General features: G+C 71.5%; 34 protein-coding genes and 8 pseudogenes (2 of these 42 running past the window's edge). 23 read left to right on the top strand and 19 right to left on the bottom strand.

From position 1 onward, the window contains the following. The 3 genes in view from ACH4TP_RS32750 to ACH4TP_RS32740 are tightly spaced (at most 10 nt apart) and all read left to right on the top strand, a layout consistent with a single transcriptional unit that may run on beyond the window. Positions 1-18 carry the 3' end of a sarcosine oxidase subunit beta family protein gene (locus ACH4TP_RS32750; RefSeq protein WP_389233511.1) on the top strand. The gene continues 1,215 nt to the left of window position 1, outside the view, so only the last 18 of its 1,233 coding nucleotides appear in the window; its start codon lies beyond the left edge, outside the window; it ends in the stop codon at positions 16-18. 10 nt (positions 19-28) lie between these two features. Next, positions 29-3,307, top strand: coding sequence for a sarcosine oxidase subunit delta family protein (locus ACH4TP_RS32745; RefSeq protein ID WP_398439978.1), 3,279 nt, complete (start codon positions 29-31; stop codon positions 3,305-3,307). After that, complete coding sequence (locus tag ACH4TP_RS32740) at positions 3,300-3,902, top strand: sarcosine oxidase subunit gamma (protein ID WP_398439977.1); 603 nt, start codon at positions 3,300-3,302, stop codon at positions 3,900-3,902. The genes ACH4TP_RS32745 and ACH4TP_RS32740 overlap by 8 nt, the downstream gene beginning before the upstream one ends. A gap of 73 nt (positions 3,903-3,975) precedes the next feature. Here the strand turns inward: ACH4TP_RS32740 and ACH4TP_RS32735 are convergent, their stop codons facing one another. Further along, a complete protein-coding gene (locus ACH4TP_RS32735) occupies positions 3,976-4,773 on the bottom strand; it encodes an IclR family transcriptional regulator (protein ID WP_398182864.1) in 798 nt (265 codons plus the stop codon). Between the two features lie 51 nt (positions 4,774-4,824). Between ACH4TP_RS32735 and ACH4TP_RS32730 the strand changes: the two genes are divergently transcribed. From ACH4TP_RS32730 to ACH4TP_RS32715, 4 genes and pseudogenes are all read left to right on the top strand, one after another. Further along, positions 4,825-4,938 carry a serine dehydratase beta chain gene (locus tag ACH4TP_RS32730; RefSeq protein WP_398439976.1) on the top strand — a complete coding sequence of 38 codons (114 nt, stop codon included), beginning with the start codon at positions 4,825-4,827 and terminating at the stop codon, positions 4,936-4,938. A 5-nt stretch (positions 4,939-4,943) separates the two neighbouring features. Continuing rightward, positions 4,944-5,768 (top strand): annotated as a pseudogene (locus tag ACH4TP_RS32725) (L-serine ammonia-lyase); the annotation flags it as partial. Between the two features lie 105 nt (positions 5,769-5,873). Next, positions 5,874-6,401 carry a hypothetical protein gene (locus tag ACH4TP_RS32720; protein ID WP_398439975.1) on the top strand — a complete coding sequence of 176 codons (528 nt, stop codon included), beginning with the start codon at positions 5,874-5,876 and terminating at the stop codon, positions 6,399-6,401. Positions 6,402-6,511: 110 nt separating this feature from the next. After that, positions 6,512-6,646: a hypothetical protein gene (locus ACH4TP_RS32715; RefSeq protein WP_398439974.1), complete on the top strand. Its 135-nt coding sequence runs from the start codon at positions 6,512-6,514 to the stop codon at positions 6,644-6,646. A 70-nt stretch (positions 6,647-6,716) separates the two neighbouring features. Here ACH4TP_RS32715 and ACH4TP_RS32710 read toward each other — a convergent pair whose 3' ends face one another. The 7 genes and pseudogenes from ACH4TP_RS32710 to ACH4TP_RS32680 all read right to left on the bottom strand — a co-directional run bounded on the left by ACH4TP_RS32710 (position 6,717) and on the right by ACH4TP_RS32680 (position 24,302). Next, positions 6,717-7,811: a Rieske 2Fe-2S domain-containing protein gene (locus ACH4TP_RS32710; protein ID WP_398439972.1), complete on the bottom strand. Its 1,095-nt coding sequence runs from the start codon at positions 7,809-7,811 to the stop codon at positions 6,717-6,719. Beyond that, positions 7,808-8,863 carry an MDR family NADP-dependent oxidoreductase gene (locus ACH4TP_RS32705; protein ID WP_398182852.1) on the bottom strand — a complete coding sequence of 352 codons (1,056 nt, stop codon included), beginning with the start codon at positions 8,861-8,863 and terminating at the stop codon, positions 7,808-7,810. The genes ACH4TP_RS32710 and ACH4TP_RS32705 overlap by 4 nt, the downstream gene beginning before the upstream one ends. Beyond that, entirely contained in the window at positions 8,860-10,503 is a 1,644-nt protein-coding gene (locus tag ACH4TP_RS32700; protein ID WP_389233789.1) for a phytoene desaturase family protein, read from the bottom strand. The genes ACH4TP_RS32705 and ACH4TP_RS32700 overlap by 4 nt, the downstream gene beginning before the upstream one ends. Positions 10,504-10,514: 11 nt before the next feature. Further along, positions 10,515-12,200 carry a phytoene desaturase family protein gene (locus ACH4TP_RS32695; protein ID WP_398439971.1) on the bottom strand — a complete coding sequence of 562 codons (1,686 nt, stop codon included), beginning with the start codon at positions 12,198-12,200 and terminating at the stop codon, positions 10,515-10,517. Beyond that, positions 12,187-21,511: pseudogene (locus ACH4TP_RS32690) on the bottom strand (amino acid adenylation domain-containing protein). The gene ACH4TP_RS32695 and the pseudogene ACH4TP_RS32690 overlap by 14 nt, the downstream one beginning before the upstream one ends. 128 nt (positions 21,512-21,639) lie before the next feature. After that, the gene (locus ACH4TP_RS32685; protein WP_398439970.1) at positions 21,640-22,545 is read right to left on the bottom strand and encodes a sterol desaturase family protein; all 906 of its coding nucleotides are present in this window, start codon (positions 22,543-22,545) and stop codon (positions 21,640-21,642) included. A gap of 556 nt (positions 22,546-23,101) precedes the next feature. Continuing rightward, a pseudogene (locus tag ACH4TP_RS32680) lies at positions 23,102-24,302 on the bottom strand (IS110 family transposase). A 68-nt stretch (positions 24,303-24,370) separates the two neighbouring features. Between ACH4TP_RS32680 and ACH4TP_RS32675 the strand changes: the two are divergent. Together ACH4TP_RS32675 and ACH4TP_RS32670 are read left to right on the top strand one after the other, a co-directional pair. Beyond that, positions 24,371-25,179, top strand: a pseudogene (locus tag ACH4TP_RS32675) (transposase family protein). Positions 25,180-26,423: 1,244 nt separating this feature from the next. Beyond that, positions 26,424-26,573 (top strand): integrase, encoded by a 150-nt coding sequence (locus tag ACH4TP_RS32670; RefSeq protein WP_398439968.1) that lies wholly within the window; start codon positions 26,424-26,426, stop codon positions 26,571-26,573. A 434-nt stretch (positions 26,574-27,007) separates the two neighbouring features. On the opposite strand, the gene ACH4TP_RS32665 is transcribed toward ACH4TP_RS32670, so the two are convergent. Further along, the gene (locus ACH4TP_RS32665; RefSeq protein ID WP_398439967.1) at positions 27,008-27,160 is read right to left on the bottom strand and encodes a hypothetical protein; all 153 of its coding nucleotides are present in this window, start codon (positions 27,158-27,160) and stop codon (positions 27,008-27,010) included. 46 nt (positions 27,161-27,206) lie between these two features. Between ACH4TP_RS32665 and ACH4TP_RS32660 the strand changes: the two genes are divergently transcribed. From ACH4TP_RS32660 to ACH4TP_RS32645, 4 genes are all read left to right on the top strand, one after another. Further along, positions 27,207-27,566, top strand: a complete 360-nt coding sequence (locus ACH4TP_RS32660) for a hypothetical protein (protein WP_398439966.1) — start codon at positions 27,207-27,209, stop codon at positions 27,564-27,566. A gap of 80 nt (positions 27,567-27,646) precedes the next feature. After that, on the top strand, positions 27,647-28,936 hold the full coding sequence (locus ACH4TP_RS32655) for a peptidoglycan-binding protein (RefSeq protein ID WP_398439965.1): 1,290 nt from the start codon (positions 27,647-27,649) through the stop codon (positions 28,934-28,936). A gap of 26 nt (positions 28,937-28,962) precedes the next feature. Then, positions 28,963-29,619, top strand: coding sequence for a peptidoglycan DD-metalloendopeptidase family protein (locus ACH4TP_RS32650; RefSeq protein ID WP_398439964.1), 657 nt, complete (start codon positions 28,963-28,965; stop codon positions 29,617-29,619). Between the two features lie 159 nt (positions 29,620-29,778). Continuing rightward, complete coding sequence (locus tag ACH4TP_RS32645; RefSeq protein ID WP_398439963.1) at positions 29,779-30,060, top strand: hypothetical protein; 282 nt, start codon at positions 29,779-29,781, stop codon at positions 30,058-30,060. A 72-nt stretch (positions 30,061-30,132) separates the two neighbouring features. On the opposite strand, the gene ACH4TP_RS32640 is transcribed toward ACH4TP_RS32645, so the two are convergent. Together ACH4TP_RS32640 and ACH4TP_RS32635 are read right to left on the bottom strand one after the other, a co-directional pair. Further along, complete coding sequence (locus ACH4TP_RS32640; RefSeq protein ID WP_398439962.1) at positions 30,133-30,546, bottom strand: hypothetical protein; 414 nt, start codon at positions 30,544-30,546, stop codon at positions 30,133-30,135. 127 nt (positions 30,547-30,673) lie between these two features. Next, positions 30,674-31,336, bottom strand: coding sequence for a hypothetical protein (locus ACH4TP_RS32635; RefSeq protein ID WP_398439961.1), 663 nt, complete (start codon positions 31,334-31,336; stop codon positions 30,674-30,676). A gap of 139 nt (positions 31,337-31,475) precedes the next feature. Between ACH4TP_RS32635 and ACH4TP_RS32630 the strand changes: the two genes are divergently transcribed. The 4 genes and pseudogenes from ACH4TP_RS32630 to ACH4TP_RS32615 form a co-directional block, all read left to right on the top strand. Then, complete coding sequence (locus ACH4TP_RS32630; protein ID WP_398182826.1) at positions 31,476-31,598, top strand: hypothetical protein; 123 nt, start codon at positions 31,476-31,478, stop codon at positions 31,596-31,598. 261 nt (positions 31,599-31,859) lie between these two features. Further along, positions 31,860-32,498, top strand: coding sequence for a PASTA domain-containing protein (locus ACH4TP_RS32625; RefSeq protein ID WP_398439960.1), 639 nt, complete (start codon positions 31,860-31,862; stop codon positions 32,496-32,498). A 4-nt stretch (positions 32,499-32,502) separates the two neighbouring features. Beyond that, positions 32,503-32,949, top strand: a complete 447-nt coding sequence (locus tag ACH4TP_RS32620) for a DUF732 domain-containing protein (protein WP_398439959.1) — start codon at positions 32,503-32,505, stop codon at positions 32,947-32,949. A gap of 4 nt (positions 32,950-32,953) precedes the next feature. Continuing rightward, positions 32,954-33,354: pseudogene (locus tag ACH4TP_RS32615) on the top strand (transposase); the annotation flags it as partial. A 12-nt stretch (positions 33,355-33,366) separates the two neighbouring features. Here ACH4TP_RS32615 and ACH4TP_RS32610 read toward each other — a convergent pair. Together ACH4TP_RS32610 and ACH4TP_RS32605 are read right to left on the bottom strand one after the other, a co-directional pair. Then, positions 33,367-34,869 (bottom strand): hypothetical protein, encoded by a 1,503-nt coding sequence (locus ACH4TP_RS32610; protein WP_398439958.1) that lies wholly within the window; start codon positions 34,867-34,869, stop codon positions 33,367-33,369. 858 nt (positions 34,870-35,727) lie between these two features. Beyond that, positions 35,728-40,071 (bottom strand): ricin-type beta-trefoil lectin domain protein, encoded by a 4,344-nt coding sequence (locus tag ACH4TP_RS32605; protein WP_398439957.1) that lies wholly within the window; start codon positions 40,069-40,071, stop codon positions 35,728-35,730. Between the two features lie 367 nt (positions 40,072-40,438). On the opposite strand from ACH4TP_RS32605, the gene ACH4TP_RS32600 reads away from it, so the two are divergent. Continuing rightward, a complete protein-coding gene (locus tag ACH4TP_RS32600; RefSeq protein ID WP_398439956.1) occupies positions 40,439-47,383 on the top strand; it encodes a ricin-type beta-trefoil lectin domain protein in 6,945 nt (2,314 codons plus the stop codon). Between the two features lie 87 nt (positions 47,384-47,470). Here ACH4TP_RS32600 and ACH4TP_RS32595 read toward each other — a convergent pair. The 4 genes and pseudogenes from ACH4TP_RS32595 to ACH4TP_RS32580 all read right to left on the bottom strand — a co-directional run. Continuing rightward, positions 47,471-47,878, bottom strand: a pseudogene (locus tag ACH4TP_RS32595) (SAM-dependent methyltransferase); the annotation flags it as partial. Positions 47,879-48,415: 537 nt separating this feature from the next. Continuing rightward, positions 48,416-48,724 (bottom strand): annotated as a pseudogene (locus ACH4TP_RS32590) (hypothetical protein); the annotation flags it as partial. A 127-nt stretch (positions 48,725-48,851) separates the two neighbouring features. After that, positions 48,852-49,346: pseudogene (locus ACH4TP_RS32585) on the bottom strand (FAD-dependent monooxygenase); the annotation flags it as partial. A 372-nt stretch (positions 49,347-49,718) separates the two neighbouring features. Continuing rightward, positions 49,719-50,354: a TetR/AcrR family transcriptional regulator gene (locus tag ACH4TP_RS32580; protein WP_398439955.1), complete on the bottom strand. Its 636-nt coding sequence runs from the start codon at positions 50,352-50,354 to the stop codon at positions 49,719-49,721. A gap of 134 nt (positions 50,355-50,488) precedes the next feature. On the opposite strand from ACH4TP_RS32580, the gene ACH4TP_RS32575 reads away from it, so the two are divergent. From ACH4TP_RS32575 to ACH4TP_RS32555, 5 genes are read left to right on the top strand one after another with little or no spacing between them, the layout of a single operon-like run. Then, the gene (locus ACH4TP_RS32575) at positions 50,489-51,643 is read left to right on the top strand and encodes a VOC family protein (RefSeq protein WP_398182805.1); all 1,155 of its coding nucleotides are present in this window, start codon (positions 50,489-50,491) and stop codon (positions 51,641-51,643) included. Positions 51,644-51,671: 28 nt separating this feature from the next. Beyond that, positions 51,672-52,661 carry a fumarylacetoacetate hydrolase family protein gene (locus tag ACH4TP_RS32570; protein ID WP_398439954.1) on the top strand — a complete coding sequence of 330 codons (990 nt, stop codon included), beginning with the start codon at positions 51,672-51,674 and terminating at the stop codon, positions 52,659-52,661. A 7-nt stretch (positions 52,662-52,668) separates the two neighbouring features. Continuing rightward, on the top strand, positions 52,669-54,285 hold the full coding sequence (locus ACH4TP_RS32565; RefSeq protein ID WP_398439953.1) for a bifunctional 3-(3-hydroxy-phenyl)propionate/3-hydroxycinnamic acid hydroxylase: 1,617 nt from the start codon (positions 52,669-52,671) through the stop codon (positions 54,283-54,285). After that, entirely contained in the window at positions 54,282-56,255 is a 1,974-nt protein-coding gene (locus ACH4TP_RS32560; protein WP_398439952.1) for an acetoacetate--CoA ligase, read from the top strand. Before ACH4TP_RS32565 ends, ACH4TP_RS32560 begins: the two co-directional genes overlap by 4 nt. Further along, positions 56,252-56,605 carry a DoxX family protein gene (locus ACH4TP_RS32555; protein ID WP_398439951.1) on the top strand — a complete coding sequence of 118 codons (354 nt, stop codon included), beginning with the start codon at positions 56,252-56,254 and terminating at the stop codon, positions 56,603-56,605. Before ACH4TP_RS32560 ends, ACH4TP_RS32555 begins: the two co-directional genes overlap by 4 nt. A 731-nt stretch (positions 56,606-57,336) precedes the next feature. On the opposite strand, the gene rpsN is transcribed toward ACH4TP_RS32555, so the two are convergent. Then, complete coding sequence (rpsN, locus tag ACH4TP_RS32550; protein ID WP_398439950.1) at positions 57,337-57,642, bottom strand: 30S ribosomal protein S14; 306 nt, start codon at positions 57,640-57,642, stop codon at positions 57,337-57,339. Then, positions 57,642-57,671: the 3' end of a 50S ribosomal protein L28 gene (gene rpmB / locus ACH4TP_RS32545; protein WP_389233426.1), read on the bottom strand. It continues 207 nt past the right edge of the window; 30 of the gene's 237 nt are visible here — the last part of the coding sequence; its start codon lies beyond the right edge, outside the window — the gene reads right to left on this strand; its stop codon occupies positions 57,642-57,644. Before rpmB ends, rpsN begins: the two co-directional genes overlap by 1 nt.

Below are 57,671 nucleotides of genomic sequence, written 5' to 3'. Positions count from 1 at the left end.
GCCGCGGTGGCCCACTAGGGAGCCGACCATGCTGCTCATCCCCTGCCCTTGGTGCGGGCCCCGCGACGAGGCCGAGTTCCACTACGGCGGCCAGGCGCACGTGCCCTACCCCGAGGACCCCGCCGCCCTCACCGACGAGGAGTGGGCGCGGTACCTGTTCTTCCGCGACAACCCCAAGGGCCCGTTCGCCGAGCGGTGGAGCCACGCGGCGGGCTGCCGCAGGTGGTTCAACGCGGTGCGCGACACGGCGACGAACGAGATCCTGGCCGTCTACAAGGCGGGGGAGTCGCGCCCGGAGACGGTGGAACCGCGTCCGGTCACCTCACAGCCCCGTCCGGTCACCTCACAGCCGCGTCCGGAATCGCCAGCCCGTCCGGCGACCGAGGACGAGGCCCGTTCAGGGCCGACGGGGGCCCAGGGGGCGGAGCCCCCTGGCGGGGTCGAAGGGGCGGCGTCCCCGGAGGGCGGCAGGGGGAGGAGTGCCGGGGGCGACCATCCCTTCCGCGCCCCCACCGGCGGCCGGATCGACCGCGACACCCCCCTCGCCTTCACCTTCGACGGCATCCGGTACGAAGGGTTCCGGGGCGACACCCTCGCCTCCGCCCTCCTCGCCAACGGCGTCGTCCAGGCCGCCACCAGCATCAAGCTGGGCCGCCCCCGCGGCATCTTCTCGGCCGGCGTGGAGGAACCCAACGCGGTCGTCCAGATCGAGGCCCCCTTCCCCGAGCCCATGCTCCCCGCCACCACCGTCGAGCTCTACGACGGCCTGGTCGCGAGCAGCCTCCCGGGCCAGGGACGCCTCGCCACCGAACCCGATCCCGCCCGCTACGACGCCGTACACGCCCACTGCGACCTGCTGGTCGTCGGCGCGGGCCCCGCCGGCCTCGCGGCCGCCGCGGCGGCCGCGAGGAGCGGCGCACGCGTCATCCTCGCCGACGACCAGCCGGAACCCGGCGGCAGCCTGCTCGGCACCGGCGAACACCTCGACTGGGTGGAGGCGACCCGCGCACGACTCGAAGCCGCCCCGGAGGTACGCGTCCTGCGGCGCACCACCGTCTTCGGCCACTACGACGACAACCACCTCCTCGCCGTCGAGCACCGCACCAACCACCTCGGCGCCGAGGCCCCGGAGCACGTCTCCCGCGAGCGCGTCTGGCGGATCCGCGCCCGGCGCGTGGTCCTCGCGACCGGCGCCCACGAGCGCTCACTGGCGTTCGGAGACAACGACCGACCCGGTGTGATGCTGGCCGCCTCGGCCCGGACGTACCTCCACCGCTACGCCGTTCTGCCCGGTCGGCACGCGGTCGTGTTCACCACCAACGACAGCGCCTACGCCGCCGCCCTCGATCTGTCGGCGGCGGGAGCGGACATCGCGGCGATCGTCGACACCCGGCCCGAGCCGGGGGAGTGGGCCGAGCGTGCCCGGTCCGCCGGGATCGAGGTGCTGGCCGGACACGCGGTCACGGGCACGGAGGGCGGGGCCCGCCTCACCGCCGTGACGGTCGCCCCGTACGGGGAGTCCGTGGGACGACGGGAGTTCGCCGTCGACCTGCTCCTGGTCTCCGGCGGCTGGAACCCGGTCGCGCACCTGTTCAGCCAGGCGGGCGGCAAGCTCCGCCACGACGAGGTACTCGGCACGTTCGTGCCCGACAGCTGCCGTCAGGCGGTGGACGTCGCGGGCAGCGCGAACGGGGCCTTCGATCTCGCCACGACCCTCGCGCAGGGCGCGGCGGCCGGCGCCCGCGCGGTCGAGGCGGAGGGCTACACCGCCGAGGCGCCGGCCCTCCCGGCCGTCGCCGCCCAGCCGCACACCCCGCCCATGCGGGTGTTCGCCGTCCCCACCGGCACCGGAGCCCCCCGGTTCGTCGACCTCCAGCGCGATGTCACGGTCGACGACCTGGCACGGGCGACCGGGGCGGGCCTGCGCTCGGTGGAGCACACCAAGCGCTACACCACGGCCGGCACCGCCAACGACCAGGGGAAGACGGGCGGGGTCCTGACGAGCGGGATCGTCGCCGAACTCCTCGGCGTGGACGTCTCGGCGCTCGGCCTGCCCACGTTCCGGCCGCCGTACACCCCCGTCTCCTTCGCCACCCTCGCCGGCCGCGACCGCGGCGCGCTGTCCGACCCGATCCGCACGACCGCCGTCCACGCGTGGCACGTCGCGCACGGCGCCCTGTTCGAGAACGTCGGCCAGTGGAAGCGACCCTGGTACTACCCGCAGGACGGCGAGGACATGGACGCGGCCGTGCTGCGCGAGTGCCGCGCCGCCCGCGAGGGCGTGGCCTTCATGGACGCCTCCACCCTCGGCAAGATCGACGTGCAGGGCCCGGACGCCGCGATCTTCCTCGACCGGCTCTACACCAACATGATGAGCACCCTGAAGGTCGGCATGATCCGCTACGGCGTCATGAGCCGCCTGGACGGCATGATCTTCGACGACGGCACGGTCATCCGCGTCGCCCAGGACCGCTTCCTGGTCACCACCACCACGGGCAACGCGGCCGCCGTACTGGACTGGATGGAGGAGTGGCTGCAGACCGAGTGGCCCGAACTCCGCGTCCACTGCACCTCCGTCACCGAGCAGTGGGCCACCGTCGCCCTGGTCGGCCCGCGTTCCCGCGAGGTGCTCGGCTCGCTCGCACCCCGACTGGCGGTCGCCAACGACGACTTCCCGTTCATGGCGTGGCGGGAGACGACGGTCGCGGGCATCGAGGCAAGGGTGTGCCGGATCAGCTTCTCCGGCGAACTCGCCTATGAGATCAACGTGTCACCGTGGGAGGCCCTCGCCCTGTGGGAGGCGCTGTACGAGGCGGGCGCCCCGCACGGCATCACTCCGTACGGGACGGAGACCATGCACGTCCTGCGCGCGGAGAAGGGGTACCCGATCATCGGCCAGGACACCGACGGCACGGTCACCCCGCAGGACCTCGGCATGAGCTGGGCTGTGTCCAAGAAGAAGCCCGACTTCATCGGCAAGCGCTCCTACGCCCGCGCCGACACCGTCCGCCCCGACCGCAAGCACCTCGTCGGCCTCCTCCCCGAGGACCCGGCCGCCCTCCTCCCCGAGGGCACCCACCTGGTCGCCGACGGCGAACTGCCCGCCCCGCCCGTCCCGATGCTCGGGCACGTCACCTCCAGCTACCGCAGCGCGGCGCTCGGCCGGACCTTCGCGCTCGCCCTGATCAAGGGCGGCCGGGACCGCATCGGCGAACGCCTCTACGCACCCGTCGGCGACCGGCTGCTGCCGGTGACCGTCGCAAGCCCCGTCCTCTACGACCCCGAGGGAGCCCGCCGCGATGGCTGACACCGCTCCGACCGCACGGCAGCGCAGCCCGCTGGCGCATGCCGCCGACCGCCTGGCCGCCGCGACGCGCTCCTCCGGCGGCGCGGTCCGCCTGGCCGAAGTCCCCTTCCTGGCACAGATCAACGTCCGCCTCGACGCCAAGAGCCCGGCGGCGGATGCCGTCGGACTCGCCCTGGGACTCCCACTGCCCCTGGAACCCGACACCGTCGTACGCGTGGGGGAGCTGGGCGCGGTGTGGCTCGGCCCCGACGAATGGCTGGTGGTGGGCCCGCCCGGCACCCAGCGGGACCTGGAGAGCAGGATCCGCTCGGCGGCCGGGGACGAGCACGTCTCCGTCACCGACGTCTCCGCCCAGCGCACCACCCTCCTGGTCGGCGGCCCGCGCGCCCGCGACCTGCTGTCCCACGGCTGCCGGCTGGACCTGCACCCGCGCGTCTTCGGCCCCGGTCGTTCGGCCCAGACGACGCTGGGCCGCACCCAGGTCGTCCTGGTGGCCCGGGACGAGCCCAGGGCGGGGTTCTGGGTGCTCGTGCGCTCCTCCTTCGCCGGCTACCTGACGGACTGGCTCCTTGACGCGGCCGTGGAATACGGGTGAACGGCGCGGTGCGGCGGCACTCCGCGCCGCCGCACCGGGGATCGCGCACGCCTCCATGGGGACCGGGGGAGACTCAGCCCACGTGGCCCATCCGGTGGCTGATCTCCTCGGCGCCCCGGACCAGCAGGGGCGCGAGCTCGTGGATGCGCTCCTCGGTGAAGCGGTACGCGGGGCCGGAGGCGCTGAGGGCGGCGAGGGTCTCGCCCTGGTGGGAACGGATCGGGGCCGCGACGGCATGCAGTCCGATCTCGAATTCCTCCAGCGTCACCGCGTACCCGCGCTCCCGCGCCTCGGCGAGGTTCTTCTCCAGCTTGGTCCTGGCGGTCAGGGTGTGCGGCGTCAGCTTCTTCAACCCGGATGCCGCGAGCACGCCGGCGCGCTCCTTCGCCGGCAGATGGGCGAGCAGGATCTTGCCGCTGGACGTCGCATGCACCGGGGTGAGCTGCCCGACCCAGTTGTGCGTACCGACCGCGCCCGGGCCGCGTACCTGGTAGAGGTTGACCGCGTAATGCTCCTGCAGGACGGCGATGTTGACGGTCTCGCCGATCTCCTCGCTGAGCCGCTCGCACACCGGCCGGCCCTGCTGTGTGATGTCGAGACGGCCCGTGACCGCCCCCGCCAGGCGGACGATCCCGAAGCCCAGCCGGTACTTGCCCCGCTCGGCCGCCTGCTCCACCAGACCGCGCGCCTCCAGCGCACCGAGCAGGCGGAACGCGGTCGACTTGTGGACGTCGATCTCGACGGCCACCTCGCTGACGCCCGCCTCACCGCGCTGGGCGAGGATCTCCAGGACACTGACGGCACGGTCGACGGACTGCACCCCGTTCACTGCGGGAGCCTGCGTTTCGCCATATGCCGAGTGGTTGCTCATGGCGCAACTATAAGCAAGGTCGGATCGTCCAGCCCCACAAGGAGTCCTTCCATGGCCATCTCGGTCTTCGACCTGTTCTCGATCGGCATCGGTCCTTCGAGCTCCCACACGGTGGGCCCCATGAGGGCGGCCCGGATGTTCGCCCGCCGCCTGAAGACGGCATGACGGTCTTAGTCCTCACCAGGGAGACCGACCTGTCGATCTCCTCGCTGATGCTGGAGAACGAGAAGGCCTGGCGCACCGAGGAGGAGATCCGCGCGGGTCTGCTGGAGATCTGGCGGGTCATGCAGGCCTGCGTCCTGCGCGGCATGTCCCGCGAGGGCATCCTGCCCGGCGGCCTGAAGGTCCGCCGCCGCGCCGCGACCTCCGCCCGCAAGCTGCGCTCCGAGGGCGACCCGGCCGCGCACGCGATGGAGTGGATCACCCTCTACGCGATGGCGGTGAACGAGGAGAACGCGGCGGGCGGCCGGGTGGTCACCGCCCCGACGAACGGCGCGGCCGGCATCATCCCCGCCGTCCTGCACTACTACATGAACTTCGTCCCGGGCGCCGACGAGGACGGCATCGTCCGCTTCCTGCTCGCGGCCGGCGCGGTCGGCATGCTGTTCAAGGAGAACGCCTCGATCTCCGGCGCCGAGGTCGGCTGCCAGGGCGAGGTCGGCTCGGCCTGCTCGATGGCGGCGGGCGCCCTCGCCGAGGTCCTCGGCGGCTCCCCGGAGCAGGTGGAGAACGCGGCCGAGATCGGCATGGAGCACAACCTGGGCCTGACCTGCGACCCGGTCGGCGGCCTGGTCCAGATCCCGTGCATCGAGCGCAACGGCATGGCGGCGGTCAAGGCCGTCACGGCGGCGAAGATGTCGATGCGCGGCGACGGCAGCCACCTGGTCTCCCTCGACAAGGTCATCAAGACCATGAAGGAGACCGGCGCCGACATGAGCGTCAAGTACAAGGAGACCGCGCGCGGCGGTCTCGCGGTGAACATCATCGAGTGCTGAACCGTTCACGCGCCACGAAGACCACGTACGAGAACGCGGAGGACAGCGTGTCCGCGGGAGTGCTTCTCGCCCCCGGGGGAGGCGACCAGGCCCTCCTCGGCGCTGATGGAGAGGGTGATCCCGGCGTCCGGCCGTGCCTGCGGCAGTGCAGTGCCGGCCATCACGCTGCACGGCGGCGACGAAGGCGTCGGGCAGGGGGTGGCCGTAGGCGTGGGCGGCGAGCTCCAACTCGTCGTACTGCTCGCCCTGTGTCATCTGCCTTTCGGGCTTGCGATACCCGTGGACGGGCAGGAACAGCGGGACGCCGGGGGCATGTCGGTGACGCTGACAGCGGCCATGTACGGCCAGACGGTGAACCCCACGGCCAGCGGCCTGCCCGCCGGCGGCACCGCCGCGTTCAGCCTCGCCCCCGTGACGGCCGGAGGGCCCTCGGCTCTCACTCCCGGCACCACCGCGGCCACGGTCTGCGGCACGTACCGGATCGCGGTCGACTGGGCGAGCGCCTCGGCCGGCCACATGGCGCTCCTCTCCCCGACCGTCACCGGCGGCGCCACCCGGTGCACGGCGGCCCGGTGGGTCTCGTCCAGCGTCTGCACCGGCGGCCGGCAGGTCTCGCACAGGGCCACACCTTGAAGGCCAGGTGGTGGACAACGGCGAGGAGCCGGGCGCCATGGGCGAGCGGGGCGTCCGGCAGGACCTCGGCGCCTGCCGACACCCGCGACGACCGCACGGCGCACCACCGTATGCGGGTCGCCGACGGACGGGCCCCACACGGTGGTCCACGCTCCGACGCCACCCTGTGCGCCCACACCGACGACGGCACCCTCGGCAACGCGCGCGAGCTCCACGCCGAGCAGCAGGCGCGGCGGAGCGCCTGACACCTCGCCGCCACCCCCGAACGCCCCGTCCTCCCGTCCGGCGAAGCCCCCGCTTCTGGGAGCAGCCGGACTACGTCATCCTGCTCTCCGCTTCCCCCGCCGCTCTCCGCACCACCGACGACGGCACGTGCGCCCGCAGCCGGTCCGGCGGATAGAACTGCCGGGCCCAGTGGCGGAACGGACCGATCGGGCCGTCGCCGCGGGCCAGCCGGGGCGGGGACACGTACCGCTTCGTCGACCAGACCGGGAAGTCCTGGGACACGAAAGCGCAGTTGCCCCGGAACATCACACCCGCCAGCAGCCAGTGTGCCGAGCCGCTCACCCAGCGGGCCAGTGGGGCCGGGAGGGAGGCCGGCTCGGCCACCTCGAAGCGGCTCGTCTGGCGCAGCTGGAAAGCCGCGGGCGCGATCATCGTGGTCGTGTATACGGCACAGGTGCGCACCCCGAACCGGGGGAGCGCCGTGCACACGTGCACCCGGCTGATCCCGTTGCCCTCCAGCGTCACCTCCAGCGGACTCGCGCCCAGCAGCGGCACCCGTTCCTCGGAGCGCACCGAGATCCGGAAGGACCGCCCCTCGAAGACCGCCGGCTCGGCCACTTCCGACGCGCCCCAGCCGTGCAGCGGCGTGAAGTGCCCGATGTCCACCGTGTTCTCGACCACGTCCTGGCTGTGCCCCGCCATCTCCCACGCAGCCAGCCGCGGCGCCCGAGTCCCGAGCGTGTGCCAGGGCGTGAGCTCCCAGTCCGGCGCCCGCCCGTCGTGGTGCCGCCACACGAAGACGGCGCCGTCGACCTCGCGCACCGGCAGCAGGGTCAGGTCCGAGGACGGCGGCGGGGGCGTGCCGTACCCCGTCCGCGTGCAGGCGCCGTCCGGGCCGAAGGCGAAGCGGTGGAAGGGGCACAGCAGCTCGTCGCCCTCCAGCGCGCCGAGCCCGAGGTGCGCCCCCAGGTGCGGGCAGTACGGGCGGACCGCCCGCACCCCGCCGTCGCGGAGCCGGTAGAGCACCACGTCCTCGCCCTGGAGCGGCCGGGTCAGCAGCGCGCCCCGCACCACCTCCGAGGAGAACGCCACCGAGAACCAGCCGTCGGGGTACGGCAGGACCGGCTCGTGCGCGTCGGCCGGGCTCGGGCCCTCCGTGAGCGCCCGGGTGTGGCCGCGCCTCACAGCTCGACCAGCACCTTGCCGAAGGACGCAGCGCGGTCGGTGTACAGGCTGCGGTAGGCGGCGGGGATGGAGTCGAAGCCGCGGTGCACGGTCTGCTGGTAGCGGATCTCGCCGGCGCGCACCAGCGGCCCCAGCTCGGCGTGCAGTGCCGCCCAGTTGTCCTCGGTGAACCACTCCAGCGCGAAGATCCCGCGGATCGTCGTGCGCGGGAACATGATGTACGGCAGCAGCCGGGGTCCGGTCCACTCGCCGCCGACCTGGCTCGACCACTGCCAGCACACCGCGACCCGGCTGTCCACGGTGAGCATCGTGAAGACGGTGTCGGTCATGACCCCGCCGAGGTTGTCGAAGTACCGGTCCACGCCGCCGGGAGCCGCCTTCGCCAGGTCCTCGCGGAGCTGCGCCGGGTCCCCGCCGTGCCGGAAGACGACGACGGCGTCGAAGCCGAGCGCCGTCAGCCGGGCCGCCTTCTCCGGCGAACCGGTCGTGCCCACCACCCGCGCGCCCGCCCGCTTCGCCAGCTGCCCGACCAGCGTGCCGATCGCGCCGGACGCGCCGCTGATCAGGACCGTGTCGCCTGGCCGTACGGCCAGGAAGGTGGTGAGGGTGCCCCACGCGGTCATCCCGGCGCCGCCGAGGATGCCGAGCGCAGTGCTCAGCGGCAGCGCCTCGTCGTAGTGGGCCGGGTCCAGCTTCCGGTACGCGGGGAAGACCATCGGGAACGTGCCGGTCTGCCACAGCGCCTCGGCGCCGTTGCTGACCAGGTGGGTGCGCCAGCCGCCGAAGCCCTGCACGAGGTCCCCGACGCCGAACATCGCCCGCGGTCCGGCCGCCAGCACCTCCATGATCGAGTCGGCGCCCATGTGGTCGCCCACCGGGGTGTCCAGGGCGATCCCCTGGAGGTACGGGTCGACGGAGACGTACCGCGTGCGCAGCAGCATCTCGTCCTCGGCCAGGTCGGTGTCGAGCTCCTCCACCACCTTCACGTACATCCGGTCCACGTCCGGCACGCCGTCGTTGTGCTCGCTGACGATCCACTTCTCGATCTTCACGGGGTCGCTCCTGCGGGTTCGATGAGTTGGACGGGGAGAGGGGCGCTGTCGTCGACGGAGGCGGTGAACGACCGTCCGTCGTCGCGGCAGACGAAGTGCATGACGTGCCGTCCCGAGGCCGCGGCCCGGATCAGGCCGCCGGTGGTGGCCCAGACGCCGGACAGATAGAAGTCCGCGAGCCCCGGCAGCCCCGGGCCGTGCCGCTTGACCTCCTTCTCCACGGTCTCGCCGCTGTCCACGAACGGCTGCCAGCCGAGCACCGTGCCGTCGTAGTTGCCGGTGTAGCGGACCTGGGTGAGCGGGGTGGACACGTCCCGCACCACGATCGCGTCCCGCAGCCCGGGGTGCCGCTCGTCGAGGAAGTCCACGATCGTGTCCCGCACCCGCCGCTTGGCCCGCTGGTACTCGCGTCCGCGCCCGACCGGCAGCGTGTGCAGCTCCTCGCCCCGGCGGTTCCGGGTGGACCGCTCCGGACCGGTGCTCAGCTCCCGCCACGGCGCGATGTCGCAGAAGTACGTGGCGTACACCACGGAGGTGCCCGGCGGCGACAGCTCCGGGTAGTGGCGGCTGCGGAACTGCACGTTGACGCTGGGGTGCCGGATGCCGGTGAGCCGTTCCGCGACCGCGTCCTCCAGGAGGTACGTGGTGCAGGGCTCGCCGTCCGGGAAGGGCCGGCGCAGCCCCAGGAAGACCGTCAGGTAGCCGGGGAAGACCATGCCGGGTTCCGTGATGGTCCGGGTGTACAACTCCCTGTACGTGTCGGTGAGGTAGCGGCCCTTCAGCAGGTCGAGGAGCGTGGTGCGCCCGTCGCAGGCGGAGACCACGATGTCCGCCCGCAGCTCCGTGCCGTCGCTCAGCCGGACCCCGGCCGCCCGGTCGTTCTCCACCAGGATCTCCACGGCCCTGGCGTTGTACGTGACCTCGCCGCCGAGCCCCCGGTAGCGCTCCTCGACCGAGCGGGCCAGGCCCAGCGAGCCGCCCTCGGGGACACCGGCCGAGGCGTCGGCGTGCGCCGCGAGCTGGAAGTAGAACGGCAGCACGGGGAAGTTGGGATGCTTCTCGTACAGGATGAAGTTGAACGCCTCGCGCAGCAGCGGGTCCCGGAAGCGCTCCGAGTAGTCCCGCATCAGCGTGCCGATGGAGCGCCGGATCACGTTGAAGTAGGGGACGAAGGACGCCAGCATCCGCCAGCGCTCCAGGCGGCCCATGAGCCCGACCGGGGTGAGGAAGGGGTAGCGGGCCAGCGCCTTGCGGAAGGTCCGCAGTCCGGCGCAGAAGTCGCGGATCACCCGGGCGTCGCCGGGGGAGAGGGCGAGCAGGTGCGCTTCGAGGCGGTCCGGGTCGGAGTAGAAGTGGACCGCCCGGCCGTCCCGGCCGCGCACCGTGTTGAACACGTCGAAGTTGCGCATCCGCTTGCCCTGGAGCGCGCCGAGCTCCAGCCAGATCTGGTGCATCTCGTTGCCCGGCCCGCTGCCGAGCAGCCAGCTCACGCAGCAGTCGAGGGTGAAGTCGCCCCGGTCCCAGGCCGTGCAGGAGCCGCCCGGGATCTCGTGCATCTCCAGCACCCGGCTGCGATAGCCGTTCATCTGGGCGTAGCAGCCGGTGGAGAGCCCGCCGAGCCCCCCGCCGACGATCAGCATGGTCTTTCTGGTCATTCGGCCACCGCCGCCTTCCGGGTGTCGCCCCGCTGTTCGAGTCGTGGCAGCCGGCCCAGCTTCCCGGGATGCCACGGCCCGACACCCTTGCTCGGCCAGGCCCGGAACTCCCGGCCCAGCTCGTCGCACAGGAACTGGACCGCGTACCGGCCGCTGGTCGCGGCCCGGATCAGGCCGCCCATCCCGGTCCATTGACCGGCCATCGAGAAGCCGCTCAGCCCCGGCAGCCGCATCCGGTCCCGGTCCACCAGCGCGGTCGACACGTCGTCGGCCTCGGAGAACGCCTTCCAGGCCAGGATGCTGCCGTAGGTGTTGCCGGTGTACCGCTCCGTCGTCGCCGGTGTCGCCACGTCCACCAGCTCGATCCGCTTCTCGAGGCCCGGATGGCGCTCGGCCAGGAAGCCCCGAAGGAAGTCGACGACCTCCTGCTTGCGCTCCCGGTACGCCCGCCGGTCCGCCTTCCGCAGCTCCTGCCAGGACCGGTGGTCGGTGAAGTACGTGCAGTGCAGCACCGACTTCCCGGCCGGCGCGAAGCCGTCGGCGTAGTCGGACCGCCGCTGCACCACCAGACTGTGCTGGAGGCTCCCCGGCAGCGCCGCGCCCCGCTCCGGCCCGAGGAGGTACGTGGTGCTGTGCGGCTCACCGGCGGGCAGCGGCCCGTCGATCCCGACGAACGCGGAGACCACCGCCGGGTACAGGTTGTCCGGCCGGTCCAGCAGCTCCTTGTACAGCCGCTCGGTGCGCGGGCTGCTCCACCGCCCCTCCAGCAGCCGGTCCAGCACCGTCGGCCCGTCGCAGGCGGCGATCACGTGGTCGGCGAAGTGCTCCTGCCCGTCCCGCAGGCGTACGCCGACCGCCTGCCCGTCCTCGACGAGGATCCGCTCCACCCGGGCGCGGTAGCCGATGTGCCCGCCGAGCCCCGTGTACCGCTCCTCCACCGACCGGGCCAGACCCAGCGAACCGCCCTCAGGGAAGCCCGCGTTGCCGTTGGAGGCGCAGGACATCGTGAAGAGGAAGGGGAGCAGCGGGAAGCCGGTCAGCTCCTGGAGGAACACGTTCGGGAACGCCCGGCGCAGCAGCGGGTCCTCGAAGCGGTCCGCGAACCGGCGCATGGGCGTGGCGGCGGTGCGCCAGTACAGCCGGAACGCCGGCAGGATCGCGAGCAGCGTCCGCGCCTTCTCCGCCGGGGACTTCAGCGGCGGCGGCTTCAGCTCCCAGTGCGGGTCGAGCTCCGCGAAGCGCCTGAGGTCCCGGCAGAACGCCCGGATCAGGCGCGCGTCGCCGGGCGAGAGTTCCAGCAGGTGCTTCTGGAGCCGGTCCGGGTCGTTGTAGAAGGTGACGGACCGGCCGTCCTCGGCCACCACCCGGTTGAACTGGTCGAACAGGGTGATCCGCTTCCCGTCCAGCGCCCCGAGCTCGCGCCACACCTCGTTCGCCCCGGTCCCGGGTGCCGTGCCGATCAGCCAGTCGATGCAGTAGTCGAAGAGGTAGCCCTGCCGTGCCCAGGCGGTGCAGCAGCCCCCCGGCAGCACGTGCTTCTCGAAGATCCGGCTCTCCAGTCCGCTCATCTGCGCGTAGCAGCCGGCGGCCAGACCCGACATGCCCGCGCCGATGATGATCACCCGGGGCCGCCCGCCGGGAGGCCGGGCCTCCCAGTGGGGCCCGCCGTCACGCACGCCCATCCGCGGCACCTCCCGCCAGCAGCGTCCGGACCAGCTCCGCGTTCCCGTCGAGGAACGAGCCGTCGAGCATCTCGGCGTGCCGTCCGTGCCCCTCGCGCACGGTGCACCCGGCGGTGGTGACGCCGTGCCAGCCGCCGGGCTCGTCCGCCGCGAAGCGGAGCAGCTTGTCCTGGTCGGAGATCACCGCGATCGGCGCGCCGAGCACACCGAGCGAGGGGTGGGCACCGCAGTGTGCCAGGTACTCGCGGGCCTGCTCCACGGTCTCCCGGGCGACGATCTCGGAACCGGTGTGCCGCCGCAGGTGTTCCGCGAGCTCCGCCTCGAACTCGGCCAGGTGCTCCTCGCCGAGGGCGACGGCCTCGGCGATCCGGTACGAGTCCATGATCAGTACGAGGTCCACCACGCGGCCCCGCCGCTCCAGCTCCCCGGCGATCTCGAACGCGAGGTTGCCGCCGAGGGAGTAGCCGAACAGCGTGTACGGCCCGCCCGGGTGCAGCTCCTCGGCCAGATCCGCGTACCGGGCCGCCTTGTCGGGACCCGACAGGTAGTTGAACGCGGCGAAGCGGTGCTCGGGCAGCCGCGCCGCGAGCTGCCGGTACACCAGCCCGTGCCCGCCCGCGGGCGGCAGGCAGAACACCGTCGCCGCCGGGTCCGCGCCCGGGTTGAACCACAGGTACGGCTCGGCGCCGGGCAGCCGCCCGGTGACGACGTCCTCCAGGGTGCGGGCCATGCCGTGCAGGGTGCTGGTCTGGAACAGCCGCCCGACCGGCACGGACGCGTTGAACTCGGTCCGCAGGTGGTGGATCAGTTCGATCAGCTTGATCGAACTGCCGCCCGCCTCGAAGAAGTCGTCCCGTAGCCCAGGCCGCTCCAGCCCGAGCAGCGACCGCCAGTGCGCCGCCATCCGCGTCTCGTACAGCGTCACCGGCGGCTCGTACCGCTCCGGTCCCGCCTCCGCGCGCGGCTCCGGCAGCGCGCCCAGATCGACCTTGCCGTTCGCGGTCAGCGGCAGCGCGGACAGCTCCGTGAAGTGCGCCGGGATCAGATACGTCGGCAACTGCTCCGCGAGGTGGCGGCGCAGCTCCCGGGTGTCGGCCACCGCGCCCGGCGCGGGCACGCAGTAGGCGCACAGCACGTTCTCGCCCGTCTCGTCCCGCCGTACCGTCACGCACACCTGCGCCAGCTCGGGGTGGGCGGCCAGTCGCGCCTCGACCTCCCCGGTCTCCACCCGGTGGCCGCGCACCTTCACCTGCCCGTCGGCCCGCCCGAGGAGGTGCAGCACCCCCTCCGCGTCCCAGTGCCCGAGGTCCCCCGTCCGGTACAGCCGTACGGGTTCGCCGCCCGGTTCGAGGGCCACGAACCGTTCGGCCGTCCGCTCCGGATCGTTCAGGTGGTGGTCGGCGACGCCGGCGCCGCCGATCCACAGCTCACCGGCCACCCCCGGCGGCACCGGTTCGCCGTGCCGGTCGAGGACGTACAGCTCGCTGTTGGGCAGCGGCCGGCCGATCGGCACCATCCGGCCCGGCTCCAGCCCCTCGGCCCGCCCCTCGTAGTAGGCGCTGTCGATGGTGGCCTCGGTCAGCCCGTACGAGTTGACCACCCGGGTGCCCGGCCCGCACAGCGCGACGAGCCTCCGGTGCTCGCCCACCCGCCAGGCGTCCGAGCCGATGATCACCAGGCGCATGAACTCCAGGCCCAGCCCCTCCCGCTCGCAGTGCGCCAGCAGCCCGCGCGCCACCGACGGCACGAACTCGCCGCAGTCCACGCCCTCCGCGCGCATGGTCCGGTAGAGCCGCGCGGTGTCGAAGAGGAGGTCCCGGTCGACGAGGACCAGCGTCCCGCCCGAGCACAGCGCCCGGACCAGGTCCCCGGTGAACACGTCGAAGGAGACGCCCGCCATCTGCAGGTGCACCCGGACGTCGGTGTCCAGCCGGTACTCCTGCTGCCAGGCGACGAACACCGAGGCCAGGTTGCGGTGGCTGACCCGCACCGCCTTGGGGCGGCCGGTGGAACCCGAGGTGTGGATCACGTAGGCCGTCTGGTCGAGGCCGACGGCCGGCTCCGGCCGCTCCTCGGTCCCCGGCCGGTCCAGCTCGTCCAGGGTGACCGGCCGGCCCGGCAGCCGGGCCGCCTCGCCCGGCCGCCCGTCGGTCAGGACCAGCGTGGCCCCGGCGTTCTCCATCAGCTCGGCCAGCCGTTCCGCCGGGTGGTCCGGGTCCAGCGGCAGGTACGCGCCCCCGGCCCGCAACACCGCGAGCAGCGCGATCACCAGCTCCGGCGACTTCGCGAGACGCACCGCCACGACCGTCCCGACGCCGACGCCGCGTTCGCGCAGCGAGGCCGCCACGCGCCGCGAGCGCTGGTCCAGCTCCCGGTAGCCGAGCCGCCGCCCGCCCGGTACGGAGACCGCGACCGCCTCGGGGAACTGCGCGGCGATCTTCCCGATCAGCTCGTGCACCGGCACGTCGTGGTCGATCCGTCGGCCGACGCCGCCGAACCCGGTGACGATCCGCTCCCGTTCGCCGGCCTCCAGCATCGGCAGCCGTGCCGCCGGACGGCCGCCCTCCGCGCGGGTCAGGCCGTCGAGGAGGGTCCGGTAGTGCGCGGCCATCCGGCGCACCGTCGCCGCGTCGAACAGGTCGGTGTTGTACTTCAGCACGCAGTGGAAGCGACCGTCGGAACGGTCCTCGTACGCGGACAGCGTGACGTCGAACTGCCCTTCTTCCTCAGGGAGTTCGATGTACTCCAGCGCGTAGCCGAATCGCTCCACGGCCACCTTGTGGGTGAGCAGGATGAACATCGCCTGGAAGACCGCCGAGCGGCTCGGGTCGTGCTGGAGGCCCAACTGCTCCACGAGCAGCACGAACGGGTACTCCTGGTTGTCGAGGCCCCCGAGGACCGTGTCCCGCACCCGGCCCAGCAGTTCGGCCACCGACGGCTCCCCGGCCAGGCTCACGTGCAGCGGCAGCGGATTGACGAAGTAGCCGTAGACGGAGGCGAACTCCTCCTCGGTGCGCCCGGTGACGGGGCTGCCGACCACGATCTCGTCCTGCCCCGACCAGCGGTGCAGCAGCAGGTAGTACGCGGTGAGCAGCACCGTGTACACGGTGACGTTGTGCTCCCGGGCCAGCGCATGCACCCGGGCGCTGAGCTCGTCGTCGAGCTGGAAGAACTCCGAGGCGCCGTTGTCGGTCTGCACCGGCGGGCGCGGCCGGTCGGTGGGCAGTTCGAGCGCCGGGACCTCCCGCGGCAGGTGCTCCCGCCAGTACTCCAGCATCCGCCGCGCCTCGGGCCCGGCCAGGAAGCGGTTCTGCCGGTTGAGGAAGTCCAGGTAGCGGGCCGGGACCGGTGCCAGCTCCGCCGGCCGGCCGGTGCGCAGCCCGTGATAGACCTCGAACAGCTCCTCGATGAAGGTGAAGGTGGAGATCGCGTCCGAGACGATGTGGTGGACGGCCTTCATCAGCACCCAGCGGTCCGGGGCCCGCCGGAACAGCCGCAGCCGCACCAGGGGGTCCCGCTCCAGGTCGTACGGCCTGCGGTACTCCGCCACCAGTCGGGAGCGGACCTCGTCCCAGGGCAGCCCGGACACATCGAGAAGACCGGTGTCGGCGACGACCTCGGGCCGCACCCGCTGGACCGGACGCCCGTCCTCGGCGGTGATGTTGACGCGCAGGCTCGGATGCCGGGCGATCAGCGTCCGGAAGGCCTCGAACAGCAGCTCCGGGTCGAGCTCCGCACGCACCTCCACCGCGCCGCCGATGTTGTACGCGAAGCCGTCCGGGTTGAGCTGCCGGAGGAACCACAGGGCCTGCTGGTTGTGGGTGAGCGGGTGGCACGCCTCGTCGGTGAAGGGCTCCACCGCCGTCTCCGCCACCGGACCCCCGGCCGCCGCGAGCTCGGTCAGCCCCGCGTGCAGCCGCTCGGTCAACTCGCTCACCGGCCCGTTGCTGAGCAGTGCCACCACCGGCAGCGAGACGCCCAGCTCGGCGTGGACCCGGACCCGCAGCTCCATCGCGAGCAGCGAGTCCAGACCGAGCGAGCCGAGCCGGGCGTCCGCGTCGACCAGCTCCGGCCGCACCCGCAGCACACCCGCCGCGAGGGCCGCGAACCGCTCGGTCACCAGCGCCGTACGCGCCGGCTCGTCGGCGGCGCGGAACGCGTCGAGCAGACTGCCGCCCTGCCCCGCCGGGACCTCCCGGGCCGCCGCGGCGGCGAGCGCCGACACCAGCGGCGGCGGGGTGGGGTACCAGGACAGGAACACCGGCCAGTCCACCACCGTGGCCACCAGCAACTGGGCCCGGTCCTGCCCGATCACCCGCTCCAGGACCGCCATGCCCGCCTCCGGCGCCAGCGAGCTCATCCCGCGCGCGTCCCGGTAGTGGGCGACCAGCCCGAGCTCCTCGATCATGCCGGTGGCCCACGGCCCCCAGTCCAGGCTGAGCGCCGGCAGACCGAGTGCCCGGCGGTGATGGGCGAGCGCGTCCAGGAACGCGTTCCCGGCCGCGTAGTTGACCTGACCGGCCGTGGTCAGCAGCGAGGCGACCGACGCGAACAGCACGAAGTGCTCGACCGGCTCCTCGCGCAGCAGCCGGTGCAGCAGGTACCCGCCGTGCACCTTCGGCCCGTAGCCCGCGTCGAAGGCTTCGCGGTCCACCGACGGCAGCAGGACGTCCCGCACCTGCCCCGCGAGATGGAACACGCCCCGCACCGGCGGCAGACCGGCGGCCCGACGCCCGGCCAGCCAGCCCTCCATGGCCGCCGTGTCGGTCACGTCGACCGCGGCGACCAGCACCTCCGCGCCGAGCGCTTCGAGCTCGCGCAGGAACGCGACCCGCCGCCCCTCGGGGCCGCCCGGATCGAGCCTCCGCCACGCGCCGCGCTCCGGCACGCCGGTGCGGCCGAGCAGGACCAGGCGCCGGGCCCCGCGCCGTACCAGGGTGCGGCAGAGCAGCCGCCCCAGCGCCCCGAACGCGCCCGTGACCAGATAGGCGCCGTCCGCGCGCAGCCGCAGCGGCAGGGGACGGGTCAGCCCCACGGGCGGACGCAGCCGGCTGAGGTGCCGCCGTCCGGACCGCAGCGCGATCTCGCACTCCCCGTCGTCCGCGGTGAGCGCGCGCAGCAGCGCCTCGGCCTCGCCGGGCCCCCCGGCCGGGTCGAGATCGATCAGCTTGCCGCTGTGACCGGTGAGCTCCTGCTGCCACAGCACCCGGCCGATGCCCCAGGCGGGCGCGCCGAACGGCTCCACCGGCTCGCCCGGCACCACCGCCTGGGCGCCCCGGGTGACGATGTGCAGGCGCCCCTCCGGGCATGCCTCGGGCAGCACCTGGGCGAGTGGGACGAGCGAGTAGCCGCCGAGCGTGCCGATCCCGTCGAGGTCCGCCGCGCCGACCGTGTCCAGCGGCGGCAGATCGAGGTTCCACAGATGCACCACGGCTCCGAACCCCGACCCGAGTTCGTCGAACAGCCTGCGCAGATCGGCCGCCGAATCGGGCCGTACGGTCACGTGCCGGGCCCCGCTCCGGTAACGGCTCCCCGGGCGGACCAGTCGGCACCGCCCGCCGCGCGCCACGACTGCCTCGGCCAGCCGCGCGCCGAGCCCGCCCTCGTCGGCGAAGACCACGAGGTCGGGCGCGGGGGAGCCGCCGGGGCCGTCCCCGGCCCCCTCGGCGGTCCCGCCGTCCTCCGGCGCCTCGGCGGGCGCCTCCTCCCAAACCACCTCGGCCAGCCAGCCGTCGATGGTGCCGAGCTTCACCGAGGAGGCCCCCCGGTCCACCGCCGCCGCGCGGAAGCCGCTGATCCGGCCGAGCGGCGTCCCGTCCTCGGCGTACAGGGCGAGGTCGCCGACCAGTTCCCCGGCGCTCTCCGCGGTCACCGTCGCATGCGCCCACAGGGCCCGGTCGCCGACGGCGTCCAGCCGCAGCTCCGCGATGCCGACGGGCAGCCGGATCCCCGCGGACCGGCCGTCGTCCGGCGTCATCGCGGTGAGCACGGTCTGGAAGCAGGCGTCCAGGAGCACGGGGTGCACATGGCAGTCCGCTGCCCCGTCGCCCATGCCCGGGGTGGGCCGGATCAGCGACAGTGCCTCGCCGGGCGCCGTCCACACCTCGTCGATCGCCCGGAACGCCGGGCCGTAGTGGTAGCCGAGCGCCGCCAGCTCGCCGTAGCACGCCTCCCGGTCGAGCCGGCGCCCCGCTCGCGCCCGTACCGCGTCCGCGTCCAGCGGTTCCGCGTGCCGGCGCGGCTGCCCGGTGCGGACGACCCCGCTCGCGTGGACCGTACGGTCCGGAGCCCCGGTCCCGGAACCGGCGAGGGAGGCGATGGTGAACCCGGACTCCTCCGGCGCGAAGGCCAGCTGGACGGTCGTCGCCTCGCCGTCGGGCAGGAACAGGGCCCGGGAGAACTCGACGTCGGCCAGGGTGGCCGTGTCGCCGCCGGTCAGCGCCCGGACCGCCTGCGCGGCCATCTCCAGGTACCCGGCGGCCGGGAAGACCGTGCTGTCCTCGATCCGGTGGTCGGCCAGGTACGCCAGCCGCTCGGTGTCCAGGCGGCTCTCCCAGGTCGGCTGCAGCGCGGAGGTCCGCCGGCCGAGCAGCGGGTGGTCCAGCCGGCCGAGCCGGATCTGCTCCACCGGCGCGGGCTCCACCCAGTACCGCTCCCGCTGCCACGGATAGCCCGGCAGCGGCACCGGCCGCCCCACGGGCTGGAGCACCGACCAGTCCACGTCGACACCCAGCGTGTACAGCTCCGCGAGGGAGCGGGCGAACCGATCGGGCTCGTCCTCCCGGCGCCGGATCGACGGCAGCGTCACCCCCTCGACGGCCCGGCCCTCCAGGCACTCCCGGATCGAGTGGCCGAGCACCGGGTGCGGACCGATCTCCAGGAACAGCGTGTACCCGTCGTCGACGAGCCGGTCGACCGCGGCACGGAACCGGACGGGCCGCCGGACGCTCCCACCAGTACGCGGCGTCCAGCTCCGGCCCCAGCGCACGCCCCTCGCGGGCGGTGAGGTACAGCGGGAGACCGGCGGCGCGCGGCGCGATCCCGGCCAGCGCCTCGTGCAGCTCGGCCTCGATCGGGTCCATCCGCACGCTGTGATAGGGCACTTCGACGTCGAGGAACCGGGCGAAGACCTGCTCCCGCTCCAGCCGTCCGGCGAGCTCCCCGAGGGTGTCCCGGTCCCCGGACAGCGTCACCGACGCCGGGCTGTTCACGGCGGCGACCGACACCCGGTCCCGGTACGGGCGGACCAGCCGCTCGGCCTCCTCCTCGGACAGGTTCGCCGCCAGCATCGCGCCGGTGCCCGCGAGCCGGTGCTGGAGGGCGCTGCGCGCCAGCGCGATCCGGACGGCGTCCTCCAGGCCGTACACCCCGGCCAGGTGGAAGGCCGCGATCTCGCCGGTGCTGTGCCCGACGACGGCGTCCGGCCGCACCCCGTGGTGCTCCCACAGCGCCGCGAGCCCCGCCTGGACGGCGAAGTTGGCGGGCTGGGCGAGCCAGGTCTCGGCCATCCGGGACTCCGCCTCGGGCCGGGTCAGCTCGTCGAGCAGCGACCAGCCCGCCTGGCGCCGGACCTCCCCGTCGCAGCGCTCGACCGCCTCCCGGAACACGGGCTCGGAGTCGAGGAGCTCGCGCCCCATGCCCCACCACTGCGGCCCCATCCCGGTGAACACCCACACCAGCCGCCGCGCGCCGGCCTCCCGGAGGCGGCTCCGCACGGCCCGGGGGTGCTGCTCCCCGCGCTCGCAGGCGGCCAGCACCTCGTCGAGGGAGCCGGGCGGGTCGAGGGGGGAGTGGACGACGGCGAGGCGCTCCTCGAAGTGCTGGCGGCGGTGGGCCAGGGTGTGCCCGACGTCCGCGAGGGACGCTCCGGCGGCGAGTTCGCGGCGGACGCCCGCGGCCAGTTCGGCCGGACCAGACGCGTGCCGGGCGCTCAGCGGGAGGACCGAGCGGGCGGGCATCCGGGCCGTCGCGTGCGGCTCCTCCGGCGGGCGGGGCGGCGCCTCCTCCAGCAGGACGTGGGCGTTGGTGCCGCCGAAGCCGAAGGAGTTGACGCCCGCCCGCGCGGGTCCCTCGTGCTCCGGCCAGTCGACCGGTGCGGTCGGGATCTCGAAGGGCAGCGCGGCGAAGTCGATGGCGGGGTTGGGCTGCTCGAGGTTCAGGTGCGGTGGGATGCGGCGGTGCCGGAGGGCCAGCGCCGTCTTGATCAGGCCCGCGACGCCGGCGGCGGCCTCCGTGTGCCCGATGTTGGTCTTGACCGAGCCGACGTAGCACCGCGCGCCGGGCGCCCGGCCCTGCGCCAGCACCCGGCCCAGCGCCCGCGCTTCGATCGGGTCGCCGACGGGGGTGGAGGTGCCGTGCGCCTCGACGTACTGGAGGCTGCCCGGTGACACTCCCGCCTCGGCGCAGACCCGCTCGATGAGCGTGGCCTGGGCGTCGGCGCTGGGCACGGTGATGCCGTTGGTCCGTCCGTCCTGGTTCACCCCGCTGCCGATCACCACGGCGTGCACCGGGTCGCCGTCGCGCAGCGCGTCCGAGAGGCGCTTGAGCGCCACGACGCCGACGCCCTCGGCCCGTACGTAACCGTCGGCGGAGGCGTCGAAGGCGCGGGAGCGTCCGTCCGGGGAGAGGAAGCCGCCCTTGGTCTCGGCGATGGTGTACTGCGGCGCGAGGTGCAGCAGGGTGCCTCCGGCCAGGGCGAGTTCGCTCTCGCCGCGCCGCAGGCTCTGGCAGGCCAGGTGGACCGCGACCAGGGAGGAGCTGCACGCCGTGTCGATCGAGACGCTGGGGCCGCGGAAGTCGAGGCAGTGCGAGATGCGGTTCGAGACCATCGTCATCATCGTGCCGGTCGCGGTGTGCGCGGCCAGCGTCTCGAAGCCGAGGTCGGCGAACTGCAGGATCTTGTAGTCCAGGGTGAAGGCGCCGATGAAGACGCCGACGTCCCGCCCGGCCAGTTCGGCGGGCAGCTGCCCGCCGTCCTCCAGCGCCTCCCAGGACACCTCCAGGAGCTTGCGCTGCTGCGGGTCCATGTGCTCGGCCTCGCGCGGACTGATCCCGAAGAAGTGGGGGTCGAACTCGTCGAAGCCGTCGATGTAGCCGCCCCGCCCGCCGGTCAGCCGGCCTGGCTTGGCCCGGTCGCGGCTGCCGAGGGTCGTGGTGTCGTACCGGTCCGCAGGGGTGGGGACGAGACAGTCCCGGCCTTCGATCAGATTGCGCCAGAAGGACCGGTGGTCACCCGCGTGTCCGGGGAGCCGGCAGCCGATGCCGATGATGGCGACCTTGTCGCGGTGGGCGGAGCTGGGTGAGTCCGTCATGGTCCAATCCGGTAGGGACGACGCCTCGGTACGGGCCGGGCGGGGCGTGTGGGGGCACGAAGCCGGTACGGCGCGGTACGGGGCGGGGAGGTGCGCGGTACCGAGCGGGCGCGCGCGGTACGGGGGGACTACGCGGTGCGGGGCGGACGGCGCACGGGGTGGAGCAGGCTGGCGAGGATCGAGCCGGTCTCCGGGAACGTGGCGGGGTCCTTGACGCCGACGATCGCCGGGCGGCGGTCCGGTCGCCAGGTGAAGCTGCCGAAGAGGCGGTCCCAGACCGAGAGGTCCACGCCGAAGTGACCGGCCTCGGCCAGGTCGGCGCTGTGGTGCAGCCGGTGTTGCTCGGGAGTGGCCAGGACGTGGTGGAGCGGACCGATCCGGACGTCCACGTTCGCATGCACGAAATAACCCTGCACAAGGGTGAAGAGCGCCACCGCGAAAAGGCAGTCGGTGGAGAATCCGAGAAATCCCAGTGTCAATTGGACAGCGCCTTGCTTGAAGGCGACATCCAGTAGGTGGTTGACGCCGTTGTTGGCGACGTTCACTTTTCCCGGGACGTGATGGATTCCGTGTACCTTCCACAGCCACCGATTGGAATGCGCCCAGCGGTGGGCGAGGTAGCCGGCCAGTGAGGAAGCCAGCAGGGCGAGGGGCACCTCGGCCCCGAGAGGGAGCCCCGGCCCCGTGACGGGGGTCGCGGCCAGAACGGCCGTGACGACCGACTTGCCGAACACGGCGCCGGCCATGGTGAACCCGAAATACGCTGTGTACCACCATAGTTCCGGGCCGCTCGGGTGCCAGTCGGTCCGGTGCGGGATCAGCCGCTCCAGTGCCGCGAGATAGACGATGGTGCCGATCAGGAAGAACTGGACGGCCCGGCCGCGGTCCCAGCCGAAGTGCAGGACCGAGGTGAAGAGCCAGACTGCGGACAGGAGCAGAATCGGGTACGCGGCATAGCGGAGGCACTCGCGGGCGGACGCGCCGATAGTCCACGAATTCGCCGGCGGCGACCCCTTATCGGGTCGATCTTCCATGCGGAGAATCTCCATCACATCCGAATGGGGAGTTCGCAGAGTAGCAGCGGACGTGAGGGGCCGTGAATGAGTGGACGGCGTTTTTTGGACAGCTCGGAAAGGGGGCGCGCGAGGGGTATTTATAAGAAGAAGTTCTTTTCGCTCTCCGGTGTTCGTGGGGCGGGCTGGAGGGCGCGGGGCGCCGGTGCTCGGAAGCAACGATTCCGCACTCGTGCGGGCGACACCGGCCGTGTCGGTCGCCACCCGCCCGGAGAGCGGTTGCCGTGGGCCCCGGGCCCGGCGGATATGCCCGAAACCATCGCCCCGTGCCGCCGCGCCATCCGCTGATCCGCTCACCCTCCCGCGCCGGGCTCACGGGGGGGTGCCCCTATGTCTGTGGTCAAGGTGGTCGGGTCGGTGTCTGGTGGGTCCGGCAGTGTGGCTGTCGCGAGTGATGACGTGTCTGTTCGGGGGCGGCTGGTGAGGCCATGCGTTCGTGCGACTTCTGCGGTCACCCGGTCGTGATTGACTCGATCGACGAGCGTGACCGCCCGGTGTGTGGCGAGGGTGCTGAGGTTCAGCCCGAAGTAGCCGACCGGGGTTCGTAGAAGGTTCTGTCGCGGAGCATCACGAAGAGGACGTCGGCCCGGCGCCTGGCGAGGCAGAGCAGGGCTTGGGTGTGGTGTTTGCCTTGGATGATCTTCTTGTCGTAGTAGGTGCGGGAGGCCGGGTTGGCCAGGGCGGCGAACGCGGAGAGGAAGAAGGCCCGTTTGAGCTGCTTGTTTCCTCTCCGGGGCGGTTGTTCGCCGCGGATCGACGAGCCCGAGCTCCGGGGCGCCGGGGCCAGGCCGGCATAGGCGGCGAGGTGGGCGGCGGACGGGAAACTGGATCCGTCGCCGACGTCGATGAGGATCCGGGTTCCGGTCCTGACGCCGATCCCCGGCATGGACGTCAGGACCGTGGAAAGAGGGTGTGCCTCCAGCGGTTCCTCGATCCTCGCGGCCAGCGGTTTCCGCTGGTCAAGCACTGCCTGGAGCGAGTCGGCAAGACGGGGAACGATCAGCGCGGCTGCGTCCGTGCCGGGACGACGACGGTCTGCTCGTCCGGCGCGGTGAAGATGTCCTCGACCAGCCGCTCGGCCATCCGCGGCGCCTTCGGACGTATCAGCGTCACCAGCCGACGGCGTCCGGCCTTGCGGATCTGGTCCGGAGAACCGAACTGATCGAGGAGCTTGAGCGCAGCCGGGTGCCGCACTCGCGGGCCCAAGACCCGCTCCAGCGACGGGTGGAACTGCGTGAGCAGGACCCGCGGCCGGGTGCTGATCCTCGTTGCCTCGCCGGCCAGGTCGTCATCGAAGCCAACGATCATCTCCAGCTCGGCGATGGTCTCGTCTTCGAGGTCGACCCAGCGGAGCGTGTGCGGCATGACGCGGGCCGCGTCCGCGATGACGAACGCGCCGCAGGCGTCGGTCTTGGCTTCACCTGGGTAGAGGTCCGCGATCCGCCGCATCGTCAGTCCAGGCAGATAGGCGAGCGGGCAGCTTATGTCCCGGGCCACCGCCAGCGGCAGGGCTCCGATCGAGGCCGGCTGGTCGACCACCACGAGCACCGTTCCGTGCTTGGCTTGCAGCTTGCCGAAGACCGCGCGGAGCTTCGGTTCGCTGTTGGGCAGCCGCTTGTCGAACGCCTTCTTCCCGGCCGGGGGACGGCGGTAGCGTGGTGTTCGCCCTTCCCGACGTCCAGGCCGAGGAAAGCTCCGATCTCATGGAGCCCTTTCATCCTGCGCTGGAGGGTGAAAGGGGCTGGTCAGCGGGTGTGGTGACGAGGCAGGGCCCCTGGTCGTCGGCGTGGTGATTCCACTCATCACACCGGCGACCGAAGAGGCCCTGAAGGTTTCCGTATCCTGCCATGCTCGACGTCCCTCATGAGCTCGTCGAGCATGTCGCCTGGCTGCCGCACCAGCACCGCCAGGCCCGCAACACCCGCTGGCGCAAGCTCGGCTGCTTCCAGCAGGCGTTGCTCACGCTGGTGCACCTGCGTAAGAACGAGACGTTCTCGCAGCTCGGAGCAGGTTTCGGGATATCTCAGGCCACCGCCTGGCGGTACGTAGCCGAGACCTTGGACGTGCTGGCGGGCTGGGCGCCGGGCCTCCACGAAGCGCTTACCGGGCTCGGTGAAGGCGACCACGTCATCGTTGACAGCCGCCCTGATCCCGATCGACCGCATCTCCGCGAACGAGCCGTACTACTCGATGAAACACCGCAAGCACGGCATGAACGTACAGGTCATCGCCCGCCCCGACGGCACACCCCTGTGGTTCTCGCGGGCTCTGCCCGGACGCACTCACGACCTGGCCGCGGCCCGCGCCCACGGCGTGATCGAGAGCTGCCTGACCAGGCAGATCCTCGTCCTGGCCGACCGCGCCTACCAGGGTGCCGGCGCCACCGTCCGAACCCCCTACTACCGCCACCACGAACTGCCCGAGCGCTACCAGCAGTACAACCGGGACCACGCCCGCCTGCGCACCCCGGGCGAACGCGCCTTCGCACAGCTGAAAACGTGGCGCCTACTTCGCCGAGCCCGATGCTCGACCAACCGCATCGGACGCATCATCGTCGCCGTTCACACCCTCCTGACCTGCGAATACAGAGGATGAAAGAGGCTCAGTTACAAGGTCCGCTTCTGGGACATCCGGGAGCGGCCGAAGCGTCGCAAGCCGTTCGAGGTCCGATGGACGGTCAACGGGCGGGAGCGGTCGGAGTCCTTCATCACCAAGGGGCTGGCCGAGGGACGGCGCGCGAAGCTCATGACAGCGGCGCGCGACGGTGAGGCGTTCGACGAACAGACTGGTCTGCCGGCTTCCGAGATCCGTGCCATTCGGCAGCGGACCACCTGGTACGACCTGGCTCATGCCTACATCGATGAGCGGTGGGACCGAACGCCTGGCAACACTCGTCGTACCCTCGCTGATGCACCCGCTACCATCACGCCCGCGCTGGTTGGGTCCAATGCCCGCTACTCGGAGCCGAGGGTTCTGCGGCGAGCTCTGTATTCGTGGGCGTTCAACAAGCGCGTTTGGGGGAGTGAGCCATCTGCAGAATGGCAGCATGCCCTCGACTGGATGCAGAGGCATTCCTTGTCCGTCAGTGAGCTGATGGAACCAGACGTCGTGCGAAGGGCGTTGGACGCGCTCTGTTGCGAGATCGATGGCGAGGCTGCTGTGGCCAAGACCGCCTTGCGGAAGCGGTCGGCCTTCAGCGAGGTCCTCGGAGCCGCAGTCGACAAGGGATACTTCGCGGAGAATCCGCTCGCCAGGGTGAAGTGGCAGGCTCCTGGGGTGAGTGAGGAAGTGGACCCAGCTTGCGTGCCGAACCCGCCCCAGGTTGCTCGCCTGCTGACCGCTGTGGGCAGACAACAGGGCCGTGGCCCGCACCTTGAGGCGTTCTTCGGCTGCATGTACTACGCGGCCATGCGTCCGGCGGAGGTCATCCACCTGCAGATCTCGCAGTGCCATCTGCCGAAGAGCGGCTGGGGCATGCTCAACCTGAGCGGAGGTGTCGTCACGGCCGGCAAGGAGTGGACGGACGACGGCGCGGTCCACGAAGTGCACTCCTTGAAGCGGCGAGCCGTCAAGGCCACACGGCCCGCGCCGATACCGCCGCCGTTCGTGCACACACTGCGAAATCACATCGATCGCTTCGGCGTGGCGCCCGATGGCCGAGTGTTTCGCAATGCGGCCGACGGCTACGTTGACGCAGCAGCCTATGGCAAGACGTGGGAGCGGGCGCGCAAGAAGGCCCTGGCTCCCCATGAGCAGCCGACGCTCCTCGCCAAGAGGCCCTATGACCTCAGGCACGCTGGGATCTCGTTCTGGCTGCACTTTGGCGTGGATCCTGCCGAATGGCGCGCCGGGCTGGCCAGAGCATCCAAGTGCTCTTCCAGTACTACGCCAAGTTCCTGGACGGTCTTCAGGAGCATTCCAACCGGCTCATCGAGGAGTCGATGCAGGAGTGGAGCCGGCGCAGCGAGGACAGCAGCCCCAAGGGCTGAGCCGCGATTTGGCCCGCGTATGGCCCGGAACTGCTGGTCAGGACTGGGACATGGGTGGGATGAACTGGAAGAAGAGGAGTATTTCGGCGCTTCCCCCCCTCATGGGAAGGGTCGGGCGCTCCCAGTAGGCGCCTGACCCGGGGAAAACCCCAGGTCAGGCGCCTGCTTTCGTGCCGTTAGAAGAAAACCCGGGCTTCTTCGGCGAGTAGCCGACCAGCAGGTTCTTCGTCTGCTGGTGGTACAGCGGCAACACGGCGCCGACCTGCGCAGAAGTCTTCCGCGGGGCTCGTAGCCGGCATTCTGGTCCGTGAATGGCCCGGCTCTTGGTCGGGGTCTACTGTGGAAAGCGGGGAGCGATCCGCGGCCGAGTCGACTGAGCGCTTTCCTCCTGCTCACTCGGTGTCGCATCGGCAGGGCGTTGTGCTTGAGCTGCCTCAGGCGCTCCAGCCGGTGTGCCGCCCGGCGAGGAGCTGCGCCTCGGCCGGACGGCCGAACGGTTCCACGTCACCGCGGCGCGAGACGGCCAGGCCATCAGGAAGCAGGAAAGGCACATCGGCGGCGAGCTCTTCGCCCGCACCCGTCATCACGTCCGCTCTACTCCTCGGTCAGCAGTCGCACGACGACCCGCGCCCGGTGCACCGCGGACTCCAGCGGAGTCCGGAGCGGGCCGCGTTGACCGCGAAGGGCAAGACAGCGGTGCAGCGTCTGGAGGCCGACGGCGTCATCCGCGGCTACCGGGCCGTCATCGACCCCGCAGGCACGGGGCGGTCCGCCGGTGTCCTGATCGACCTCCCCCTCGACTCCCAGGACGCGGAGACCGGCGAGCACTCCGAGCAGACAGTGGCGCAGACCGCAGACCGCAGACCGCAGACCGCAGACCGAGGAAGTCATCGAGCTGCACCGGCTGTTCGGAAGCCCGACCACTTCGTGCGCGTCGGCGAAGCCGGCCGGGGCAACCGCCCCTCTCCGGTGGCGATCACCAGCCATGGCTGATTCGCTGGAAGTGGTGGGCCTCCGTACCAAAGTCCTCTCGGGTTCCCCGAACGCCGACTCATCGAAAGGACGGGCGGACGATGGCAGCACCTCAATGGCGGATACTGGTCGATCACATCCAGAGCGTCCCCGAGGGTGTGTACGAGACGAACGTGCCGGGGACCGGTTACGACAACCGGACACAGTTCGGAAGGCAGTTCGGCGAGGACGGCGAGCCGTGGTGCGTCATGTTCGACTGGGACATGTACGCCGACGTCGGCCTGGACCACATCGTTCCCAAGGTCAACAACGTCTCCGCCTTCACCGAATGGGCCAGGACGCGGGATCAGTGGTCCGGCTACCCCTCCATCGGGGCCTGGACGAACCTGTCCCAAGGCGGCCACACCGAGGTCGTGGTCGGTTTCGACGAGACCCACGTCTACACCAAGGGCGGCAACACCGTTCCCGAGAACGCCGAAGACGCGGGCCAGGGCTACGGCGTCTACTCGCACAGTACGGAGCGGCACAGCGCGAAGGTCGTGGGTTACTTCGCTCCGGAGTTCGAGGACGGCTGTCCGCCCACCGCCGACCCCGACGATCACCGGGGCGGTACGGCCGTCGCCTCATGGCGCTGGGCCGGTCCAGTACTGCCGCCTTCGGACATCACGGTGACAGCTTCGGAGGTCGTGTTCGGCGCACGGAACACCTCGGTGAGGATCGTCCAGGGCGCGCTCGCCAAGGAAGTGGGGCTCGACTACGCTGCGGCACCGGGCACGTTCGGGCCGCGTACGAAAGCGGCGGTGGCCGCCTTCCAGCGCAAGCTCGGCTTCACCGACGGCGACGCCGACGGTGTGTTCGGGCGCTTCTCGCTCACCGAACTGGGCCGTCGGCAGAACTTCACGGTCCGTGAGCTGAGCTTCTTCGACCGGCCTGTCCAGCCGGACGGCGAGGTCGCAGGGTACTCCGCCATCCCCCTGTCGAGCGTCAAGTTCGATCACGTGCAGGACGGAAGCACCACGGCGGCGGCCAAGGAGGCCTGCCGCATCCTCCGCGTACCGGAGACTCACTGGGTGCCGGGCATCCTGGTCGCGGGCCGGCGCGAGTCGTCGTACCGGTTCAACGCGGTGAACGACTGGGACACCAACGCCACAGGGCCCAAGCAGAGCGACGGCCATCCACGCAACTGCTCCCGGGGAGTCATGCAGGTCATCCCGCCGACCTTCGCCTCGTTCCACCAGCCCGGTACCTCAGAGGTCATCTACGACGGCGTGGCCAACATCTGCGCAGCCATGAACTATGTGATGGCTCGATACGGCGTGTACCGCGACGGGACGAACCTCGCAGGCCGCGTCTGCCAGTTCGACCCCAACCGCGGACCGTGCGGCTACTGATCACGGTCCCCGAAGGGACGCCCATCATGTCCAAGGTCGTCAATCTGTCGGAGCTGTACCCAGGTGCGCACAACGCCAGCGTCCTGGTGGTCCAAGAGGCCCTGGCCCAGGCGGTGGGACTCGACTTCAGCTCGGGCCCCGGTGTCTACGGTGACCGCACCAGAGAGGCCTACGCCAAGTGGCAGCGGCACCTCGGTTTCTCCGGCGCGGACGCGGACGGCCTCCCGGGAATGGATTCGCTCAAGAAGCTCGGTGCCCTCTTCGGGTTCGAAGTCCGAGGCGAAGGAGGGTCGGGAAGGGTGCCCTCCCCGGTGCCCGGGCATGGCGTCACCTACCGTTACGGCGTCCAGAATCCGCGGTACCTGGCCGGCTACCACACCGGGGACGACTATGCCTCGGCGCAGGGAACTTCGGTGGTCGCCGTCCGCGACGGCTCCATCCAGTGGTCCAACGACAACGGCGGTGCCTACGGCCACTGGGTCGGCCTCCAGGCCGACAACGGCCGGGTGTACGTCTACTGCCACCTCTGGCAGCGGGGCGTCGTCACCGGCCAGCAGGTCAGGGCGGGCCAACAGCTGGGCAAGGTCGGAGCGACCGGCAACGTCACCGGTCCCCACCTCCACTTCGAGGACCACCCACCGGGCCCCTTCGTCTATGCCCATACCCGCAAGCCGGCGTGGTAGGGACTGTCGGCTCACGACTTCAGGAGCCCGGATCGCTCTTGGAACGCCGCCCGTCAGAAGGAGGTCCAGGTGAACAAGATGCCGCCTCACCGCCCCGGAAAGCGGCCTCCTACTGTGGAACAACCCGGACCCATCCACCGGACCAAGGAGTAACAGCACGTGAACCACGAGTCCTTGCCGGACACCGTGACCGAACGTCAGATCTCCGAAGCCTGGCAGCGCATCACCGACTGGCTCCTGCGCAACGCCCCTACCTCCCACGCCGCGCTCGGCACCGGCGCGGCCTCGCCTGCCGTCACCGCTCTGGAAGACGCCGCCGACATGCTCGAAGCCGTGGCCCTGGCCACGCGGGACAAGCCCGGCCTGGTCGGTGGGGCGCTGGTGTGGGGGAGCAGGCTCGACCCCGCGCAGGAAGACCGGTGGCAGCCGCTGACCGGCTGACCGCGCAGGAGAAGCGGGCCGGCCCGGTGGGCTGGCGCCCTTTTTGCTTCACGTGCTGGCGTTCGGGCTGGGTCAGCCGATCTTGCGCCACGTGCAGGTCGTCGCAGTCGACCGACCCCTCCGACGCGTCGGAGGGGTGGACGCTCCAGGTGTGTCGCACACGCGGGTGCGGCCGTTGTCCGAGGTCCACGTTCCGTCGGCGCTGTTCTTCACCGAGGTGTTCGGGCCCAGGTAGTGCATCAGGCTGTCCCACTGCTTCGAGCCGGCAGGGTCGGGCATCGCCTGATGCATGTACCAGTAGTACGCGCCGGCGGCCGGGTACAGGTTGGTGTCCACCGTCCAGTTCGGGTTGAAGTACGGCAGCACACAGCCCGGCGCCGAGCCCTTGACGATGTTGTCGCAGCGCGGGGCGAGCTCGCGGACGCGGACGTCACCGCTGCTGGTGCCGAAGCCGGTGGACGCCGAGGAGGTCAGGCTGGCGTCCACGGTGGCCCGGACGGCCCATCCGAGGTCGATGGTCTCCTTGCCAGACCGAGGGCGGGCAGCCCCGGGTCGGTCTCAAGGAAGATCAGCGTGGCAGTGCCGATGCTCTTCGAGCACGCCTCGGTGCGGCTCATGTGGTCCTTGCCGAGCGGCTTGCCTCCGCACCAGGACACCAGGACACCAGGTCCACGGGCTCGACGAGACCGGCCCGCGGGGATGCCGCGGGCTCTTTGCTCTGCTCGGACGCCGGGGTGATCTCGATGCGCAGCTTGCGGCCCTTGGCGTCGACCGTGGAGCAGGGCCGCTCGCCGGTGGCCTTGAGGCCTGTGGGAGCGACGGCGCCCGGGCTGGTGCGGGTGACCTCGATGTCGGCCTGGGTCGGCGGGTCGATCGTCGACGTGGTCTGCGGCGCGGGGGACTTCATGTACGGGTCGATGCGGAAGTCCGCCCAGGGCGACCAGTTGGTCCCGTACAGGCTGCCGGCGAAGGCGGAGGTGCGGAACTCGTACAGCACGCCCGGCCTGAGCTTGCCGTACGGTACGGTCGCTTTCCCCGTGCTGCCCGAGGCGACATACGGTGATGTCAGCACCCCGTACTGCCCCGTCCCGTCGAGGTCGACCTGCGCCTTCGGGGTACCGTCCGCATTCGTGGTGTACACCTGGAACGTCAGGTTCGCGGTGTCGCCGTCCGCGTCGGTCACGGTGTTCCGAAGCGCCACCTGCGGAGTGATGACCCGCCGGACCGTGCCCGACTTCGAGAACTTGGGGCCGGCCGACGGAGCGGTACCCGGCACCGGCCGCGCACCCCCGGCGGCGATGGCCGCCAGGTCCTGCGGCCCGGCTGCCGCCACCGCCGCCGGGGAAGCCCCCAGGCCAGGCACAGGCGGCGTAGGAGCCACTGCCGCATGATCCCCCGACGGCCTCGTCCACCACGTGGACCGCGCCGACACCGGCACGCCCGAGGCCCTGTGCGGGACCGACCTCCCTCTCGGCGAACGGACCGGACACGGCGCGCCGTGTACCAGCCGCTTCGCCCAGGTCGAGGAACTCGCCTGACCCGGACCCCCGCGCCGGCTCCTCGGCGGTACCACCACCGGGTCCTGCAACGGAGGTGGCCCGGATGGGGTCTGGCCGTCACTGCTGTGTCGGCGACCCCGGCAGCCAGACCCCGGTGAAAGACGTGGCGTCCCCGCATCGCCCGCCGAGGCTGCCGCTCCGTGCCTGATCGCTTCTCCCCCCCATGCCAGGCGACAGCTGGATCATCACAACCTGATCAAGTCCCCACACGGGTTGTACACAATCCGGCAGCCTGACCCGATGCGCATCAAGATCACCACCCTCATCGCGGGCGCCACTCTCGTCCTCGGCCTCACCGCCTGCGAAGGGGGTAGCAAGCCCGGCTCGGACACACCGCGCCCGGCCCGGTCCACCGAACCGACCGCGGCCGCCACGACCAAGGACCCCGAGGCCGATGCCGAGGCGGGCACCTTGCCCGACATGACGGGCAAGGGCCTCCAGTCCGCGCAGGACCAGGCACAGGCCGCCGGCTTCTACAACCTGCACTCCCACGACGCCCTCGGCCGTGGACGCATGCAGGCCCTCGACAGGAACTGGAAGGTCTGCGGCCAGATCCCGGCCGCAGGCAAGCACCCCAACGACGTCAAGATCGACTTTGCGGCGGTCAAGCTCGAAGAGGACTGCCCGAACAATGACCAGGGCAGCACCGACCCCCAAGTCAGCACCACCATGCCCGACTTCACCGGGAAGTCCGTCAAGGTCGCCCGGGAGTCGCTCGACAGTTCCACCAGTCTCACCGTCACCGATGCCTCGCCCCGGGACCGTATGGTCATCGTCGAATCCAACTGGCAGGTCTGCACTCAGGAACCCGCCGCCGGCACCAAGCTCGACGGCCGGCCCGTCACCCTCACCGCCGTGAAGTTCGAAGAGAGCTGCTGACCCGATGCGAACCACGACCACCGGCCTCGTTGCCGCCGCCACCCTCGCACTCGCACTGACCGCCTGCGGCACCACCCCCAAGCCCGACCGGCCCGCGGGCAAGCCCGAGAGCAGGCCCAGCGCCGCCGAGACCACCCTGAGCCCCGAGGCCAGAGAGAGCATCCGCGCCGCCAACGGCATCCCGCCCGAGCCCTCTCCCGAAGACCGCGGCGCGTTCCTCGCCTTCCTCGACACGATCGACCCCGACATCGTCCACGGCAAGGAGGACAAGGCCGTCAGCCGGGGTAAGGACACCTGCTCCACCTATAGGCGCTACCCCGGCGACACGGCCAAGCAGATCGACATCACCAACAAGCGGTGGACCAGTCCGACCCACCCGGAGGGCCACGGCCTCGCCACCGCCGCGAAGATCCTCGAAGCTTCCCACATGCACCTCTGCCCCGACTTCTGACCCGGCCCTTGGCCGGTCCCGAGGCGGTATGACCAGCGCAACCCACCTGGCCTGCGACGGGAGGGGCCGTCCGCTCGCGTTCGTCGTCACGGGCGGCAGCACCGACGACTGCACCCGGTTCACCGCCGTGATGGAAGCGATCAGGGTGCCCCGGGTCGGACCCGGGGCACCCGGATCCGGCCCGGTCACGTCCTGGGCGATCAGGGCTACAGCTCGCAGGCGCTCCGCGCCCGGCTCCGTCGCCGGGGCGTCGCCCACACGATCCCCGAGCGGGCCGGTCAGGTCCGCAACCGGGTCCGGCGAGGTAGCCGCGGAGGCCGTCCGCCGGCCTTCGCCCGTGAGGCATACAAGCACCGCGACGTCGTGGAAGGGTGCTTCGACCGCTTGAAGCAGTGGCGTGACATTTGACGACAGAACCTAGGGCGTCTCGGCGGCCCGGCGGAGCAGGGCGACCGGTTGATCGACTGACGTCGACCTGGTCTTCATTCCGTACGGCTCCTGCTCGTCCTCGCTCAGGACTTCCCGGCTGTCGGGATCGTGGGCGATGTGGACCTGCATGTAGGGGAGGGTGTCTCCGGGCCCGAAGAGGTCTCCCTCGTGCCATTTCGGGATCACCCACCACATGGCTGCCCAGTCGGGTGCGTGGGTCATGTTCATGACTGCACTGCTGCGGTAGATCCTCGACCGGTAGCGGAAGAAGTCGTCGCCTGGCTTCGCGAGCCACGACGGGGCGTCCCAGACGTGCTTCCGCTCGGCGGAGTCCACGTCCCACGAGTACTCGATCGACTGCGGGTAGCTGTTGGCGAGCTTGCAGCGGTCGGCCCGGATGAACGAGATCGACGCGTCCAGCGCGATGCGTCCCTGGCCTGCGTCCTTCAGGGGCACTTCGACGACGACCTGCCTGGAGAAGTCGTCACCGGGGTCGAGGCGGCTGCCCGCGGAGGTGATCTGGCCCGCCGCCAGCAGGCGGGTCGGGGCGTCGAAGTCCTCGTAGCGGTAGGTGTCCCAGCCATCGCCCAGTTCGTCCCGCCACCTCGTCAGACCGGTGCCCTTCTCGCGGAAGGTGCTCGGCCAGCTCGTGGCCGTCCACTGCGTTCCGACGACGAAGATGCTGATGGCTCCCTCGTTGCGGAACGTCAGGTGGGCCGGTACGTACAGGCTGGTCCGGGCGGCGTTCAGGGTCGGTTTCCCGAAGGACACCATGAAGGGGACCTTGGGCGGGGCGACGTACGGGGTGTACATGGCGGAGTACGCCACGCTCGCCGAACCGATGAGAGCCGACAGGGCGACTCCGGTCGCGAAACTCTTCGGGTGGGGAATCCCCCGCCAGACCCTCTGTCGACTCACTTCCCACAGCGCCCAGGCGGACCAGGCGACCAGCAGGATCCAGAGCCAGAACAGACCGGCGTGATAGCCCCCCTCCCACTGCAGGACCAAGAACATCAGGCTCGTCACGGTGACGATGACGACGCCCAGCAGCACGGCCTGCCCCGCGTACCGGGTGGCCCGCTTGCCCCAGTAGTCGAGGGCGGCGGCTGCCGCGACCGTCTCCACCAGGGCGCCGGCGAGGAACACCACACCCATGACCCGCCCGCCGAAGGTCAGCGCCCCGAGGGTGTCCGTCAGCCCGACCCGAAAGAGCACGGCGGCGGACACCAGGAGTCCGAGCATCATGAGGCAGGCCCTGGAGCGCCTCCGCCAGGGGCGGTCCGGCCACAGGCCCGGGTCGGCTCGCCACCGGACCTGCCCGGGGTTCCCGAGGTCGATGTCCGCGGGCACCCCGGCCCGCCGCAGCACACGGCGGAGGTCCCGCGGCGACCATGCCCGACCCACGGTCTCCCCTCCCACGCTGACCTCGCGCAGCCCCCGGCCGTCGGGGCCGTGCACGATGACCTGGGGTTGAGGCCGGTGGGGCGTCATGCCACCAGGATCGACCGGGCGGGAGAGCGCCGCAGCCGGCACGGGCATCTGGGTGACCCTGCCGCTGTGCGAGTCCCGTCAGGCTCCGACGACACGCTTCGTCGTGCCGAAACCAGGGCCGCTACGCCCGAGCGACGTCGGCGCCGCAGCGGACCGGGTCGGGCAGGAGCTGGTGGACGCGGGCCTGGAACCGGCGGAGAAGATCCCGGACGTCGACAAGCAGACGGCGCCCTTCCCGTCCGATCAGCCGGAGAAGACGCAGGGCGCCGCGCACGCCCTCGACGCGCCCGGCAACCGGATACCCGTGCTCACGACTGTGATCGCCGCGGCGGGCGTGTTCCTTGCCCACCGGCGCAGGCGCGCCTTGACGAAGACGGCCCCGGGCTCGGCCTTCGGGGCGACGTGCTCGTCGTCAGTAGCGGTCGGCTGCGATGAGGGGGCCGTAGTAGTGGCCGGGGACCGGGCGGTGCGGGTCGCCGAAGAAGCCGTGGCGCGGGTTCCTGTTGTTGTGGGCGCGGGTGTCGTGGACGATGGTGCAGACGGCCAGGTGGGCGGCGTCCTGGTTGACCGTGCCGCAGGCGCTGTCGTCCGGGTCGGTGAGCGGGGCGAGGCCGGCCGGGGCCGGTGGCTTCGGGGCCGTTGCGTGGGCGTCCGGTACGGCCCGGACGGCACCGACTTCGTCGCGCGCCGCGCCGACGGCCCGTCCTGTGGATGGACCCGGCCCCGAGGCCCCGTTCAGCCGTGTCGCCGTCTCCGATCCACCCGAGGACGACCGAACGCGTCCTCGAAGACGCGCGAACGCCCCGTCCGCGAGGGACGGGGCGTTCGGTCATGCGGTGATCCGCTCAGGCCGGCGTGCTATGGGTTGACCGGCAGAGCGGGCGTGAAGATCGCCGGGACGCTCCACTGCTGCGCCGGGGTGCCGTTGCAGTCGAACAGCTGGAACAGTGTGCCCCAGTTGTGGTTCGCCCAGGGCACGTCGAGGCAGCGGCCCGACTGCGGGTTGTAGATCGAGCCGTCGGCGCGCGGGAGCCACTGCTGGCCGCCCTCGCCGAGGCACTGCCAGAAGATGATGCCGCTGCCCGACGTGGTCTGGCTGCTGGGGACGGCGACGCACTGGCCCTGCTGGGTCAGGGTGCCGTTGGCGTTGACGCTGAGCTTCTGCGCGTCGGTGCCGTTGCAGCCCCACAGCTGGGGGTGCATGCCGTTTCCGCTGTTGTTGTTCGGCGCGTCCATGCAGATGTCCGGGGAGGCGGCGAAGCGGATCGGCGTGCCGGCCGTGGTGGCCTGTGGGACGTAGCCCTGGTAGACGGCGAGGTTGCTGACCCGGCCGGCCAGCCAGTTGCTGGGCAGGCTCTGGTACTTGTAGCGGCCCATGACGAGCTTGCCGCTCGGCGCCGGGCTGCTGCTCGCCGCGTGGTAGCCGCTGGACGCCAGCCGGCCGTTGACGTACAGGCTCATGGCGCCGGTGGTGGCGTCGTACGTCGCCGTGAGCTGGGTCCAGACGCCGGCCTGGAAGACGTTGGCCGGGTTGACCGTGGCGTTGAAGTCGTACGGCCAGCCGTCGTCGTCACCGCGGGCGATGGCGAAGCGCCAGTTGCCGGAGTCGGCCCACAGCATGAACGCACTGGCGTGGCCGGTGTCCTGACTGACGATCACGCCGTCGGGCTTGTCCATCTTCGCCCAGGTGCTGATCGTGAAGCTCTGCCGGGTGTCGACGACCGAGGCCGGTGCGGTGAGGCTGGACTTCAGGGTGTCGCTGAAGACGGCGACGTTGGTGGCACGGCCGTCGACGGTGTCGGCGCCGTAGCTGATGTTCGCCTCGGTGAGGTCGGAGCCGGCCGGGACGGACTTCTTGTTGTCCAGGCGCCACTGCGTGGTCGGCGCCTGGGTGTTGCCGCGCACGTGGTAGCCCGTGAAACCGTTCACCGCGCCGGAGTTCACCGCGCCCGCCCAGGAGTGCAGCGTGCCGGCCGTGTCGAGGGCCCAGAAGTCGGGCACTCCGTCGTCGGTGACGTCGCCGTCGGAGCCGACGCGCGGGTAGCCGGAGCCGGTGATGCCGTAGCCGATGCGGGCCGCGGGCTGCGCCGTGACGCCGGTGATCACGGTGTACGTGACCCCGAGGACGTCGTCGGTGCGGGTGCCGATGGCGAGCTTGTACTGGAAGATGTCGCCGCTGGTACGGTTGCGCACCCACAGGGCCGGGGCGGTGTCCGCCGTGGTGGCGGTGGACAGGTCGAGGGTGTTGCCCGGGACCATCAGGTCCTTGTCGTCCCAGTCGCCGGTGCCGGACACCAGGGTCGGCGGGGCGAGCGTCTGGTTCGACTTGACCGGATAGAACCAGAGCTTGCCGGCCTCGACGGCGAGCAGTCCGGTGGCGTCGGAGACCTTGCGGCTCGGCGTGCGCGAGGTGCGGGCCGGGCCGGTCGGGGTGATCTGGCTGGAGTACTGCCAGGTGCCGACGTTCTGGTAGCCGGCGCAGGAGCTCGCGTACGCGGTGTCGCAGTCCGGCTTGTCGACGGTGTGCTTGGTGCCGAGGGTGAACACCCCCGGCTTGGAGAGGGTGTTGTCGTAGGCGAACAGCTCGCTGCCGCCGAGCGCGCCGACCGTGGCGGGCTCGCGGTGGACGAACAGGTCGTCGACGTTGCGGCCCGGGTCGAGCGAGCCGCGGTGCGCGATCCGGTAGTCCTTCCAGGTGCGGCCGGAGCTCACCTCGGGCGCCTGGAGGGCGGTCGCCGCGGTGCCGCTGGGCAGCATGCTGGCGGTGCTGCCGTCGGTGGCGCGGCCGTGGGTGACCAGGTTGCCGGCGGTGTCGGGGATCAGGATGTCGGGTCGGGCGTCACCGGTGGTGTCGCCGAAGGCCACCGGGCCGTCCTTCCACGGCACGTAGAAGGCGTACGAGAGGGTCTGGGAGGCGTTGCCGGCCTCGTCGAGGACCCGCGCGTAGACGATGTTGGTGCCCCAGTGGGTGGGCTTGACGCTGATGCCGCTGACGCTCAGCGGGCTGCCGCAGCTCTGCTGGGCGCCGGCGAGCTGAGGGTCGAAGCTCCACTGGACGCAGGCCAGGCCCGAGGAGCGCAGTCCGGCGCCCGGGCTCGGGTCGGAGGCGGAGATCGGGATGGAGCCGGTGTCGCCGAGGCGCAGGTTGGTGATCTGGCCGTTGCCGGCGGGCGGGTACTGGGTGTTGGGGTCGGTGAACCGGCCGAAGGCCATGACCGGCGGGGTCATGTCGACGGCGAAGTGGCAGGTGGTGCTGGACGGGCCGCGCAGCAGGCCGTCGTCGCCGTGGGTGGCCCAGGCGTAGTTGTGGCCGTTCTGCAGGGTGCCGACCGGCACGGAGTACCTGGCCTCCGACCAGTTCGACACGAAGCCGGACCAGCCCTGGTTCGCGGTCGCGCCCGCGGTCTCGTCCCAGACGTCGGCCCACTCGGTGAGCTGGCCCTGGTTCGGGCTGCTGACCCGGGAGACCAGGTCGGTGTGGCTGTCGGTGACCCAGCCGTACGAGGACGAGGGCACCGAGCCGCAGGCCTGGGTGTCACCTGCGACGACGCGCCGCGGGACCGGGTCGGCGCGCAGGTTGTCCGGGGTGTTGGGCGGGAAGTCGTACTCGGTGCTGAGCGTGGCGTTGTAGTTGAACCGCTTGAAGCCCATCTTGTCGCCGGAGCCCTCGTTGCCGCGCAGGACGAAGGCGAGCGGCTTGCTGGTGTCGCGGATCGCGTCCCGCATCGCGCCGGTGACGTTGAAGTCGACCGGGATGTCCGCGTAGCAGGCGGAGTTGGTGCCGTTGCCGGGCACCCACTTGCCGTCGAGCCATTCGCGGACCACGTGGTTGTTCCAGGACACCGAGCCGTCGAACTCGTTGGCCCGGTAGACGTTCACGGGATACGTCGTGGAACAGGACCAGTCCGAGGAGATGTACTGGTTGACGCGCAGGTTGGCGTAGTTGATCGTCGAGCCGTAGTACCCGTTGATGTCGAACTCGAACAGGGCGCGCTCGATGCCGTACGGGGACTCCCAGCCCTGGTAGCCCATGCCGGGGTGGTCCCGGTCGTTGGAGCCGGTGCGGTCGAAGTTGCTCGTGCCGGGCCAGGCCTGCATGACCCAGGCGTGGTGCTGCTTGCCGCGGGAGTCGCGCGACCAGTCCGGGTCGATGTAGACCGGGTAGCTGGTGTCCGCGCCGTCGAGCAGGTCCATGCTGGGGGCCAGCGCGATGGCGCCGCGGCCCTTGCCTGCCGGGCCGGTCGCCTTCGCCCGGGTGACCGGGATCTTGGCGACGGTGGCGCGGGCGCCGGGGCCTTCGGGGCTGCTCAGGCCGTCGACGGCGCCGTTGGCCTTGTCGACGGGCGCGGCGGCGTCCATGTCGGCGTACTTGCCGCCGCGTGCGGCCGGCTGCCGGGCCTCCTTCGCGGACCACATGATCGGGGCGGGCGAGCGGAAGACGGTGTTCCGGCCGGCGTCGGCGGTGAGGTTGCCGTCCTTGTCCTTGGCGAGCGTGAGGCCCTTGGTCTCGGCGGGGAACACCAGGTTCTTCACCGCCGGGTTGGCGGCGGCGGCCGGGCTGCGGAGGATCACGACGGTGCCGTAGCCGCCCCACCTGGTGGCGGTGACCTTGAGGTCGGTGTCGGGCGCCACGTTCTCGAAGAGGGCGCCGTTGCCGCTGAGGACCGGCTTGGGCAGCGCGCCGGGGAACGGCGAGGAGACGGCGAGCTGTCGGCCGTCCTCGGTGGTCATGGTGGCCAGCGGGCCGGTGCCGCCGCCGGAGATCACCAGGTCGGAGTCGGCGGCCTTCGGGGCCACGGTGCCGTCCGCGCGGGTGACCAGGGTGTCGTCGAGGCTGACCCAGCCGCCGCCCTTGCCCTTCATGCGCTCGGCTTCGAGGCTGCGCTCGGTGCGGAGCTTGCCCTGGGGCGTGACGACCGTGGTGCTGAACTCGTCGGTGAGTTCGGGAACCTGGACGTTTTTGCCGGTCGTCCTGGCCTTCAGCCTCGCCTGCTCCAGGGCGGCGCGGGCCGCCGTCGGCTTGGGACGCTCGGAGCTTCCCCCGGAGGGGGCGGGAGCGGCCGGGGAGGCCGACGGATCGGGCTTGGGCGACGGCGCGGCCTGTGCCGCGTAGGGCGTGGCGGCCAGCATCGCCGCGGATATGGCCAGGACGGCGGCGGCCGCGACCGGCCGTCGTAGTCCGGCTCTTGGTGCAGTGGACATGCTCGTGTACTCCCCCATGCATGTGCGTGGTCCCGGCGCGTGGCGCGCAGAGATCGGGGGCACATTGACAGGGCCATGTCGGCCGATCAAATTCCGCCACGCGGCATGTGTCCGACTTGTGTGCGAGCTTCACGGATTGCACACGGAGTGATCTAGAACACATGCCTGTTTCAACTACTCATCCCGTACGCGAAGTTGGCGCGACTGCTACCTTCCCGTCCGATTGTGCCGTCGATTCGTGCCGTCGATCGGACGGACCGGCGGCCCCTACCTGCTTTCGACTTTCAACGGGGGATGAGCGATGCCACGCTTTGGCATGCGCCGATCCGGGCGACTTTCACGGACACGGGCGACCGTTCCGCTGATCGTGGCCCTGACGGCGTCTCTTCTGGCAGCGCCGGCGGTCCAGGCCGCGCCGGTGAAGCCGGACTTCGACAGAATCTGGCAGCCGCCGAAGACACCGCTGCCGCACACCGCCTCTATATCCGGGACCACGGCGAAGAAGCGCCGCCCGGTGGCCCCGCCGCACGCGGTGCCGAAGCGCGCCACGGCGACCCCCGCCGTGCCGGCCGTCACCGCGCTGAGCGGCACCGCGCTGCCCACGACGGCCCCGGCCCGCGCCGGCCGGCTCCCCGTGTGGGTCGGACCCGCCGGCAAGGCGCCCAGGACCCCGCTGCCCGCGGTGACCGTCGTACGCCAGGACGGCAAGGCGGCCCGCGCCGCCGGCGTGCACGGCCTGCTGTTCTCGGTCGCCGCGGTCGGCGCACCGGCCGCCCGGGGCGCGTCCGGCGCGGTCAAGGTGGAGGTCGGCCTCGACCTGGCGGAGCTCCAGCGCGCCACCGGCGGGCAGTTCGCCGCGCGCGGCCGCCTGGTGGCGCTGCCCGCGTGTGCCGCGACCACCCCCGCGCTCGCGTCCTGCCGGGTCCGCACCCCGCTGACCGCCCACTACGACAAGGCCACCGGCCGGCTGACGGCCGACCTCGCCGTGCCGGCCGTGGCGCCCGCGCCCGCCCGGGTCACCGGGGGCACGGCCCAGTCGCCGCTCCTCGCGTCGGCTGGTGGCGCGAGCGCCCCGATGCTGCTCGCCGCCGAAACCGGCTCCTCGGGTGGTGGCGGCGACTACAAGGCGTCCGGCCTGAACCCGTCCTCGGCCTGGTCCGCCGGCGGCTCCTCGGGCGCGCTGACCTACAGCTACCCGTTCCAGCTGCCTCCGGCCCTCGGCGGCCAGGCGCCGTCGCTCGCGCTGGGCTACGACTCCTCCTCCGTGGACGGCCGCACCTCCGCCACCAACGCGCAGGCGTCGTGGATCGGCGACGGCTGGGACCTCAACCCCGGCTTCATCGAGCGCACCTACAAGCCCTGCGACAAGGCGGGGATCACCAACTCCGGCGACCAGTGCTGGGGCGGCTTCAACGCCAGTCTCTCGCTCGGCGGCCACTCCGGGCAGCTCGTCCGCGTCGCCACCGGCGCGGCGTCCACGGACGCGGCGACCGGTGTGTGGCGACTGAAGAACGACGACGGCACGAAGATCGAGTTCGGCTCGGGCGCCGCCAACGGTGTCCGGGACGGGGCCTATGCCAAGGTCACCGACTCCGCCGGCACCGTCTACTACTTCGGCGTCAACCACCTGCCCGGTGGTGACAAGAGCGATGCGGCGACGAACTCCGTGTCCAGCGTGCCGGTGTACTCTCCCAAGTCCGGCGACCCCTGCTACGACGCGGCCAAGGGCAACGGCTCCTGGTGCACGATGTGGCAGCGCCTCCAATTGGACTACGCCGTCGACACCCACGGCAACCTGACGACGTACACCTGGGCTCCCGAGACCAACTACTACAGTCGTGGCGGTGGCCAGAACCCCGGCGCCGGCACGCTCACCGCGTACACCCGCGCCAACACCCTGGCGTCGATCGCGTACGGCCAGCGCCTGTCCGACCAGGTCGCGGCCAAGGGCGCGCTCCAGCCCGCCGTCCGGGTGACGCTCTCCACCGCCGAGCGCTGCCTCGACGCCGCCGTCTGCGACCCCTCGCAGCGCACCGAGGCGAACAAGAACAACTGGCCTGACGTCCCGGTCGACCAGGAGTGCAAGAGCTCCGGCACCTGCGCCCAGCTCTCGCCGACCTTCTTCACCACCCGCCGGCTGGCCTCCGTGCTGACCCAGGTCCGGGTGAACAACGCCTGGCAGGACGTCGACTCGTACGTCCTGAAGCACTCGTTCCCCGACCCGAAGGACGCCACCAGCCAGAAGGCCCTGTGGCTCGACTCGGTCCAGCGCACCGGCAAGGCCGGCACCCCCGAGCTCACGCTGCCCGCGGTGACCTTCGTCCCCGTGATGCTCGCGAACCGGGTCGACGGCACCGACCTCGTGCCCGCACCGCCGCTGATGGACCGGCCGCGCATCCAGCAGATCAAGAACGAGACCGGCGGCGTCCTCAACGTCGACTACAACCTTCCGGCCTGCTCGCGCCTCAACCACGTGATGCCGCCCGCCGAGGACGACAACACCATGGCCTGCTACCCGGTCCGCTGGTCCCCGCCCGGCTCGGTCGCCGGCGCGGACCCCGTTCTGGACTGGTTCAACCACTACACCGTCGCCTCGCTCACCGAGAACGACACCACGACCGACGCCCCGCAGAAGATCACCAGCTATGCCTACGGTCCGGCCGGCTGGCACCGCGACGACAGCGAGTTCACCGAGGCCAAGTCCCGTACCTGGGGTGAGTTCCGCGGCTTCGCCACCGTGACCGCCACCACCGGCAGCGGCAACGACGGCCCCAAGTCGCAGGTGCGCACCACGTACCGGCAGGGCATGAACGGTGACGTCCGCAAGGACGGCAGCGCCCGCAGCGTCCAGCTCACCGACGCCCTCGGCCGGTCGGTCACCGACCACGACTGGCTCAGCGGCCAGACGCTCCAGACCGAGACGTACGACCAGGCCGGCGGCAGCGTCGTCAGCCGCAGCGTCAGCGGCGCCTCAGGCGAGGTGGCCACCGCCACCCAGACGCGCTCCGGTCTGCCGGACCTCGTCGCCCGGTACGGCGCCACCACGACCACCGTCACCGCCGAGGGCAAGAAGGCCGACGGCACCTGGCGCTCCACGGTCACCACCACGACCACCGACTCCGCGCACAACAACCGCGCCGTCACCACCCTGGAGCAGGCCGAGGGCCTGCCGGACATGTGCTCGCGCCTCGACTACGCCGCCGGGCCCGACCCGCAGGTCACCGACCTGGTGAAGGAGAAGCTCGTCGTCTCCGGCGCGAACGCCTGCACCGCCGCGGCGGCGGCCGCCAACACCGTCGCCCGGACCCGTACCTCCTACGACAACCTCGCGTTCGGCCAGGCGGGCGCCACGGGCGACGCGACGAAGGCGGAGGTCCTGGACCGGTACGAGTCGGACGGCTCGCCCTTCTTCGTGCCGACCGCGATCACGACCTACGACGCCTATGGCCGGACCGCCTCGGTCAAGGACCCGAACACCAAGGACGCCCAGCACCTGGACGGGGCCGTCACCACGACGACCTACACGCCCGCGGCGACCGGTGAGCTGCCGGCCACGGTGACGGTCGCCGGCCCCGCGCCCGGCGCGACGGGCACTTGGGACACCGTCACCACGATGGACGTGCGACGCAACCTGCCACTGACGGTCAAGGATCCGAACCTCAAGACGACCACGGAGACGTACGACGCGCTCGGCCGCCTCACCGCCGTCTGGCTGCCCGGCCGCACTCCCGCGGCCAACCCGAACGCCAACATGACGTACGGCTACACGGTCTCCGACCAGAAGGGCGTTCCGTCCACGACGACCACCAACAAGCTGGTGCGGGACGGTGACACTCCGGTCTACGTCAAGAGCGTCGACATCCTCGACGGCTTCGCCCGGACCCGGCAGACCCAGGCGTCACCGGCGAACCCCGCGTACACCGGCCGGCTGATCTCCGACACGCTGCTCGACTCGCAGGGCCGCACGCGGACGTCCAACGCGCCCTGGTACAACGGCGTTTCGGGCCCGACCGGCACGCTGCTGCCCTCGGCGGAGGGCAGCATCCCGTCGCAGATCCGCACCACCTACGACGGCCTGGGCCGCGCGGTGGTCACCGCGTCCTGGTCGAACAACGTGGAGCAGTCCCGTACCACGACCGTCTACAAGGGCGTCGACCGGACGGATGTCGTGCCACCGAAGGGCTCCGCGCCGACCACGACCCTCACCGACGGCCGCGGCCGCACCACGGAGCTGTGGCAGTACACCACTCCCACCGCGACGGGCCTGCCGGCCGATGCCGCCATCACCCGCTACACGTACACGGTGGACGGCAGCCCGCTCACCCGTAAGGACGCGGCGGGCAACACCTGGTCGTACGGCTACGACCAGCGCGGCCGCCAGATCACCGCGACCGACCCCGACACCGGTACGACCACGCAGACGTGGGACACCGCCGGACGGCTCGGCAGCACCACCAACGGCAAGGGCCAGACGGTCACCTTCACCTACGACCTGATCGGCCGGAAGGCCGGCATGTTCGACGGCACCGCCACCACCACCGACAAGCAGCTCGCGGCGTGGACCTTCGACACCGCGACGGCCGGCAAGGGCAAGCCCGCCTCCTCGACGCGGTACGTCGGCGGCACCGGCGGCCAGGCGTACACCACCACGATCAAGGGGTACGACGACGGCTACCGCGTCACCGGATCCACGGTGAGCATCCCCGGCACGGACGCCGGACTGGCCTCGGGCACGTTCACGTACACGACCAGCACGGTCTACGACAAGATCACCGGCAGTGCGAAGGAGACGGTGCTCCCGGCGGTCGGCGGGCTTCCGCTCGACGACATCGTGTACTCGTACAACGACTACGGTCAGATGTTCAAGTACGCGGGCGCGACCACATACGACACGCAGACGGAGTACGACGCCTTCGGGCGTCCCATCCGCTCGACCGTCAACCCGTGGGCCACGCAGGTCGTCTCCACCACCGACTACGACCAGGCCACCGGCCGGGTCAAGCAGCAGTTCGTCGACAAGCAGACGTCCACCACGGGCGCCGTGCAGCAGACCGGCTACACCTACAACGACTCCGGCCAGATCACCTCGATCACCGGCATCGCCGACAACACCCCGTCCCAGACCGACCGCCAGTGCTTCACCTACGACGCGCTCGGCCGGCTCACCACCGCCTGGACCGACAACGGCGGCCTGACCGCCCCGGAGACCGGACAGACCCAGGACCAGGGCGGCTGCGCCACCACGACGCCGACCGCCACGAACATCGGCGGCCCGGCACCGTACTGGCAGGACTACGGCTACGACCTCACCGGCAACCGCACCAAGCTGGTCGCCCACGACCCGGCCGGTGACACCACGAAGGACGTGACGACCACCCAGACGTTCAACGCCCCCGGCACCGTCAACACCCCGACCACCGCGCCCACCACGGGCGGCGGCACGGGCGGTCCGCACGCCCTGCTCACGGCGTCGGCCAAGACGGCGACGACGACCAGCAACGACAACTTCCAGTACGACGCGGTCGGCAACACCACGTCCTTCCGCGCCGGCAAGGCCGGTACCAGCAACCTGACCTGGAACAGCGAGGGCAAGCTCACCTCGCTGACCACCGCCACCCAGATCAAGGGCATCGGCGGCAAGTGCATGGACATGCAGGGCGGCAGCACCACGAGCGGCAACCCGGTGCAGATCTACACCTGCAACTCCGGCGCGGGCCAGCGGTTCGCCACCGCCGGCGACCGGCTCTCCACCGGCAACAAGTGCCTGCAGGCCATGGGCACCACGGCCGGCTCGCCGGTCCAGATCCAGCCCTGTGACGGCACCGCCGCCCAGACCTGGACCGCGCGCACCGACACCACCTTCTACAACCCCGCCTCCGGCCGCTGCCTCGCCGTCCCCGGCGACGTCACCACCGACGGCACCGACCTCGTCATCGGCGACTGCGCGACCACGGTGCCCGCCGGACAGAAGTGGACCGTCCCCGACACGAGGACGACCTACGTCTACGACGCGGACGGCAACCAGCTCGTCCGCCGCAACCCCGGCAAGACCACGATCACCCTCGGCACCGACGAACTGACCGTGGACACCACCTCCGCCACCAGGCCGCAGCCGCTGACCGGCGTCCGCTCCTACCCGATCCCCGGTGGCATGACCATCGTCCGCACGGGCGCGGGCACCGCCGCGGGCGCGTTCGTCGTCCAGGTCGCCGATCACCACGGCACCAACGGCCTCAGTGTCGACCTGTCGACGCTGGCCGAGACCCGGCGCCCCACCGACCCCTTCGGCAACGCGCGCGGCACCCAGCCGTCGGCGTGGGCCGGCGACAAGGGCTTCGTGGGCGGCGCCAAGGACACGGCGACGGCCCTCACGCACCTGGGGGCACGCGAGTACCTGCCCACCGCGGGCCGTTTCATCAGCACGGACCCGCTGTTCGACAGCACCGACCCACAGAGCTGGAACGGCTACGCGTACGCGGACAACAGCCCGGTCGACAAGAGCGACGCGACGGGTCTGATGGCCTACGACGTCGAAACCGGCATCTCGGCCGGCACGGCCGCACAGCTCCAGAAGGAGATCAACAAGACGTACTCGGAGGAGAGGCAGGCTTTCTACAAGCTGCGGGCCGACGAATGGCAGCGGAAGAGCACGTTCCTCCAGCAGCTGAAGAAGGACCAGAACAAGGGTTGGTGCGGCGGGCACTCGCTCGCGGAGGGCAACTGCCGCCCGATGCCGCGCTACTACGGCAAGAACGAGATCCCGGACTCCTTCACTGCCGAGATGAGGGCCGCGGCCGACAGCCTGGACCCCTATGACCTCGGCCGCCTGTGGCTGGACGGTGACGGCGAGTGGCTGGGCGACCTCTACCTCGGTCCGGACTCGAAGATCGTGCAGCAGCTCGCGACCGACGAGCACAACATCGACCTGATGTACGACATCGCCAAGATGTACAAGAACCACAAGGACATGGCCTACGACGCGGACGCCGAGTGGCGGAACGTCGACCGCCCCGGCAGCTGGCGCGACGCCGCGTCGATGCTCACGGGCGGCATGGTCGGCACCAATGACGTCGACGCGGTGTTCGGTTCGTACAACGAGGAGTACCAGGTCGTCCAGGTCGACGCGAAGGCGAGAACGGTCACCGTCAACTTCCGCGGTCACAACAACACGGACTGGCGGTCCTTCTGCCACGACCACGCGTGCCCGGGGAACAACGGCAGTACCGGGCCTGGAGCGACGGTCACGGAGCGCTACTACTGGACGATGAACATCTCCTGGGACGTCCTGAAGAACGGTGAGCGCAGCCACTGACCCACCACGGTATGCGCCAACCGCCGGCCGCCGCGTCCTCGGACGCGGCGGCCGGCGGCCGTCGCACGGCGTTTCACCCGGCCGCCGTCAGACCCGGTCGGCCGCGACCGGCACGTACGGGAACGACCCGTCCTCGTACGACTCGATGAACGCCTCCTCGATGCCCGTCACCAGCGAGGACGTGGCCCACAGCTCCCGGTACGGGAGGGCCTCCAGGGTCAGGCCGATGACGGCCTGGGGCACCAGGCGGTCGTCGGCCATCGCACGCAGGTGCTCACGGCGGGAGTGGATGCTGCACTCGAAGCGGGCGTTGATCTGCGCGACCCCCTTGGAGGGCCGACCGTACTTCGGGTTCCAGCAGCCGGTGACGGTGCCGTAACGGCCGCCGACCGAGAGGATGCGGGAGCGCTCGGCCATCGGATCGTGCAGGTCGACGTACACGTTCGACGCGTTGGCCCACGAGGCGGCCTGGTCGGTCTCGAAGGGAGTGGCGAGCGTGTCGCCGTGGCCGATGGAGCCGAGACCCTCCAGAGAGCGGCCCGTGAGAAGGTCCTGGCTCCCCGTGGACAGCCGACGCTGCTCGCCAAGAGGCCCTGGACCTCCGGCATGCCGGGATCTCGTCCTGGCCGCACTCCGGCGTGGATCCTGCCGAGTGCGCGCGCCGGGCGCTCCCAGAAGGCGCCTGATCGGGGAGAAGTCCCAGGTCAGGCGCCTTCTTACGTGCTGCTGGAAGAAGCCCAAGACGTGGAAGGTGGCTGACCGGGCACGATGACGGAATCGGAGTGGCTTGATCGCTGGCCGCAACGGACTCCGGCCCTCTCGACGGAGGCTCTGGAGCGACTCATGGGGCACCTGACCGAGGACGAAGACGAGTGATCCCCGGGTCTGCGCCGTCACTCCGGGCCGGCGAGACTCGAAGGCGGCTTCGGTATTCGGGCTCTTCACGGCTGGCGTGACGGAGTCTGCTCCCAGCTGGCGGGCAACGGCTCGACCCGGCTTCCAGTACGGCTGCCAGCGGTCGCGCAGGAACCGGTTCAGCTCCGGTGTTGCCTGCCCGGCCGTGCCGGTGGTGCGCCAGGCGACGTGGCCGTCCGGCCGCACCGGTACCGCGCCGTTCCGGCCGACCCCGAACAGCTCGACGAGCGTCCGCTCTTCGACGGGGGACGCGGCGACCAGGCTGACGACGCGCACAGGGAGCGGGCTCTCGGCCGGGTCGCTCCCGCAGTGCGTGCTCCCATGCCCCGGGACCCGGTGTGACGAGGGCGAGTCCGTCGTGCGGGAGCAGGTCGTGGACCGGGCGGGGGTGTCCTCGTGCCGGACGAAGGCGTGGGGGAGGCGGGCGCCGGGACGGGTGGTGGGGCGGGAGGGCGAGGGCCTCGGTGGTCTGCCGCGCCGTGCGGTTGGTGATCCCCACGGGCGCGGTCACCTCGTCGAGGGGGAAGTGCTTGGCGACACTCTGCTCGGCGAAGCGTTCGACGACGGGCCTGCGCTCGGGCTCGTAGGTGTCGAGCAGGGCGTCCTCGGCGCCTCCGCGGAGCACCGCGGCGATCTTCCAGGCGAGGTTGTGGGTGTCCTGCATGCCGCTGTTGAGGCCGAAACCGCCCGTGTGCGGGAAGCGGTGCGCCGCGTCGCCGGCGAGGAGCAGGCGCCCCCGCCGGAAGGCGCGGGCCGTCTGGGAGGTCATCGTCCACGTGCCGGTGGACCGGATGGTGACCTCGGTGCTGCCCAGCGCCCGGGGGAGTGTCCGTTCCCAGTAGCGCCGGCTGTCCCTGGCGGTTTCCTGTTCCGGGTGGAGGTAGGCGGTCATCAGGATGTAGTCGTCGTTCGCGTGGGCGATCATGACGCCGCAGAAGGCGGACTGGCGGATCCAGCTGAGCAGCGGGCGGACCGTGCCGGGCGGGTGCGGTCCCGGGGCGTGGAAGAAGACGCTGCCCATGTTCGCCGGGACCGGGCCCGCAGCGGAATGCCGGCGCTGTCCCGGACCACGCCGTTGGCACCTCCTGGTGAACCACGCGGGCGCCGAAGACCACGCGGTACCACGTGGTCATCTCGTCGCGGCGGGCGGTCCTGACGACCCAGTGCGCGACGAAGTCCGGCGCGGTGTCGTTCGCGGCCCCGTGGGTGCCGACGTCTTCGGCGGCTTCCCTGAGCGGCCCTTTCAGGGTGCGGTGAGGGTGGTGCGCTGGCGGCCGAGGTCGGTGGAGCCGTCGGGGCTGCGAATGCTCGTGGTCACCATCGCGGAGAACGGGATTGACGCCGGCTTCACCGGTCGCCCGGTCACCTTCCGTCCGAGCTCGTCGTCCACCGCGTAGGGGGAGCGGACGCCGGTGGTCGGTCAGGCGAGGTCGGGGAGGGGGCGCCGGGCGACCTCGTGGGCGTCGTCCGGTGGGACGCCCAGCATGCGCAGGACCATCTCGGCGAGGTTCACCGCGGCGTCGTCGCCGTCCACGTCGGGGCGGGCGAATCTCAGCTCCACCAGGGACAGCAGGGTTCCACCCAGTGCGGACAGGGCCACTGTCGGGTCGACGGCGGTGAAGCGGCCGGAGGCCACGCCGACCTCGACGTCCCGGCGGGCCCGTCGGGCCAGGCCGTTGTCCGAGTGGATGTGGCCCAGGCCCCGGCGGCGCAGCACCTGCATCAGCTCCGGGTGCGACTCGGCCATGCGGGCGCTGAGCCGGAAGCCCGTCGCGACGAGCTCCGCGGGGTCGTCGATGCCGGCCAGGTGCTCGTCGAAGGTCTGGCCGAACTCCTCCAGGGCGTCCTGCACCGCGGCCTCGAACAGCTCCGTCTTCGAGTCGAAGTGGTTGTAGAACGAGCCGAAGCCGACGTCGGCACGCTCGGCGATCACCTGGATGCTGACGCTGGTGTCCCCGGTCTCGGCGAGTATCTGACGGGCCGCGCGGACGAGAGCTCCGCGGGTTTCGGCGCGACGCCGCTCGAATCGGTTGCTGGGCGGGGCTGACGTAGGCATGCCCAGATTCTAACTGCGGAGACGATGACCATCGCAGTCCTGATGAATTCATCATTTTCCGCCGGAACGCCTTGACGACGGAACTGTCAAAGTTGATGATTTCCTCATTACGGCAATGTCGCTTGGAGGGCACCATGTCCGAAACCCGCGTCAACGCAGTCGGCGTCCCGGACGTCAGGACGGCCCACCAGGACCTCCACAGCGCGCAGGGCGCCCTGCGCGGCGAACATCCCGGGCGGTCCCGGAATCCCGTGATCAAGGTGGCCGACCTGGCCTGGCTGGAGTTCGAGAAGCCCGACCTGGACCGGGCCGAGGTCTTCGCCCGGGACTTCGGCTTCGGGATCGCCGCCCGGAGCGAGAGCGAGCTGTGGCTGCGGGGCACCTTCGCCGGCTCACCGTGCATGGTGATCCGGCGCGGCCGGACCTCCCGTTTCATCGGCCCGGCGTTCCGCGCCGCCGAGCGGGCCGACCTGGACCGGCTGGCCCGAGCCACGGGCACGTCCGTACGGGACGCGGACGTGCCCGGCGGCGGCAAGGCGGTCGACCTGCTCGACCCCTCCGGCTTCCCGGTCCGGGTCGTGCACTGCGCGGAGGAACTGCCGGCGCTGCCCGAGCAGCAGCCGCTGCTGCTCAACTTCGGCACCGATCACCGTCGCGCGAACGTCACCCAGCGCCCGCCGCGTGAACCCTCCCGCATCCAGCGCCTGGGTCATGTGGTCCTGGAGACAAGGGTGTTCGGACGCGCCCTCGACTGGTACCTGGACACCCTCGGGATGATCGTCTCCGACTTCCTGTTCCTGGACGGCCAGCGCGGCCGTGGCCCGACGATGGCGTTCATCCGCTGCGACCAGGGCAGCCGGGCCGTTGACCACCACACGCTGGCCATGCACCTGGGCCCGGGCAACGGCTACGTCCACTCCGCCTACCAGGTGACCGACCTCGACTCGATCGCCGCAGGCGGCGAGTACCTGGCCGAGCGCGGCTACCAGCGCAGCTGGGGCATCGGCCGGCACATCCAGGGCAGCCAGCTCTTCGACTACTGGCGCGACCCCGACCGCTTCATGCTGGAGCACTTCGCCGACGGCGACCTGTTCTCCTGCGACCTGGAGCCCGGCTGGGCGCCCATGTCGACCACCGGCCTCGCCCAGTGGGGGCCTCCTGCCACCCGTGACTTCCTCGGCGCGAGCCCCTCCCCGCAGCGGGTCCGCGACGTCATCGAAGCCCTGCGCGGCGACAACGAGATGGACCCGGCACGCCTGCTGGGCCTGCTCAAAGCCGCCAAGTCCTGAACCCCGACCCCCTCACGAAGGTACTGACATGAGCACCAACGTCCTGCGCACCGCCGAAGGATGGTGGGTCCTCCTTCCCCAAGCTCTCGACTCCGCTCGAGCAGGGAAGACCCCATTCGACCGGGCCGTCCCCGTCGACACCAAGGCCACCACCACCGCCGAACTGATCGCCGACCGGGCGGCCGTGCGCGAGGCCACCCTCTCCGGGGAGGCGGGCACGCCCGTCGCCGACCTGGTCGCCCTCTCGCCGATCACCGCCCCCTGCCGGGTGGTCGCCCAGATGGTCAACTACCGCAGCCACGCCCGCGACTCGGGCTTCACCGGCGACATCCCGCCCGCCTTCTTCCGCAAGGCGTCCGGGTCGGTGAGCGGCCCGGGAGAGGCGATCGTCCGGCCGTCGCACGTGAAGTTCCTCGACTACGAGGTCGAACTCGGGCTCGTCATGGGCGCACCCCTGCCCGTCGGCACCGTGGTCGAGGAGCGTGACCTGCCGTCGTATGTCGCCGGGCTGGTGATCACGAACGACGTCAGCGCCCGTGAGGTGCAGTTGACCAAGACGCAGTTCTACGAGAGCAAGTCGTACCCGACCTTCACACCGACCGGGCCCTACCTGGCGCTGCTTGAGCCCGAGGACTTCGTCCACCTCCTCGATCTGCGGCTGCGGCTGTCGGTCAACGGCGAGCTGCGTCAGGACCGCACCCTCGCCGACATGATCGTCCGCCCGGCACAGGCGCTGACCCTGCTGGCCCGCTTCCAGACCCTCGACCCCGGCGACCTGCTGCTCACCGGGACCCCCGGCGGCACGGCCCTCAAGGCCCCGCCCAAGGCGGTCGAGAAGATCGGCGCGCTGCTGCCGCCCGCCGTGAAGTGGAAGGCGTTCTTCAAGAGCCAGGCCCGTAACCCGCACTACCTGCACACCGGGGACGTGATCACGGCGACGATCTCGACCGCGGACGGGCGGATCGACCTCGGCGAGCAGCGCACACCCGTCACGGACGCGAAGCAGGACCCGAGGTGAGCCGCACATGACCGCCGACCAGGCCGGACCCCGGGACACCGCACTCGGGCCCGCACAGACAGCCCCCGCACCCGTCGTGATCATCGGCGCCGGGCCGGTGGGCGTGACCGCCGCCCTCCTCCTCGCCCGGCGCGGTATCCGCACCGTCGTCCTGGAACGCCACCAGGACGTCTACCCGCTCCCGCGTGCCGTCGCCACCGACGACGAGGTGCGCCGCATCCTCCAGGCCGCGGGCGTGGGCGAGGAGTTCGCCGCGATCGCCCGCCCGGCGAACGGACTTCGGCTGCTTGACGCCCGGCACCGGGTCATGGCCGAGTTCCGACGCTCCGAGCACGGCCGTCACGGCTACCCGCAGACCAGCATGTTCGACCAGCCCGAGCTGGAGCGACTGCTGCGCGACGCCCTCGCCCGCCGCCCGGAGTGCGAACTGCGGGGCGGTGTCGAGGTCACCGGCGTCGGCCCGGACCCGGCCGGCCCCGTGCGCGTGACCTACCGCGACGACGACGGTGAGCATCACCTGTGGGCCGAGGCGGTCCTCGGCTGCGACGGCGCGGGCAGCCTCACCCGTGCCGCCATCGGCGCCGCATGGGAGGACCTGCGCTTCGAGGAACGCTGGACCGTCATCGACGTCCGCACGAAGGCCGACGTCCGCTGCTGGGAAGGCGTCGACCAGGTCTGCGACCCTCACCGGCCGGCGACGTTCATGCGCATCGGTGAGGACCGCTACCGCTGGGAGTTCCGGCTGCAAGACGGGCAGCAACCGGTCCGCGAGCTGATCGCCCCGTGGCTGCCGCCCTCGTACGACGGGGACTTCGAAGTCGTACGGGAGACGCAGTACACCTTCCGGGCGCGGGTGGCCGACCGGTGGCGCAGCGGACGGGTCTTCCTCCTCGGTGACGCCGCCCACCTCACCCCGCCGTTCGTCGGGCAGGGGCTGTGCGCGGGCCTGCGTGATGCCTACAACCTCACCTGGAAGCTGGCCCGCGTCCTGGGCCAGGGCGGCGACGAGCGGCTCCTCGACACGTACGAGAGCGAGCGCAAGCCGCATGCACGGCACGCGATCCGGCTCGCGGTCGCCATGGGCTGGGCCATGACCGGCGGCCAGGACGGCGCCGCCGCGCTGCGCCGCAGGATCCTGGCCGCTGCCTGCCGCATACCCGGCCTCACCGCGGCGGCGGGCCGGGACCTCAGCCCGTCCCTGACCGCCGGGCCCCTCGTCCGGCGCCGTATGCGCAGGAGCCTCGTGGGCACCCACTGCCCGCAACCATGGGTGGCACTCGACGGCCGGCGCAGCCGTCTCGACGAACTGCTCGGCGACGGCTTCACCGTCCTGACCGCCGCCGAACCCTGGCCCTCGCTGCGCGCCCTCGCCCACGGGCTCGGCGTCCCGGCGATCCCCGTGACCGACCTCCGTGACGACGGCACCCTCGCCGCCTGGCTGCGCGCCGGCCGGGCGGACGCCGTTCTGCTGCGCCCCGACCGCGTCGTCATGGACGTCGTCCCGGCCGGGAGGCCCGACTTCACGGACACCGCCGCCTGGGCGTCTCTCCTGCACACCACGCGCAGCCCCGACCCTTCCCCACGGACCGCAGAGCACAGCCTGCCGAGGAGCGCCACACGATGACCAGGCCGTACCCGGAACCCTTCACGGCGCCCGATCCGCAGGCCGTCGCCGACAGCCGCATCATGGACTTCGCCCGCCACGCCGGGCTCGACGACACCGACTACGCCGCCCTGCACCACTGGTCGGTCACCGACCTGGAAGGCTTCTGGGGCGCGGTGTGGGACTACTTCGACATCGACGCGGACACCCCGTACGAGCAGGTGCTCGCGGAGGAGCGGATGCCGGGCGCCCGCTGGTTCCCCGGCGCCACCCTCAACTACGCCCACCACGCCCTGCGTCACCTCGCCGACGACGCCGTGGCGATCATCGCCCTCGACGAGACCGGCTCCAGTCACGAGGTGACCGGCGGCCGGTTGCGTGCCCAGGTCGCCTCCGTCGCCGCCACCCTGCGCGACCTGGGCGTCGGCAAGGGGGACCGGGTCGTCGGCTACCTGCCCAACACCCCGCACGCGATCGTCGCCTTCCTCGCCGCCGCGAGCCTGGGCGCGGTGTGGTCGGTCTGCGGGCAGGACTACGCTCCCAAGGCCGCCGCCGACCGCTTCGCCCAGCTCGAACCCACCGTCCTGATCTCCGCCGACGGCTACTTCTTCAACGGCACGACCCACGACCGCCGCGACGCCACCCTCGAACTCGCCGGTGAGCTGCCGACGCTGAAGGCCGCGCTGCTGGTGGACCACGTGGGCCTGCCGTGGCCGTCACACGCGTACCCGGAAGTGGTGGTGCCGTGGGAGGACGCCTCCACCCGCACCGAGGAACTCGCCTGCACACCGGTGCCGTTCGACCACCCGCTGTGGGTCGTGTTCTCCTCGGGCACCACCGGCCTGCCCAAGGGCATCGTCCACGGCCACGGCGGCGTGCTGCTCGAACACCTCAAGACCCTCGGACTGCACTCCGACCTCGGCCCTGGCGACCGCCTCCTCTGGTACACCACTACCCACTGGATGATGTGGAACCTGGTCGCCTCGACGCTGCTGACCGGCGCGACGGCCTGCACCTACGACGGCAGCCCGACACCCTTCGCCAAGCTCGACGTCCTGTGGGAGCTGGCCGCGCGCCACCGGGTGACCGTCTTCGGCACCAGCCCCCAGTACCTGCTGGGCATGGCCAAGTACGGCGTCGACCCCTCGGCGCACGACCTGTCGTCGATCCGCGTAGTCGGCTGCACCGGCTCCGCCCTGCCGGCCTCCGCCTACCCCTGGGTCCGCCAGCACGTCGGCGACCACGTCCTGCTCGCGTCCACCAGCGGCGGCACGGACGTCGTCTCCGGCTTCGCCGGCAGCGCCCCCAACACACCGGTCTGGGCAGGAGAGTTGTCAGCACCCCACCTCGGCGTGGCCCTGGCCGCGTACGACGCCGAGGGCCTCCCGATCGTGGACCAGGTCGGTGAACTGGTCGTCACCCGCCCGATGCCGTCCATGCCGCTGTACTTCTGGAACGACCCCGACGGCACCCGCTACCGCGACGCCTACTTCTCCTCCCACCCCGGCGTCTGGCGGCACGGCGACTGGATCACCGTCACCGGACACGGCTCCGTGATCGTCCACGGCCGCTCCGACAGCACCCTGAACCGCAACGGCGTACGCCTGGGCAGCGCCGACATCCACGACGTCGTCGAGCGCCTCCCCGAGATCACCGAGGCCCTCGTCATCGGCGCGGAAGAACCCGACGGCGGCTACTGGATGCCCCTGTTCGTGGTTCTCGCCGCCGACGCGACCCTGGACGACCCGCTCCGCGAGAAGATCAAGGATGCGATCCGGACCGGCGCCTCACCCCGCCACGTCCCCGACGAGATCCTCGAAGTCCCCGGCATCCCGCACACCCGCACCGGCAAGAAACTCGAAGTCCCCGTCAAACGCCTCCTCCAGGGCGCCCCGGTCGAGCAGGTCGTCAACCCGGCGGCCGTGGACACCCCCGACCTCATCGACCACTTCGCCCGCCTGGGTACTGAACGCCGGGGCCGGTCGACATGACAGCCGCGCAGATCCCCCTCGCCGTCGTCCTGACCCTGATCTTCCTGTCGCTGGGAGCGGCGAAGATCGCCGCGGTGCCGTTCATGCGCCAGGCGGCAGCGCACCTCGGCATGTCGCCGGGCCTCTACCGCGTCGTCGGCGCCCTGGAAGTGGCCGGAGCCGTCGGGCTGGTACTCGGACTGGCGGCCACCCCACTCGGGATGGCCGCCGCGATCGGGCTCGCGCTGCTGATGACCGCGGCCGCCGTGGCCCACCTGCGCCACGGCGACCCGCCCGCGCGGGCCCTGCCCGCCGCCGTCCTGGCCCTGACGGCGGTGGCGTACGCCGGGGTGACGCTCGGTACCGGCTGACGGCCCGCAGCATGCGCTGACGCGCGCGGCGGCCCGTCGACACCTTCGCACTCACGGTTCTCCTGTCCGCAGCGCTCGGAGCACGGAGACGGTCCTTCCCCCTTCCGGATCAGCGCCACCGACGGCCGGGGCGGCCGGGGTACGGCTTGTCGGTTCCCTCGACCTGGACGGTCAGCCGTCTCAGGAAGGCGAGCCCGAGGCGCCCGGCGGGCGAAAGCCCGCCTCAGGCGCCTCTTGCCGTGCCCCGGGAAGAAGCCGAGCTTCTTCGGCGAGTAGCTCACCAGCAGGTTCTCCGTCTGCTGGTGGTACAGGCGAGGGATGCGCGCTGACCAGTGAAAACGACAGTTTCCATGGCTCCTGGGAGGGGCCTGGTCCGGAAGCGGACCGGATCCTGGTCCGCAGTCGTCCCAGGACGCTTGCGACGACTGATGGTGGTGCCGGGGTTCGCCGGCAGCCGGCAGCCGGCATTCGTCTCATAGCGCGAGCCGGGCTGGGCTGGGCGGTGCCGTGGCTGTGACCTCCCCCAAGCTCTCGGCTTCGTTCGAGCAGGGGGACCCCGTCCCGGCCCGGGGGTTCAGGTCGTCTGGGTGGCGGCGTGTTCGTGTTCGCAGGTGTCGTGGATGCCGTATGTCTCCCAGGCGGGGAAGTCGTCCTCCTCTCCGAGCGGGTCGGCCCGACCGCAGGAGGCTGCGGTCGGGCCGAGAGGGTGCGGGGTCGGACCCAGGAGGTGCCTACCAGGACGACTTGGTCACTCCGGGCAGGAATCCCGCGTGGGCCTGCTGTCGTGTCCGTACGCGGGAGAGTCCGAACTTGCGCAGGAAGCCGCGGGGGCGGCCGTCCACGCTGTCCCGGTTGCGTACGCGGGTGGCGCTGGCGTCGCGCGGTTGGCGGCTGAGCTCCTCCTGGGCGGCCGCCCGATCGGCCGGGGTGGTGGACGGGCGCCGGATGATCTCCTTGAGCTCGGCCCGGCGGGCGGCGTGGTGCTGGACGACCTGCTTGCGCCTCTCGTTCCGCGCGATCTTGCTCTTCTTCGCCATCAGACCTTCCCTCCCCGCGCGCGGATCCG

This window comes from Streptomyces sp. NPDC021012 (assembly GCF_044333355.1).
Classification (GTDB): domain Bacteria; phylum Actinomycetota; class Actinomycetes; order Streptomycetales; family Streptomycetaceae; genus Streptomyces.
The sequence above is the reverse complement of the archived record's forward strand: the minus strand, read 5'-3'. Positions and strand labels throughout refer to the sequence as shown.

Bases quoted from the DNA above. Each gene is read 5' to 3' on its own strand.
- ACH4TP_RS32670 (WP_398439968.1), top strand. From the start codon at position 26,424: ATGGCGCGCCGGGCTGGCCAGAGCATCCAAGTGCTCTTCCAGTACTAC.
- rpsN (WP_398439950.1), bottom strand. From the start codon at position 57,642: ATGGCGAAGAAGAGCAAGATCGCGCGGAACGAGAGGCGCAAGCAGGTC.
- ACH4TP_RS32730 (WP_398439976.1), top strand. From the start codon at position 4,825: ATGGCCATCTCGGTCTTCGACCTGTTCTCGATCGGCATCGGTCCTTCG.
- ACH4TP_RS32580 (WP_398439955.1), bottom strand. From the start codon at position 50,354: ATGCCTACGTCAGCCCCGCCCAGCAACCGATTCGAGCGGCGTCGCGCC.
- ACH4TP_RS32565 (WP_398439953.1), top strand. From the start codon at position 52,669: ATGACCGCCGACCAGGCCGGACCCCGGGACACCGCACTCGGGCCCGCA.
- ACH4TP_RS32650 (WP_398439964.1), top strand. From the start codon at position 28,963: ATGTCCAAGGTCGTCAATCTGTCGGAGCTGTACCCAGGTGCGCACAAC.
- ACH4TP_RS32605 (WP_398439957.1), bottom strand. From the start codon at position 40,071: ATGTCCACTGCACCAAGAGCCGGACTACGACGGCCGGTCGCGGCCGCC.
- ACH4TP_RS32610 (WP_398439958.1), bottom strand. From the start codon at position 34,869: ATGACGCCCCACCGGCCTCAACCCCAGGTCATCGTGCACGGCCCCGAC.
- ACH4TP_RS32715 (WP_398439974.1), top strand. From the start codon at position 6,512: ATGCGGGTCGCCGACGGACGGGCCCCACACGGTGGTCCACGCTCCGAC.
- ACH4TP_RS32745 (WP_398439978.1), top strand. From the start codon at position 29: ATGCTGCTCATCCCCTGCCCTTGGTGCGGGCCCCGCGACGAGGCCGAG.
- ACH4TP_RS32655 (WP_398439965.1), top strand. From the start codon at position 27,647: ATGGCAGCACCTCAATGGCGGATACTGGTCGATCACATCCAGAGCGTC.
- ACH4TP_RS32700 (WP_389233789.1), bottom strand. From the start codon at position 10,503: ATGCTGATCGTCGGCGGGGGGCTCGGCGGGCTCTCCACCGGCTGCTAC.
- ACH4TP_RS32575 (WP_398182805.1), top strand. From the start codon at position 50,489: ATGTCCGAAACCCGCGTCAACGCAGTCGGCGTCCCGGACGTCAGGACG.
- ACH4TP_RS32555 (WP_398439951.1), top strand. From the start codon at position 56,252: ATGACAGCCGCGCAGATCCCCCTCGCCGTCGTCCTGACCCTGATCTTC.
- ACH4TP_RS32620 (WP_398439959.1), top strand. From the start codon at position 32,503: ATGCGAACCACGACCACCGGCCTCGTTGCCGCCGCCACCCTCGCACTC.
- ACH4TP_RS32625 (WP_398439960.1), top strand. From the start codon at position 31,860: ATGCGCATCAAGATCACCACCCTCATCGCGGGCGCCACTCTCGTCCTC.
- ACH4TP_RS32735 (WP_398182864.1), bottom strand. From the start codon at position 4,773: ATGAGCAACCACTCGGCATATGGCGAAACGCAGGCTCCCGCAGTGAAC.
- ACH4TP_RS32720 (WP_398439975.1), top strand. From the start codon at position 5,874: ATGGAGAGGGTGATCCCGGCGTCCGGCCGTGCCTGCGGCAGTGCAGTG.
- ACH4TP_RS32685 (WP_398439970.1), bottom strand. From the start codon at position 22,545: ATGGAAGATCGACCCGATAAGGGGTCGCCGCCGGCGAATTCGTGGACT.
- ACH4TP_RS32570 (WP_398439954.1), top strand. From the start codon at position 51,672: ATGAGCACCAACGTCCTGCGCACCGCCGAAGGATGGTGGGTCCTCCTT.
- ACH4TP_RS32740 (WP_398439977.1), top strand. From the start codon at position 3,300: ATGGCTGACACCGCTCCGACCGCACGGCAGCGCAGCCCGCTGGCGCAT.
- ACH4TP_RS32560 (WP_398439952.1), top strand. From the start codon at position 54,282: ATGACCAGGCCGTACCCGGAACCCTTCACGGCGCCCGATCCGCAGGCC.
- ACH4TP_RS32695 (WP_398439971.1), bottom strand. From the start codon at position 12,200: ATGGGCGTGCGTGACGGCGGGCCCCACTGGGAGGCCCGGCCTCCCGGC.